Source organism: Thiobacillus sp. (assembly GCF_024708915.1).
In genome coordinates this window covers 1-42,327 of record NZ_JANJXQ010000084.1, presented here as the reverse complement: position 1 = coordinate 42,327, position 42,327 = coordinate 1, and the positions used below count along the sequence as shown (strand labels likewise).

General features: G+C 64.3%; 46 protein-coding genes and 1 tRNA gene. 30 read left to right on the top strand and 17 right to left on the bottom strand.

The window, feature by feature from the left end:
• A partial coding sequence (locus Q0L94_RS06765; protein WP_296751589.1) for a tyrosine-type recombinase/integrase occupies positions 1-421 on the top strand: 421 nt, incomplete at its 5' end.
• 3 nt (positions 422-424) lie between these two features.
• Here Q0L94_RS06765 and Q0L94_RS06760 read toward each other — a convergent pair.
• From Q0L94_RS06760 to Q0L94_RS06750, 3 genes are read right to left on the bottom strand one after another with little or no spacing between them, the layout of a single operon-like run.
• Positions 425-1,390 (bottom strand): succinylglutamate desuccinylase/aspartoacylase family protein, encoded by a 966-nt coding sequence (locus tag Q0L94_RS06760; protein WP_296751588.1) that lies wholly within the window; start codon positions 1,388-1,390, stop codon positions 425-427.
• Positions 1,387-2,118 (bottom strand): sulfite exporter TauE/SafE family protein, encoded by a 732-nt coding sequence (locus Q0L94_RS06755; RefSeq protein WP_296751586.1) that lies wholly within the window; start codon positions 2,116-2,118, stop codon positions 1,387-1,389. Before Q0L94_RS06755 ends, Q0L94_RS06760 begins: the two co-directional genes overlap by 4 nt.
• Positions 2,115-2,477: a dihydroneopterin aldolase gene (locus Q0L94_RS06750; RefSeq protein WP_296751584.1), complete on the bottom strand. Its 363-nt coding sequence runs from the start codon at positions 2,475-2,477 to the stop codon at positions 2,115-2,117. The genes Q0L94_RS06755 and Q0L94_RS06750 overlap by 4 nt, the downstream gene beginning before the upstream one ends.
• Positions 2,478-2,528: 51 nt before the next feature.
• Between Q0L94_RS06750 and plsY the strand changes: the two genes are divergently transcribed.
• Positions 2,529-3,131: a glycerol-3-phosphate 1-O-acyltransferase PlsY gene (gene plsY, locus Q0L94_RS06745; RefSeq protein WP_296751581.1), complete on the top strand. Its 603-nt coding sequence runs from the start codon at positions 2,529-2,531 to the stop codon at positions 3,129-3,131.
• Positions 3,132-3,147: 16 nt separating this feature from the next.
• Complete coding sequence (locus Q0L94_RS06740) at positions 3,148-3,948, top strand: hypothetical protein (protein WP_296751578.1); 801 nt, start codon at positions 3,148-3,150, stop codon at positions 3,946-3,948.
• A 1-nt stretch (position 3,949) separates the two neighbouring features.
• Here the strand turns inward: Q0L94_RS06740 and tsaD are convergent, their stop codons facing one another.
• Positions 3,950-4,957 (bottom strand): tRNA (adenosine(37)-N6)-threonylcarbamoyltransferase complex transferase subunit TsaD, encoded by a 1,008-nt coding sequence (gene tsaD, locus Q0L94_RS06735; RefSeq protein WP_296751576.1) that lies wholly within the window; start codon positions 4,955-4,957, stop codon positions 3,950-3,952.
• A gap of 97 nt (positions 4,958-5,054) precedes the next feature.
• Here tsaD and rpsU point away from each other — a divergent pair, with 97 nt between their 5' ends.
• The 6 genes from rpsU (at position 5,055) to Q0L94_RS06705 (ending at position 10,963) form a co-directional block, all read left to right on the top strand.
• Complete coding sequence (gene rpsU, locus Q0L94_RS06730; protein ID WP_018078141.1) at positions 5,055-5,267, top strand: 30S ribosomal protein S21; 213 nt, start codon at positions 5,055-5,057, stop codon at positions 5,265-5,267.
• Positions 5,268-5,297: 30 nt separating this feature from the next.
• Complete coding sequence (locus Q0L94_RS06725; protein ID WP_296751572.1) at positions 5,298-5,744, top strand: GatB/YqeY domain-containing protein; 447 nt, start codon at positions 5,298-5,300, stop codon at positions 5,742-5,744.
• A 40-nt stretch (positions 5,745-5,784) separates the two neighbouring features.
• Positions 5,785-7,482 (top strand): DNA primase, encoded by a 1,698-nt coding sequence (gene dnaG, locus Q0L94_RS06720; protein ID WP_296751569.1) that lies wholly within the window; start codon positions 5,785-5,787, stop codon positions 7,480-7,482.
• 72 nt (positions 7,483-7,554) lie between these two features.
• Positions 7,555-9,513: an RNA polymerase sigma factor RpoD gene (rpoD, locus tag Q0L94_RS06715; protein ID WP_296751566.1), complete on the top strand. Its 1,959-nt coding sequence runs from the start codon at positions 7,555-7,557 to the stop codon at positions 9,511-9,513.
• A 173-nt stretch (positions 9,514-9,686) separates the two neighbouring features.
• A tRNA-Ile gene (locus Q0L94_RS06710) sits at positions 9,687-9,765 on the top strand.
• A 502-nt stretch (positions 9,766-10,267) separates the two neighbouring features.
• Entirely contained in the window at positions 10,268-10,963 is a 696-nt protein-coding gene (locus tag Q0L94_RS06705) for a hypothetical protein (RefSeq protein WP_296751563.1), read from the top strand.
• Here Q0L94_RS06705 and Q0L94_RS06700 read toward each other — a convergent pair.
• Complete coding sequence (locus Q0L94_RS06700) at positions 10,944-11,207, bottom strand: hypothetical protein (RefSeq protein WP_296751560.1); 264 nt, start codon at positions 11,205-11,207, stop codon at positions 10,944-10,946. The two genes, Q0L94_RS06705 and Q0L94_RS06700, sit on opposite strands and share 20 nt — an antisense overlap.
• A gap of 3 nt (positions 11,208-11,210) precedes the next feature.
• On the bottom strand, positions 11,211-11,417 hold the full coding sequence (locus Q0L94_RS06695) for a helix-turn-helix domain-containing protein (RefSeq protein WP_296751557.1): 207 nt from the start codon (positions 11,415-11,417) through the stop codon (positions 11,211-11,213).
• A gap of 209 nt (positions 11,418-11,626) precedes the next feature.
• Between Q0L94_RS06695 and Q0L94_RS06690 the strand changes: the two genes are divergently transcribed.
• Positions 11,627-12,127, top strand: a complete 501-nt coding sequence (locus Q0L94_RS06690) for a hypothetical protein (protein WP_296751554.1) — start codon at positions 11,627-11,629, stop codon at positions 12,125-12,127.
• 332 nt (positions 12,128-12,459) lie between these two features.
• The gene (gene slmA, locus Q0L94_RS06685) at positions 12,460-13,044 is read left to right on the top strand and encodes a nucleoid occlusion factor SlmA (RefSeq protein ID WP_296751551.1); all 585 of its coding nucleotides are present in this window, start codon (positions 12,460-12,462) and stop codon (positions 13,042-13,044) included.
• Here slmA and moeB read toward each other — a convergent pair.
• The 5 genes from moeB to gpmI form a co-directional block, all read right to left on the bottom strand.
• The gene (gene moeB, locus Q0L94_RS06680) at positions 13,015-13,803 is read right to left on the bottom strand and encodes a molybdopterin-synthase adenylyltransferase MoeB (protein WP_296751549.1); all 789 of its coding nucleotides are present in this window, start codon (positions 13,801-13,803) and stop codon (positions 13,015-13,017) included. The genes slmA and moeB overlap by 30 nt on opposite strands.
• A 14-nt stretch (positions 13,804-13,817) precedes the next feature.
• Positions 13,818-14,213: a hypothetical protein gene (locus tag Q0L94_RS06675; RefSeq protein ID WP_296751546.1), complete on the bottom strand. Its 396-nt coding sequence runs from the start codon at positions 14,211-14,213 to the stop codon at positions 13,818-13,820.
• A gap of 84 nt (positions 14,214-14,297) precedes the next feature.
• A complete protein-coding gene (locus Q0L94_RS06670) occupies positions 14,298-15,704 on the bottom strand; it encodes a S41 family peptidase (protein ID WP_296751543.1) in 1,407 nt (468 codons plus the stop codon).
• Position 15,705: 1 nt separating this feature from the next.
• Entirely contained in the window at positions 15,706-16,956 is a 1,251-nt protein-coding gene (locus Q0L94_RS06665; RefSeq protein WP_296751540.1) for a peptidoglycan DD-metalloendopeptidase family protein, read from the bottom strand.
• A 29-nt stretch (positions 16,957-16,985) separates the two neighbouring features.
• A complete protein-coding gene (gpmI, locus tag Q0L94_RS06660; protein ID WP_296751537.1) occupies positions 16,986-18,527 on the bottom strand; it encodes a 2,3-bisphosphoglycerate-independent phosphoglycerate mutase in 1,542 nt (513 codons plus the stop codon).
• Positions 18,528-18,690: 163 nt separating this feature from the next.
• Here gpmI and Q0L94_RS06655 point away from each other — a divergent pair, with 163 nt between their 5' ends.
• The 10 genes from Q0L94_RS06655 (at position 18,691) to Q0L94_RS06610 (ending at position 27,004) form a co-directional block, all read left to right on the top strand.
• Entirely contained in the window at positions 18,691-19,020 is a 330-nt protein-coding gene (locus Q0L94_RS06655; protein WP_018078151.1) for a metalloregulator ArsR/SmtB family transcription factor, read from the top strand.
• Between the two features lie 237 nt (positions 19,021-19,257).
• Positions 19,258-20,298 carry an efflux RND transporter periplasmic adaptor subunit gene (locus tag Q0L94_RS06650; protein ID WP_296751530.1) on the top strand — a complete coding sequence of 347 codons (1,041 nt, stop codon included), beginning with the start codon at positions 19,258-19,260 and terminating at the stop codon, positions 20,296-20,298.
• Between the two features lie 12 nt (positions 20,299-20,310).
• Positions 20,311-23,532, top strand: coding sequence for an efflux RND transporter permease subunit (locus Q0L94_RS06645; protein ID WP_296751527.1), 3,222 nt, complete (start codon positions 20,311-20,313; stop codon positions 23,530-23,532).
• A complete protein-coding gene (locus Q0L94_RS06640; protein WP_018078154.1) occupies positions 23,522-23,740 on the top strand; it encodes a DUF2892 domain-containing protein in 219 nt (72 codons plus the stop codon). The genes Q0L94_RS06645 and Q0L94_RS06640 overlap by 11 nt, the downstream gene beginning before the upstream one ends.
• A gap of 12 nt (positions 23,741-23,752) precedes the next feature.
• Positions 23,753-24,169: a rhodanese-like domain-containing protein gene (locus Q0L94_RS06635; RefSeq protein ID WP_296751523.1), complete on the top strand. Its 417-nt coding sequence runs from the start codon at positions 23,753-23,755 to the stop codon at positions 24,167-24,169.
• 9 nt (positions 24,170-24,178) lie between these two features.
• Entirely contained in the window at positions 24,179-24,442 is a 264-nt protein-coding gene (gene grxC, locus Q0L94_RS06630; protein WP_296751520.1) for a glutaredoxin 3, read from the top strand.
• 69 nt (positions 24,443-24,511) lie between these two features.
• Positions 24,512-24,940: a thioredoxin TrxC gene (gene trxC / locus Q0L94_RS06625; RefSeq protein ID WP_296751518.1), complete on the top strand. Its 429-nt coding sequence runs from the start codon at positions 24,512-24,514 to the stop codon at positions 24,938-24,940.
• A gap of 179 nt (positions 24,941-25,119) precedes the next feature.
• Positions 25,120-25,566 (top strand): protein-export chaperone SecB, encoded by a 447-nt coding sequence (gene secB, locus Q0L94_RS06620; RefSeq protein ID WP_296751516.1) that lies wholly within the window; start codon positions 25,120-25,122, stop codon positions 25,564-25,566.
• Positions 25,563-26,021: an SH3 domain-containing protein gene (locus tag Q0L94_RS06615; RefSeq protein WP_296751514.1), complete on the top strand. Its 459-nt coding sequence runs from the start codon at positions 25,563-25,565 to the stop codon at positions 26,019-26,021. Before secB ends, Q0L94_RS06615 begins: the two co-directional genes overlap by 4 nt.
• Positions 26,018-27,004 (top strand): NAD(P)H-dependent glycerol-3-phosphate dehydrogenase, encoded by a 987-nt coding sequence (locus Q0L94_RS06610; RefSeq protein ID WP_296751511.1) that lies wholly within the window; start codon positions 26,018-26,020, stop codon positions 27,002-27,004. Before Q0L94_RS06615 ends, Q0L94_RS06610 begins: the two co-directional genes overlap by 4 nt.
• A 204-nt stretch (positions 27,005-27,208) precedes the next feature.
• Here the strand turns inward: Q0L94_RS06610 and Q0L94_RS06605 are convergent, their stop codons facing one another.
• The 4 genes from Q0L94_RS06605 to Q0L94_RS06590 are packed head-to-tail and all read right to left on the bottom strand — an operon-like array spanning position 27,209 to position 31,900.
• Positions 27,209-28,411: an ABC transporter permease gene (locus Q0L94_RS06605; RefSeq protein ID WP_296751509.1), complete on the bottom strand. Its 1,203-nt coding sequence runs from the start codon at positions 28,409-28,411 to the stop codon at positions 27,209-27,211.
• Positions 28,411-29,115, bottom strand: coding sequence for an ABC transporter ATP-binding protein (locus tag Q0L94_RS06600; protein WP_296751506.1), 705 nt, complete (start codon positions 29,113-29,115; stop codon positions 28,411-28,413). The genes Q0L94_RS06605 and Q0L94_RS06600 overlap by 1 nt, the downstream gene beginning before the upstream one ends.
• Complete coding sequence (locus tag Q0L94_RS06595) at positions 29,112-30,410, bottom strand: efflux RND transporter periplasmic adaptor subunit (protein WP_296751503.1); 1,299 nt, start codon at positions 30,408-30,410, stop codon at positions 29,112-29,114. The genes Q0L94_RS06600 and Q0L94_RS06595 overlap by 4 nt, the downstream gene beginning before the upstream one ends.
• Positions 30,407-31,900 (bottom strand): efflux transporter outer membrane subunit, encoded by a 1,494-nt coding sequence (locus tag Q0L94_RS06590; RefSeq protein ID WP_296751501.1) that lies wholly within the window; start codon positions 31,898-31,900, stop codon positions 30,407-30,409. Before Q0L94_RS06590 ends, Q0L94_RS06595 begins: the two co-directional genes overlap by 4 nt.
• Before the next feature lie 112 nt (positions 31,901-32,012).
• On the opposite strand from Q0L94_RS06590, the gene Q0L94_RS06585 reads away from it, so the two are divergent.
• The 3 genes from Q0L94_RS06585 to Q0L94_RS06575 all read left to right on the top strand — a co-directional run bounded on the left by Q0L94_RS06585 (position 32,013) and on the right by Q0L94_RS06575 (position 34,481).
• Positions 32,013-32,963, top strand: coding sequence for a DnaJ C-terminal domain-containing protein (locus tag Q0L94_RS06585; protein WP_296751499.1), 951 nt, complete (start codon positions 32,013-32,015; stop codon positions 32,961-32,963).
• A 3-nt stretch (positions 32,964-32,966) separates the two neighbouring features.
• Positions 32,967-33,266: a chaperone modulator CbpM gene (locus tag Q0L94_RS06580; RefSeq protein WP_296751497.1), complete on the top strand. Its 300-nt coding sequence runs from the start codon at positions 32,967-32,969 to the stop codon at positions 33,264-33,266.
• 108 nt (positions 33,267-33,374) lie between these two features.
• Positions 33,375-34,481 (top strand): NYN domain-containing protein, encoded by a 1,107-nt coding sequence (locus Q0L94_RS06575; RefSeq protein ID WP_296751495.1) that lies wholly within the window; start codon positions 33,375-33,377, stop codon positions 34,479-34,481.
• 73 nt (positions 34,482-34,554) lie between these two features.
• Here the strand turns inward: Q0L94_RS06575 and Q0L94_RS06570 are convergent, their stop codons facing one another.
• Positions 34,555-35,019: a tRNA (cytidine(34)-2'-O)-methyltransferase gene (locus Q0L94_RS06570; RefSeq protein WP_296751493.1), complete on the bottom strand. Its 465-nt coding sequence runs from the start codon at positions 35,017-35,019 to the stop codon at positions 34,555-34,557.
• Between the two features lie 43 nt (positions 35,020-35,062).
• On the opposite strand from Q0L94_RS06570, the gene gshA reads away from it, so the two are divergent.
• The 6 genes from gshA (at position 35,063) to ptsP (ending at position 40,789) form a co-directional block, all read left to right on the top strand.
• A complete protein-coding gene (gene gshA / locus Q0L94_RS06565) occupies positions 35,063-36,358 on the top strand; it encodes a glutamate--cysteine ligase (protein ID WP_296751491.1) in 1,296 nt (431 codons plus the stop codon).
• Complete coding sequence (gshB, locus tag Q0L94_RS06560) at positions 36,355-37,287, top strand: glutathione synthase (RefSeq protein ID WP_296751488.1); 933 nt, start codon at positions 36,355-36,357, stop codon at positions 37,285-37,287. The genes gshA and gshB overlap by 4 nt, the downstream gene beginning before the upstream one ends.
• Positions 37,284-38,282 (top strand): FAD:protein FMN transferase, encoded by a 999-nt coding sequence (locus tag Q0L94_RS06555; protein ID WP_296751485.1) that lies wholly within the window; start codon positions 37,284-37,286, stop codon positions 38,280-38,282. The genes gshB and Q0L94_RS06555 overlap by 4 nt, the downstream gene beginning before the upstream one ends.
• Positions 38,283-38,315: 33 nt before the next feature.
• On the top strand, positions 38,316-38,732 hold the full coding sequence (locus tag Q0L94_RS06550) for a PTS sugar transporter subunit IIA (RefSeq protein WP_296751483.1): 417 nt from the start codon (positions 38,316-38,318) through the stop codon (positions 38,730-38,732).
• Positions 38,713-38,985 (top strand): HPr family phosphocarrier protein, encoded by a 273-nt coding sequence (locus Q0L94_RS06545; protein WP_296639781.1) that lies wholly within the window; start codon positions 38,713-38,715, stop codon positions 38,983-38,985. The genes Q0L94_RS06550 and Q0L94_RS06545 overlap by 20 nt, the downstream gene beginning before the upstream one ends.
• 79 nt (positions 38,986-39,064) lie before the next feature.
• Positions 39,065-40,789 carry a phosphoenolpyruvate--protein phosphotransferase gene (gene ptsP, locus Q0L94_RS06540; RefSeq protein ID WP_296751480.1) on the top strand — a complete coding sequence of 575 codons (1,725 nt, stop codon included), beginning with the start codon at positions 39,065-39,067 and terminating at the stop codon, positions 40,787-40,789.
• 15 nt (positions 40,790-40,804) lie between these two features.
• On the opposite strand, the gene Q0L94_RS06535 is transcribed toward ptsP, so the two are convergent.
• Positions 40,805-42,327, bottom strand: a 1,523-nt coding sequence (locus Q0L94_RS06535) for a dynamin family protein (protein ID WP_296751477.1), incomplete at its 5' end; no start/stop codon positions are given.

The following is a 42,327-nucleotide window of genomic DNA, read 5'->3' as shown; positions in this document are numbered from 1 at the left end:
CGCGGTCAATCTCGGCGACGGCGTGCTACGCGTGACCGGCAAGGGAAACAAGGACCGGCTGGTGCCGCTGGGCGAAGAAGCCGTGCTGTGGCTGCGGCGCTATCTGTCTGACGCCCGCCCGCTATTGCAGGGGAAACAGCTGAGCGATGCGATGTTCGTCACCGCGCGCGGCAGCGGCATGACGCGGCAGGCGTTCTGGTACCTCATCAAGCGCCGCGCCCGCCTTGCCGGAATCACACGCCCGCTGTCGCCGCACACGCTGCGCCACGCATTCGCCACCCATCTGCTGAACCACGGCGCCGACCTGCGGGTAGTGCAGATGCTGCTCGGGCACAGCGATATTTCCACCACGCAGATTTATACCCATGTGGCGCGCGAGCGCCTGAAACAGCTGCACGCACAGCATCACCCGCGCGGCTGACCCTCACATCCGCGTGCTCGGGCTCGCCAGATAAAACCACTCCTGCCCCGGCAGCGCACCCGGGTTGGGAAACACGATGTAGCCATCGCGGTCCGCCGTCACCGGCGTGCCGTCGTGGCGCGTGCCGATCGTTTCGCCGGCACGCACGCGGTCGAAACTCGACCAGCCGCGGGTGAATGTGTCGTCAGAATGAGTGCGGTCGATGACCCGATACAGGCGCAACGCTTCAGTGGCCGTCACCGGCGGAGGATCCTCTGCCGCGTCCGCCGTGGTCAGGCCCAGATGCGCCAGCGTGTTGTACAGCGCGCGATAGGCCACTGCGGGCGCTGCGGGATCGTCGTGCTGGCCGCACTCGAGCGTGAGCGCGATGCCGCCCTGGGCCCGCATGTATTCGGTGGTGCCGACGCCGTAATGCACGTCGGCTTCGCGTGCCGACACCCCCGCCGCCAGGCGGCGCGCGACGCCTGCCGCGTAGGTGTCGAGCCAGCCATCGACGAAGCGATGTACGCCCAGACGCAACGCCAGTGCCGTTTCCTCGGCCGCGCGTGCAAACGGCTCCAGCGTGCCGTTGTTGTCTTGCGGCCCCAACATGACGAAAGGCTCGCCCGCCGTGTGGAACGAATGCAGGTCGAGCAGCGCGTCGTGCTGCGCCAGCAGGGGGCACAGCCAGTTGGCGATGCGGTCTTCGAACTCAAGCGGCGTAGCGGTGGGGGCAAGATTGCGGTTGAGGTTGCGGTCGCCCATGCGCCGATGGCGGGCATAGGCCAGCGGATTGGTGACCGGCACGAACGTCACGCTGCCATTGGCAATACCCAGCCGGCCGGACTCGATCTCCGCGATCACCCGGCGGATCGCCTGCGTGCCGCAGGTTTCGTTGCCATGCACCGCGCCCAGCACGATCAGACGCACACCTGGCACCAGGCCGGCGAACGAAATGGATTGAAAATGCAGCGATTCAGTTTCACTCATGCATGCAGGGCCTTGAATAGCAGCGATACGCTCGACGCCAGCAACAGCACGCCGACCAGCCGCGCCATCTGCGCCTGGCCCACATGCACGCGTCCGCCCAGATACAACGCGCCCAGCACCAGCGGCAGCGCGGCCAGATACGCGGTCCACACCTTGGCCGTCATCAATAGTCCGGTAACCAGAAAGCTGGCTATGCGCGTCAGTCCTTCGGTAAAGAACAGCGCCGAAAAAGTCGCGCGCAAATCGCTTTTATCGCGAATACGGTGGGTCAGGTATATCACATACGGCGGCCCGCCGGTACCGAACAGTGCGCCCACGGTGCCGCCGGTGAGCGAGGCCGGAACGGCCCATCCGCGCGAAGCGGGTTTGTCGCCGTGGAGATTGAGCATGCCGCGCACCGCGAACACCAGGATGAACGCGGCCAGAGCCAGCAGCACGGGTTCCGTCGGCAGCTTGACCAGCAGGGTGGTGCCCAGCACCACGCCGACGATGCCGAACGGAATCAGGATGCCGATTTCATTCCACTGCACACGCTTGAAATGCAGGCCGCCGAGCAGAATCGACGCAGTGAAGTCCAGCAGCAGGATCAGCGGCACGACGAACTGCAGCGGCAGAAACAAGGCCAGCAAGGGCACTGAAATCAGCCCCGAGCCAAAGCCGGTGATGCCCCGGACAAGATACGCCATCAGCAGGATGGCCGCCATCGCGGCCATGTGCTCCAAGCTCACAGACGCGTACCGCGCTCGATGATGATGCCGAGTTCCTTGATTCCCGGCACGACGGCAAGTTTGGTCACCGACACCTTCACCCACGGCGCGCCAAATTCATCGCGCACGATGGCGGCGACGTGCTCGGCGATCGATTCGACCAGGGTGATGGGTTGCGACGCATTGTGCAGGGATTCCTTCACCCGCTTGGCCACCGCGCCATAATCGATGGTGTCGGCGACGTTGTCGGTACCGCCGGCCTTGCTGTCGGGCAGACCGATCTCCAGATCGAGCCGCACCGGCTGCGGCACTTTGCGTTCCCACTCGTATATGCCGATAATCAATTCGAGACGGAAGTCCCGCAAAAATAAAATATCCATCGCGCAGCCCCCGTGGGCTCAACCCAAACGCGCCATTTTACTGACTTGTTTATGACCACGCTGTTGTTTATTGCCGCCGCCTATCTATTGGGTTCCCTGTCATTTGCGGTGATCGTCAGCCGCGCCATGGGGCTGCCCGACCCCCGCAGCTTCGGATCGGGTAACCCCGGCGCCACCAACGTACTGCGCACCGGACGCAAAACCGCTGCAGTGCTGACACTGCTTGGCGACGCGCTGAAAGGCTGGGTGGCGGTGGTGCTGGCGCGCATGCTGGCGCCGCAGTTCGGTCTTGGCGAGGACATTGCCCTGCTGTGCGCGCTGGCGGTGTTCATCGGCCATCTGTTCCCGGTGTTTTTCCGTTTCCGGGGTGGCAAGGGCGTGGCTACCGCGCTCGGCGTACTCGTCGGGCTCAATCCCTGGCTCGGGCTGGCATGCCTCGCCACCTGGCTGTTCATGGCAGGGGTGTTCCGCATTTCCTCGCTCGCCGCGCTGACCACCGCTGTGCTCGCTCCGGTCTACGCGGGGCTGCTGATGGGCTGGGGCGACGTGGCCATGACCGTGCTGGTGATCGCGCTGCTGCTGGTTTATCGTCACAAGAGTAACCTCGTCAAGCTGGCGACCGGCCAGGAAGCCCGCATCGGCGCCGGCAAATAGACCCGGCTCAACCAACATGGCCCTGTTCGATAAAACCATCGATCACGCAAAAGAGAGCCTCGCCGAAGTGTCGCGCGAGGCGATCGACCACGCCGGCGAGCGCCTGGCGGATGTGATGAAAGCCGGCGTATCGCAGGCCGGCACCGAGTTGAAGGACGTCATCTGGCAGGCCAGCCAGGAAATCGACGCCAAGCTCGACAAAATTTCCGACGAACTACACGAACAACGACAGTTCACCAAGGACGACGTGCGCGAACTGGTCGATTACGCCGGCGCCAAGCTCGGCACGCTGATGGACGAGCGTATCGTCCGCGCCAAAACGGAAATCTCCGCGCTGGTGCAGGAAAAGGTCGAATATTTCAAGCAGGAAGTCGACGGCTTCTTTATCGAGCGGCAGCGCGACCTCGCGCGCGAACGACGGCGCCTGTTCATCAACGTCGCCATCGCGATTCTGGCCTCGCTGTCGCTGGGCTTCGTGTCTTGGCTGTACCACCAGTATCTCGGCGGCGGGCTCGACGTGTTCGCCCTGTTCCGCATCGTATTTGCCTCGCTGGTCGGGGGCTATGCGGCCTACCTCGCGCTCAAGTTGCTGCGCCGCTGGGTGTCGATGGCGGAACACAGGAAAGACACGCTGTTCCTGGTCAGTCGCTACTGGGGCGTATTGCGGCCGGAAAGCATTTTCGGCACGGTGGTTCTGGTGTGTCTGATGGCGATGCTGGTGGGTTTTTTATTGTTCCCCGAACAGATCGTGCGGCTCACCGGAAGCGAACAATGGCTGAAGGCCTTGCGTGAGGCCTACCCCATGTTCCGGCAATAGCTCACACCGCGTCGAGCATAGCCAGTTCCCAGCGCGGCTTGACCGCAAACGTCAGATCGCTGCTGCTCGCATGCGCCAGCCGCTGCGCGCCGGCGAAGGCGATCATTGCGCCGTTGTCGGTGCAGAACTCCAGTCGCGGGTAGAACACGGCGATGCCGCGCGCGGCCGCTTCGCGGGTGAGCCGCTCGCGCAAATGGGCGTTGGCGCCCACACCTCCCGCCACCACCAGCCGCGTCGCGCCACTGTGCGCGCAGGCTGCCAGGCTCTTGCTGACCAGCACCTCCACCGCCGCGGCCTGGAATGCGGCCGCGATGTCCGCCGCCTGTTCCAGACCCTGCCTGCGCACCAGCGTCAGCACCGCCGTCTTCAGGCCGGAAAAGCTGAAATCGAAATCGCCCGAATTGAGCATCGGCCGCGGCAGGCTGAAACGGCCGGCATCGCCGCTTGCCGCCAGTCGCGACAGCGCCGGCCCGCCCGGATAGCCCAGGCCAAGCAGTTGCGCGGTCTTGTCGAAGGCCTCGCCTGCCGCATCGTCCAGCGTTTCGCCCAGCAGGGTGTAGCGCCCGACGCCGGACACCAGCATCAGCTGCGTGTGGCCACCCGACACCAGCAAGGCGACGAAGGGGAATTCCGGCGGTGTATCGGAAATCAGCGGCGACAGCATGTGGCCTTCCAGATGGTGCACGCCGACCGCGGGAATATCCAGCGCGAAGGCCAGCGCGCGCGCCATCCCCGCGCCCACCAGCAAGGCGCCCGCCAGTCCGGGCCCCTGAGTGTAGGCAATGCCATCGAGGTCGGCCAGCGTGCGGCCGCCCTCAGCCAGCACCTGGCGGGTCAGCGGCAACACGCGCCGGATATGGTCGCGCGACGCCAGCTCAGGCACCACCCCGCCGTATTCGTTGTGCATCGCGATCTGCGAATACAGCGCATGCGCCAGCAGGCCGTGCGCGCTGTCGTACAGCGCGACACCGGTTTCATCGCAGGAGGATTCGACGCCAAGCACCAGCATGGGGGGAGTAAGGCGGGGGACTGGAAAAAAGCTCGTGGGCTTGTTATTATTCTCGTTTTTCCCGTTCACAGGAAGCTTCTCTGGAAGCCAACTTCAGATGCCCCACGTCAAAGTCAAAGAAAACGAGCCGTTTGATGTCGCCCTGCGCCGCTTCAAGCGTTCCATCGAGAAAGTCGGCCTGCTGACCGAACTGCGCGCCCGCGAGTTCTACGAGAAGCCCACCGCCGAGCGCAAGCGCAAGCTCGCCGCTGCCGTCAAGCGCCAGAGCAAGCGCCTGCGCGGCCAGCAACTTCCCCCCAAGATGTACTGATTCTGCATTCACGCAGAACCGCGTCCTGCCATGTCGCTCAAGGCACGCATTACTGACGACATGAAAGCAGCCATGCGCGCCCGGGAAGCGGCGCGCCTCGGTACGATTCGCCTGCTGCTCGCTGCGATCAAGCAGAAAGAAGTCGACGAACGCATCGAACTGGACGATGCGCAGGTCGGCAGCGTCGTAGAAAAACTCATCAAGCAGCGCAAGGATTCGATCGGCCAGTTTCAGGCTGCCGGCCGGGACGACCTGGTGGCGGCGGAACAGGCCGAACTCGTTGTCCTGCAAGACTACCTGCCCGAGCAGCTCTCGGCCGCCGAGGTCGAGGCCGAAGTCGCGGCGGCCATAGCCGAATCCGGCGCAGCCAGCGCCAGGGATATGGGCAAGGTCATGGGCCTGCTGAAGCCTCGCCTCGCCGGCCGTGCCGACATGGGGCAGGTTTCCGCGCTGATCAAGGCCCGCCTCGCGGGCTGAGCGCCACCCGGCGCCGGCCCGGGTTTATCATGCTGCAACCATGATCCCGCGCGATTTCATCGACACCCTGCTTGCCCGCGTCGACATCGTCGACGTCATCGATCGGCGCGTGCCGCTGAAGAAAGCTGGGCAGAACTACCAGGCCTGCTGCCCCTTTCACAGCGAAAAAACCCCCTCCTTCACGGTCAGCCCGACCAAGCAGTTCTACCACTGCTTCGGCTGCGGCGCACACGGCAGCGCGCTCGGTTTCCTGATGGAATACGAGCACATGAGTTTTCCCGACGCAGTCGGGGCGCTGGCCCAGGACGTGGGCCTGCCGGTGCCCGAATCCGGCGAACCCGACCGGCCCAAGCCGCCGCCGGCACTGTGGGACGCACTGGAGCAGGCCGCGCAGTTCTATAAAAAACAGTTGAAGCAGACGCCGCATGCCATCGACTATTTGAAACAACGCGGACTGACCGGCGCCATCGCCGCCCGCTACGGCATCGGTTACGCGCCGGATGGATGGTCCCCGCTGAAACAGGTTTTCGCCGATTACACGGCGGATGCCCTCGCCGCATCCGGCCTGGTCATCGATGGCGACAATCGGCGCTACGACCGCTTCCGCGACCGCATCATGTTCCCCATCAAGAACGTCAAGGGCCAGATAGTCGGCTTCGGCGGCCGGGTACTCGGCCAGGGGGAGCCGAAATACCTCAATTCGCCGGAAACCCCGCTGTTCCATAAAGGCTCCGAGCTTTACGGTCTGTTCGAAGCGCGCGCCGCGATCAAGGCTGCCGGCCGCGCCATCGTGGTCGAAGGCTACATGGACGTAGTCGCGCTGGCCCAGCACGGCGTGGAGTTTGCCGTGGCCGCGCTGGGTACCGCCACCACGCCGATTCATGTGCGCACCCTGCTGCGTCACACCGATCGTCTGATTTATGCCTTCGATGGTGACAAGGCCGGGCGCAAGGCCGCCTGGCGCGCACTGGAAAATTCGCTGGAAGCGCTGCAGGACGGCAAGGAAGTCAGTTTTCTGTTCCTGCCCGAAGGCGAAGACCCCGATAGTTATATCCGCACCCGCGGCCAGGCCGCCTTTTTGCAATTGCTGGACACCGACACCTTGCCGCTCTCGGCTTTTCTGGTGCGCGAACTTTCGCGTGACCGCAAGCTCGACACCCAGGAAGGCCGCGCCGCACTGATCAAGGATGCCAAGCCGCTGCTGGAAAAGATCGCCGCACCGCTGCTGTCCAGCCTGATTCGTCGACAAATCGCCGATCTGACGCATTTGCAGGCAGACGATCTCGGCCTCATGGGGATCAGGCCCGGCGTTCCCCGGCGCATCTCCCCGCGCCCGCAACGCCGTCCGGCACCATCGCGCGTGCGCAGCCTGGCCCGTACGCTGCTGATGAACCCGCAGCGTGCGGCCGAAGTCGACCCCTGCTGGCTGGATGCGAACGACCCGCTAAGCAGCCGCATGAGCGAACTGATGGCCTGGCTCCACGAGGTTGGCCCACTCAAACCGCAGACGCTCTGCGAAACCGCCAAAGGCAGCGCGCTGCAAGCTCTCGTCGATGAACTGATGACGGATTTGCTCGACAAAGATGATAGCTGGGACTGGAACGCGGAGTTCGACGGCGCAGTCAAACAACTGCGCGACGACTGGCAGCGCCGCCGCTGGCAGGAGCTTGCCGCGCGGCCATTGAGCAGTTTAAGCGCCGCCGAACGGCTGGAGTTGACCGAACTGGCACGATACTAGCTTGTCAGAAACGTCAAGACAAGGCCCCGGCTTACGGTATAATTGCCGGTTTTTTAAACGATTTTTTTCTGCATGCGCATTTTGCGTGGGCAGAACCTGAGCGGAGACAAGCCTGTGGCTGTACGTGGAAGAAAACCAGGCGGTGGCGCCAAAAAAACCGAAGCACTGCTCCCCTTGAAAGAGCTGACGCCGGTAGAAGCCGAGGCGCGTCGCACCCAGCTGAAGAACCTGATTATCCTGGGCAAGGAACGGGGTTTCCTGACCTACGCCGAAATCAACGACCACCTGCCCGACGAAGTGCTGGACGCCGACCAGATCGAAGGCGTGATCAGCATGATCAACGATATGGGCATCCAGGTCTACGATGAGGCGCCGGATGCCGAAACCCTGCTGATGCAGGAAGCCGCTCCCGCCGTCGCCGACGAAGACGTGGTGGCCGAGGCCGAGCAGGCGCTGACTACGGTCGATTCCGAATTCGGCCGCACCACCGACCCGGTGCGCATGTACATGCGTGAAATGGGTTCGGTCGACCTGCTTACCCGCGAGGGCGAAATCGAGATCGCCAAGCGCATCGAGGAGGGTCTGCGCCACATGGTGCAGGCGATTTCGTCGTGCCCCCTCACCATCCAGCAGATTCTGGACATGGCGGCGCAGGTCGAAAAGGACGAGATGCGCATCGACGAACTGATCGACGGTTTTGTCGAAGCAGAAACCGAAGCCGCAGCAACCGAGGAAGCGGTGGAAAGCGAAGACGCCGACACCGACGAGGACGACGAAGACGCCAGCGCAGCGGTCGCCGCCGCCAACCTGGCGCAGTTGAAAGCCGAGGCGCTTGCACAGTTCGACTTCATCCGCAAAGCCTACAAGAAAGCGCAGGCCGCCCATGCCAAATTCGGCCTCGGCAGCCCGCAGCACATGAAGGCCCAGACCGAAGTGACCGAACTGCTGATGGCGATCCGCTTTTCGGTGCGCCAGGTCGACGGCTTGTGCGAACAGATCCGCAATGCGGTGGAAGAGGTACGCTCGCACGAACGCAAGATCATGGAGTTCTGCGTCACCCGCTCGGGCATGCCGCGCCCGCACTTCATCAAGGCCTTCCCCGGCAACGAAACCAACCTGGCCTGGCTGGACAAGGAAATCGCCGCCAAGAAGGCTTACTGCTCGACGCTCGCCAAAGTGCAGTACGAGGTCAAGGCGCACCAGGAAGCCCTCATCGCGATGCAGGATCGCGTCGGTCTGCCGATCAAGAACCTGAAGGACATCAACAAGCAGATGTCGACCGGCGAGGCCAAGGCGCGCCGCGCCAAACGCGAGATGATCGAGGCCAACCTGCGCCTGGTGATCTCGATCGCCAAGAAATACACCAACCGCGGCCTGCAGTTCCTCGATCTGATCCAGGAAGGCAACATCGGCCTGATGAAGGCGGTCGACAAGTTCGAATACCGACGCGGCTACAAGTTCTCGACCTACGCCACCTGGTGGATCCGCCAGGCGATCACCCGCTCGATCGCTGACCAGGCGCGCACCATCCGCATCCCGGTGCACATGATCGAGACCATCAACAAGATGAACCGCATCAGCCGCCAGATCCTGCAGGAAACCGGCATCGAGCCCGACCCGGCGACACTGGCGGTCAAGATGGAAATGCCGGAAGACAAGATCCGCAAGATCATGAAAATCGCCAAGGAACCGATTTCCATGGAAACGCCGATCGGCGACGACGAGGACTCCCATCTGGGCGACTTCATCGAGGACGCCAGCACGCTGTCGCCCGACGACTCCGCGATCTACGCCAACCTGCGCGACGCCACCCGCGAAGTGCTGGACAGCCTGACCTCGCGCGAGGCCAAGGTATTGCGCATGCGTTTCGGCATCGAAATGAATACCGACCACACGCTGGAAGAAGTCGGCAAGCAATTCGACGTGACACGCGAGCGGATCCGCCAGATCGAGGCCAAGGCATTGCGCAAGCTGCGCCATCCGACCCGTTCCGAAAAGCTGAAAAGCTTCGTCGGCAGCGGCGAACAGTAAGCCCCGCCCCGCCCACGCGGGGCTTTACGTTTTCGGGTCTGTAGCTCAGCTGGTTAGAGCAGGGGACTCATAATAGGCAGTTCAAAGTGAGTTTTGTTCAGCAAAAACAAGCGCTTACACGGAACCATGCAAAGCCGAGTAAGCGCTAGTGTAATGTAAGCAGCCAGTTTTAAGGGCCTCTAGCTCATGCTTGGTTAGAGCAGCGGACTCATAATCCGTTGGTGCCGAGTTCGACTCTCGGGGGGCCCACCAATAATAAGCCCCAAGCCATGCAGATTTGGGGCTTTTTTTATCCAGCTTGCAGGGCTTCAACCCTGCTTACATGACTCGAAAATCCGCTTACTTGGGCGCTTTTGCTTGTCGGCCGGCAATACCGCTGAAATTCCGTCACTGGTACAGCTCGATCTGTGCATTGTTGAGGTTCCACCCTTTCGCCTCCGCGACTGGCTTCAAGTCCTTGGGCATGCAGTTCCCGTTTTCGTCCAGCCACTCCCGCACGGCGGCGCACAGTCCGCCCGGTGCAGGACGCTTCCTGCTCGCCGTTGCGGGTGATGGCCGTGGAATCCACGTCCAGGGTTACCTGCTTCAATGCGCTGATCTTGCCGAAGAACCAACGGTAACCCGGCCCACCGAGAATGGCCGTTACCCTTAGGGCGGCAGTGTGGTGACGCGACCTGTGCGCGGCGCTGTGCGGCCTGCTACGGCTGGCTTGCCGCGCAGCTATGCGCAAAAATGACGCACGGGAGGAATCGCTATGGATGTTGTTGAGCAGGCGCTATCAAACTGGAAGAACTCACTACCCGAGAAGATCGAGCTTGGCGGGCTTTACTCAAGAAATCCGACCGCGCACAAGTGGAAGGCTCCATTTCGTAGTTTGATCCTGCGGGAAACTGTGTTTTGGCGACTGCACGACTTGTTGAGCCAGTCGTATGCACTGCACCAGCAAGGCCACGGGCTGGGCGCTCGTATCCTGCTGCGCAGTGGATTCGAGACACTTGCGACGTTGATATACCTGAACTGGATTACGGACGAGGTTCTACAAGGGACGCGCATATTCCATGATTTCACAAGTGAAACGTCCGTCCTTCTGCTTGGATCGAGAAACAAGACCACGAAGCACGAATCGCGCAATATCGCCACCATCCTGAAGCATTGCGACAAACGCTACGTTGGCATCCAAGCCCTATACGGCGACCTCTGCGAAGCTGCGCATCCGAACTTCGAGGGAACTTGCTTCGGTTATTCGTCAGTCGATTTTGATAACTACACCACAGTCTTTCAAAACAAGTGGCGTGAGATGTACGCAGACAAGCATCTGGATTCAATGCGGCTCTGCATGATGACCTTCGAGGCTGAGTACAACGAAGTATGGCCGCCACTGTTCGACAAGCTGGAAAAGTGGATTAGCGAGCACGACGCGGAGCTAGAAGCTACCAAGCCAACGGAATGAAGTGACGATTGAGGAAGATGATCTTGAAATCGAACCATTCCGGGGAAATGTAATCACCCGGCATTTCATCTTGTATGGCCGGGGACGGCTGTCCTACAGTGTGTTTGTCCATTGCAGTTGTTTCCTCTTCAAAGCCAGCCTGGCCGCTGGCTTTTTTCTTGATTGGCTTACGCATGCAGTTATACGGCGCGGGGCGGGCACGGTGAAACGCTTGCAGCGCTTGGGCGTACAAGTGACTGAACATGCTTTACAGTGGAACTGGCTCGAACGAAACGCGGCGCGATTCCATGAATGCTTCGAGATCGGCGACCTTGTAGAGGCACTTCTTCCCGGTCTTGTAGAAGGGCGGACCTTTCTTCTGGCTGGCCCAGACAGTGTAGGTGTTTCCGGTGTATTCGGCAGCCTCGCGGCGGTCGAGGCGATCAATGGGCTTCAGGTTGCTGAAGTCGGTCATTGTGATGATCTCCGAGACCACCTACCGACTACGCAAAATGAAAATGGGCAGTCAGTAGGTATCGGCACCTGTTTCCAGATATTGGTGCTTAAAGCAGTCATTCAGGCGCCTCACCGTGCAAAGGACTCATTGCTTCCGTCTGGTTCTTGTGTACTATCCTTCGGTGACCGGGAATCCGGCACATCACAAAAAACACAGAGGGAGATAACTTGAACAAGACCAATTTAGTCGTTTTGATGTCGGCAGCCATGCTCGGCTCGGGCTGTGCATCGATTGTCTCTGGCACCAACCAGAGCCTCACGGTAGAAACCCGTAGCAAAGAAGGACAGCCTGTCGCGAGTGCAAATTGCAAACTCTCCAACAACAAGGGCAGTTGGTACGTGACCAGCCCCGGTTCAGTGGTCGTAAACCGTAGCTTCGAAGACCTGCTGATCAATTGTGAAAAAGAGGATCAGGCACCTGGCCTGGCAAGCGTGAAATCATCTACCAAGGGCATGGCATTCGGTAACATCCTCTTTGGTGGTGTGATTGGTGCCGGGGTCGATATTGCCAGTGGCGCGGCATATGACTACCCGGCCATGATCACTGTGTTGATGGGGGGCAACGTCACGGTTGATGCGCCGTCGCCCGACAAGGCCCAGCCGCAGGCAACTGCCGGGATGGTTTCCACAGCTGCCGTAAATACACCGGCTGCCGAAGCCAAGCCTTGAATCGTCCCCGGGCATAAACAGTTTCCGGGCGGAAACGCCCGGAAACCTGGCATTGAGCAAAGACCCTACGCAGCCGTCACCCTCGTCGCTGCGGGTTGAGTATTCCTTTCGCTTCAGGAGCAATCTCGCAGGTTTGCCGTGAGCAAGACAGACAAAATCCGGCGACACGAGAGCCCCAAGCCCATCAGCCATGGAGTACTCGGAGCACTGTTCGCTTGATGGGAACTGGTATTACTTACACGGCTTGGCAGATGGCGCCAGAGGGAGCGCAGACGCCATTTAACCCGACATCAGCGATAATCATCCCCTAACAAAAAACAGGGGAGTGCCTGATGGCAGGGGAAGTCAGAAAACCCGGCGAGCGCCGCGTGCAGATTCTGCAGACGCTGGCCGCGATGCTGCAGGAACCGCAGCCCGAGAAAATCACCACGGCCGCTCTCGCCGCACGTGTCGGCGTGTCGGAGGCGGCGCTATACCGCCACTTCTCCAGCAAGGCACAGATGTATGAAGGCCTGATCGAGTTCATCGAACAGACGCTGTTCGGGCTGATCGCGCGCATCACGGCTGACACCCCCTCGCCGTCCGCGCAGATCAGGGCCATCCTCGGCATGCTGCTGAATTTCGCTGCGAAAAATCCCGGCATGACGCGGGTGCTGATCGGTGAAGCACTGGTGCACGAAAACGAGCGCCTGCAAAAACGCATCAATCAACTGCACGACCGCATCGAAGCCCAGTTGCGGCAATGCCTGCGTTTTTCCGGAGACAATCAGGCTGAACTCAGCGCACCGCTGGCCAATCTGCTGCAATGCGTGGTGGTGGGACGCTGGCACCAGTTTGCCAAGAGCGGGTTTACCCGCGCGCCGGACGGCGACATCGACCTGCTGCTGTCACGCCTGCTCGACGCTCACCCTGCCTGAACTGCTGTCGGGGCCGCATACCGGGCAGGCCGGGTCACGCGGTACCCTCATCACGCGGGCATCGGTGCGCAGGCCGTCCCACAACAGCAGCCTGCCCACCAGCAGCTCGCCCACCCGGGCCAGATATTTCAGCGCCTCCAGCGCCTGCATCGCCCCGATCACGCCAACCAGCGGCGAAAACACCCCTGCCTCGGCACAGCGTAATTCGGGCTCACCCGCCTGATCGGGAAACAGGCAGTGATAACAGGGGCTGCTGGCATGGCGCGGATCGAAGGTGGCCAGCTGTCCCGAAAATCCGATCGCGGCGCCCGACACCAGCGGCTTGCCGAGCAGCACACAGGCGCGGTTGACGGCATGCCGGGTAGCAAAGTTGTCCGATGCGTCGACCACCAGATCCACCGCCGCCACCGCTTCGTGCAGGGCATTACCGACGAGGGTTTGACGAATGGGCTGCACTTCGATTTCGGGGTTGATGGCCTGCACGCTGCGGGCGAGCGAATCGGCCTTGTTCTGGCCGATCGCTGCGCTAACGTGGCCGATCTGGCGCTGCAGGTTGGTGAGATCGACGCTGTCGCCGTCGGCCAGCAGCAGCCGGCCGACACCGGCTGCGCCCAGATAGAGTGCCACCGGGCATCCCAGTCCCCCGGCACCGACGATCAGCACCGCGGCCTCGGAGATGCGCATCTGCCCGTCCACGCCGACTTGCGGCAACAGAATATGCCGGCTGTAGCGCAGGAGCTGATCGTCATTCATGTCCATACACGGCGGCGCGGCTATTTATAGCCGCGCCATTCCTCGGGCGTCTCGTCGCAATCGCCATGCAGATGGCGTTCGTAGACCGTCATGAAAGCCTGCTGTGATTTGATGTCCGGTTCATCGGCCGCGACATTGCGCCGTTGCACGCTCTCGCAGAAATAGGCCAGCGCGCGCCTGAGCTTGCTGAGCAGGCTGTTGTCGAGATGGAATCCTTGACTCGCCAGTGCGGTTTCGAGCCCTTCCAGGGTGTACTCGCAGATGTGGTAGCTCACCAGCAGGCGGTCGGCCTCCGCTCCCGGCGTCACCTGCAAGCCTTCCAGGCCTTCCAGCAGGGACAGGGCGCGTTCCACTTGGCCCGCGGGCAGGGAATGGAAAACGATTTCGCGGCTTTTCTCGAGGTCACATGGACGCATGGCACCCCCGACAGGCTAGATAGACACAGTATATACCGCGTCGTTAGCGCTGCCGCTGCCGGGACAGCGACAGCGTATTTTTGCTCAGCGCCCCTGCAGGATCTGCAAACCTTTCAGCAGATTGAGCGCCTGATTCACCTGAAAATCGTTCTTCGACACGATCTCGCCCGGCTCCAGCGTCAGCGGTTTTTTATCCTTGCCCGGCTGCTCGGCCGGCGGCGCCTTGATGCTGTCGGCCGGCTTGCTCGCCGGGGCCGTCTCCCCGCCGTTTGGATTGCTCAGGTGCTTGTCGAGATCGGCCTCGCGAATTTCCAGCCCTTCATCTGCCGATGGCATCGCCGGATCTTCCACCACGATATCCGGCTCGATGCCTTTGGCCTGGATGGAACGCCCGTTCGGCGTGAAGTAGCGCGCGGTGGTGAGCTTGATCGCCGTGCCATTGCCGATCGGCAGGATGGTCTGCACCGAGCCCTTGCCGAAGGTGCGGGTTCCCATGACGACGGCGCGCTTGTGGTCCTGCAGGGCGCCCGCCACGATTTCGGATGCCGAGGCCGATCCGCTGTTCACCAGCACCACCATCGGTACCTGCTTCACGCCGTCCGGCAGGTTTTTCAGATAATCGACCTGCATCGGACGCAGATAATTTTCACGGCTGGCGGTCAGCCGCATCTTGGCGTCGTCGGTACGGCCCTCGGTATACACCACCAGGCTGTCGGGCTTGACGAAAGCCGCCGCCACCGCCACCGCGCCATTGAGCAAACCGCCCGGGTCGTTGCGCAGATCGAGGATCAACCCCTTCAGCGGCGCCTTGTTGTCCTTGTACAGCTTGCCCAGAGCCTCGGCCAGCAATTCGCCGGTGTGCTCCTGGAACTGCGTCACGCGCACATAGCCGTAGCCGTTTTCCAGCAGCTTGGATTTGACGCTGCGGATCTTGATGATCGCTCGCGTCAGCGTCAGCACGATGGGCTTGTCGACGCCCTTGCGCGCGATGGTGAGCTTGATGGTCGCCCCCGGCTTGCCGCGCATGCGCTTGACCGCATCGTTCAGCGTCATGCCCTTCACCGGGGTATCGTCGAGCTTGATGATCAGGTCGCCGGGCTTGACCCCGGCCTTGAAGGCCGGCGTGTCCTCGATCGGCGAAACGACCTTGACGAAGCCGTCTTCCATGCCGACTTCGATGCCCAGGCCGCCGAATTCGCCCTGCGTGCCCACCTGCAGATCCTTGAAGCCTTCGGCGTCCAGATACGCGGAATGCGGATCCAGCCCGGTCAGCATGCCGTTGATCGCCTCGGTGATCAGCTTCTTGTCTTCCACCGGCTCGACGTAATCGCTCTTGATGCGGGCGAACACATCGGTAAAGGCGCGCAACTCCTCGACCGGCAGCGCCGTCTCCGCGTCCTTGTTGGCGATCGCCGACAGATTGACCGTCAGCGCCGCGCCCGCCAGTACGCCGACCAGTCCGACGAGTACGAATTTTGCCTTGTGCGTCATCTCACTTCACCCACAGGAGGGGATTAACAGGGCGGCTTTGATGCCGCATTTCGAAATACAGACCGGGGTCGGGCTGGCCGCCACTGTTGCCGACCGCGGCGATCGCGTCGCCGGGCTGAACCCGCTCGCCAACCTGCTTATACAGACTTTCATTATTGCTGTACAGGCTCATATAGCCCTCGCCATGGTCGACAATAATGAGGTTGCCGAAGCCGCGCAGCCACTCGGCAAACACCACCTGTCCGGCAGCGATCGCCTTCACCGCCGACCCTTGCGCAGCACGGATGAACAGGCCTTTCCAGCTCACTCCGCCCTCTTCTCTCGGAGCCCCGAAACGATTCACGAGTTCCCCTGCAACCGGCAAACGCAGCAAACCTTTCAGCTTCGAAAAAGGCCGTTCCGAGCGAAACGCCACCGGCGTTTCGGTATTCACGGCCACTGCGCGGCGCGGCTGGCCGGCCACGGTCGTCTCGGCTTTCGGGGATTTCTGTGCCTGCTGCGCGGCACGGGCGCGCGCCGCCTCGCGGGCTGCCTGCTGCGCCATCAAGCGGCTGAGGCGCTCCACCAATTGTGTCAGGCTGCGCTCGTCGCGTTGCAGGCTGGATATTTCACGCCGCTGCTGCTGGATTTGCGCCGACAGATTCTGCAGCACCGCCTCGCGGGCACGCTTATCGGCCAGCAGCTTCTTTTGCTCGGCCTCATGCGCTGCCTGCAACTGCGTCAACTCGGTCTTTTTTTGCGCGGTCTGCTGCTGCAGTGCCGCCAGGTGGGCGAGATCGGCACGCAGCGTCTCGATCTGGGCATGCCGGGCACGTGACAGGTGCGCCAGATAACGCAGGTCGCGCGTGGTCTGATTGGGATCGGTGCCATTGAGGATATGTTTGAACGCATCGCCCTGCCCGCGCTGGTAGGCGGCCTTGAGTGCCTGTCCCAGGCTTGCCTGTTGCTGGCGAATGCGTGCCGCAACGGCTTCAGCCTGCTGTGTCAGCGTCTGCAGATCGCTATGGGTGCGCTGGCGCTCGCCGTCCAGTTCGCGCAGCTGTCGCACTGCACTGCTGATGGCGCGCTCGGATTGACGCAGCTCGTCGGCCGCTTCCTGACGGTGCGCCTGCGTATTGCGAAACTCCGTCTGCAGGGTTTGCAGACGCTGCTTGAGCGCGTCGAGCTCGGATTGCTTGCGTTCGACCTGGTTGGCGCTGGCGCCCAGCGGGCCCAGCAGCGCCAGCAGGACGAGGAATGGTTTGAAGTTCACCCTGCCGAGCTTACCCGAAGCGGGCAGGCTTACTCAAATTGAAGCAGGGCCTCACCGGTCATTTCAGGGGGTTGCGGCAATCCCATCATTTTCAGCAGGGTCGGGCTGATGTCTTCGAGCGCGCCGGTTTTGGCCAGGATGGCGTGACGCCGACCGATGTAGATGAGCGGCACCAGGTTCAGGGTATGCGCGGTATAGGGCTGCCCGGTTTCGGCGTCGCGCATCAGTTCGGCGTTGCCGTGGTCGGCCGTCACCAGCACTTCGCCACCGCGCGCCAGCTGCGCCTCCACCACTCGGCCCAAGCAGATGTCGACGGTTTCGATTGCCTTGATCGCCGCCTGCAGGTCGCCGGTATGCCCCACCATATCCGGGTTGGCATAGTTGCAGACGATGACGTCGTACTGTTTGCCGTTGATTGCCGCGAGCAGTTTGTCGGTGACCTCGAAAGCGCTCATTTCGGGCTTGAGATCGTAGGTTGCGACATCGGGCGACGGCACCAGCACGCGATCTTCGCCGGGAAAGGAAATTTCCTCGCCGCCGTTGAAAAAGAAAGTGACGTGCGGATACTTTTCGGTTTCGGCAATGCGCAGCTGGCGCAGGCCGAGGTTGGCGACGTATTCGCCCAGGCCATTCTTGATGCGCTCGGGCGGAAACGCGACCGACACGTCGAAGTCGTCGCTGTAGCCGGTCAAGGTGCAATAGGTGGCCAGGCGCGGCGTGACTTCGCGCTCGAATTCGCTGAAATCGGGTTCGATGAACGGACGCGACAGCTGCCGCGCGCGGTCGGAGCGGAAGTTGAGAAAGATCACCGCGTCGCCGTCTTCCATCTTCACCGGCCTGGCGTCCGGCGAGAGGATCGCGGTGGCCTTGATGAACTCGTCGGTCTCGCCGCGCGCGTAAGCAGCCTCCAGCCCGGCCAGCGGATTGTCCGCGCGGAACTCGGCGCGCCCCTGCGTCAGCAAGTCGTACGCAGACTTGACCCGCTGCCAGCGGCGGTCGCGGTCCATCGCATAGTAGCGGCCGATCATCGACGCGATGTGGCCGACGCCAGTCTGTTCGATTTTTCCGATCAGGCGGCGCAAGTAGATCTCGGCGCTTTTCGGCGGCGTGTCGCGGCCATCCAGAAACACATGCAGACACACCTTGTGCAGCCCTTCGCGCGCCGCCAGTTCGAGCAGGGCGTGGAAGTGCGACTCGTGGCTATGCACTCCGCCGTCCGACAGCAGGCCCAGCACATGCAGGGTCTTGTCCTGGTCGCGCACTCCATGCACTGCATTCAGCAGCGCCGGGTTGCTGTAAAAATAACCGGACTCGATGGCGTGGTCGATGCGGGTGAATTCCTGATACACCACGCGACCGGCGCCGATGTTGAGATGCCCCACCTCGGAATTCCCCATTTGCCCCTTGGGCAGCCCCACTTCGGACTCGGAGGCGTGGATCAGGGTGTGCGGGTTATGCTTCCAGAGCCGATCCCAGTTGGGCTTGTCGGCTTGTGCGATCGCGTTGTCCGCGTGCTCCGCGCGGCAACCGAAACCGTCGAGGATGAGAAGGAGAACCGGCGAGGTCTTCATGAAAAAATTTATATAACCTGACTCGTTTTCATGGGATTATTTTAATATATGCATGATTGCTAATCTATATGTAACGCAACATGTTGCGTCAACATGCGGCATCACGCGGATTACGGCAAAAAAACCGCGCTGCGTAGAGTACTACACGAACAGGATCGAGGTAATGAATATGGCAGCTGATTGGGATGAAGTGGACCTCATGGACAAGGACGAGCACATCGAGCAGGCTTCGCGCGCGATGAAAGCCATGTCGCATCCGCTGCGTCTGAAAATCCTGTGCGTCCTGGGCGACAAGGAAGTCAGCGTGCAGGACATCGTCGACCACGTCGGCACCTCGCAAAGCAACATCTCGCAACACCTGGCCATCCTGCGCGACAAGGGTGTACTGCGTACCCGCAAGGAGGCCAACCGCGTGTTTTATCGTGTCGGCGACACCCGCACGCTGAAGCTTCTGGGAATGATGCGCGACGTTTTCTGCGGTTTCACCAAATAACACGTCAGCGGCATCCCCAGGCCCGGCCACGCGCAAACGTGCCGGGCTTTTGTTTTTTTACGGTGCGATAGCTGCGTACGACTTCCGCGCGCATCTGCGGCAGTGGATCGGCATCCCTATGTGGGGCATACTCGAAACGTGGCGCAACGCTAGCACCCGGGCCGAAACACATCCCAAATTATTGAATTAAATGATAAATTAGACTATTCTAATGAACCACTTCACGGAGCCGCATCTGTGCTGAACCCCGCTCGCCTACTTGTCTGCGTCATCCTTTTCTCTCCTGCCGCCTGGGCCGCCCTGCCTTTCGCCGTTGCCCCGGTGCAATACCAGATGACCGACAGCGGCTACTCCACCGAAGCCACGGTTGAAGCCGTCAAGCAATCGACCGTCGCCGCCCAGGTGTCGGGACGCGTGGCGACGGTCAATTTCGATGCCGGCGATTACGTCAAGGCGGGCTCGGTGATCGTGCGGCTGTCGGCGCAGGAATTGTCCTCCGCCGTGGCGGGCAGCCAGGCGCAAGTGGCGCAGGCCGCCGCCACGCTGGCCAACGCACGCGCCCATTACGAGCGCCAGCAGCAGCTGTTCCAGCAGAAATTCATCAGCCAGGCCGCGCTCGACCGCGCCACCGCCGAATTCCGCGCGGCCGAAGCAGCCGCCCGCGCGGCCCGTGCCGGGGCAGGGCAATCCGCAGCCGTAAGCGGCTACACCGTGATTACCGCGCCCTTTTCCGGGGTGGTCGCCGCCCGCCACGTGGAAGTAGGGGAAACCGTGACGCCCGGAAAGCCCTTGATGACCGGCTTTGACCCCAAGGATATGCGGGTGGTCGCCAACATCCCCCAGTACAAGCTGGCCGAGGTGAAGGCCGCGCCGCGGGTCGCGATTGAAATTCCTTCGCTCGGCAAATGGATCGACGCCACCGGCGTCACCGTGCTGCCGTCGGCGGATGCCGCCACCCACACCGTCAAGGTGCGCATCGACCTGCCGGCCAATCTGGAAGGCGTCATCCCCGGCATGTTCGCGCGGGCGCATTTTTCGGTGGCCAGCGCGCGCAAGCTCACCATCCCCTCGACCGCCGTGGTGCGCCGTTCCGAAATCACCGCGGTCTACGTGGTGAACCAGGACAAGGTGAGCCTGCGCCAGATTCGCCTGGGCACGTCCCATGCGCGCGGGCAGGTGGAGGTGCTGGCCGGCCTCAATCCGGGCGACCTCATCGCGCTCGAACCGGTCAAGGCGGGGATTTACGCCAAAAGCGCCGCCAACCCGTCCGCCAAATAAGCAGGGATGCGCATGGGACTCTCCGGACGCGTCGCCCGTTTCTTCCTCACCTCCCAACTCACTCCGCTGATCGCGCTGATCGCGGCCCTGCTGGGACTGTTCGCCATTCTGGTCACGCCGCGCGAGGAGGAGCCGCAGATCAACGTGACCATGGCCAACGTGTTCATCCCCTTCCCCGGCGCCTCGGCGAAGGACGTGGAGGCGCTGGTGGCGACCCCCGCCGAGCAGGTGCTGTCGCAGATCGCCGGCATCGAGCACATCTATTCCGTCTCCAAGCCCGGCATGGCGGTGCTGACCGTGCAATACCTGGTCGGGCAGGACCGCACCCAGGCGCTGGTGCGGCTGTACGACACCATCCAGGCCAACCGCGACTGGGTCTCGCCCGAACTCGGCGTCGGCGAACCCATCATCAAGCCGCTCGGCATCGACGACGTGCCCATCGTCACCGTCACCCTGTGGACGCGCGACGAAACGCGCGGCGCCTACGAACTGGAGCAGGCGGCGCACGCCGCGGAAATCGAACTGAAGCGCATCGCCGGCACCCGCGAAGTCACCACCGTCGGCGGCCCCGGCCGCGCAGTGCGGGTGATGATGGATCCCGACCGCATGGCGGCGTTCAACGTCTCCGCGCAGGACATCCGCGACGCCCTGCAGGTCGCCAACGCGGCGCAGCCATCCGGCACGCTGGTATCCAACAACCAGGAAATCCTGGTGCAGACCGGCACCTTTCTCGCCGGTGTCGACGACGTCAAACAACTGGTCGTCGGCGTCGCGCAGGGCCGCCCGGTCTACATGAACGACATCGCCAGCGTCGTCGGCGGACCTGACCTGCCGGCGCGTTACGTCTGGCACGGCCCCGGCGCAGGCGGCACGCACAAGGCCGACCATGGCCAGACCTATCCGGCGGTGACGCTCGCCATTTCCAAAAAGCCGGGCGAGAACGCGGTCGACGTCGCGGAAAAGGTGATTGCCCGCGTCGACGCCCTGCACAACAGCGTGCTGCCCGAAGGCATCGAAGCCAGCGTCACCCGCAACTACGGCGCCACCGCCGACGACAAGGCCAAGAAGCTGATCCAGAAGCTGATTTTCGCCACCGCCTCGGTGGTGCTGCTGGTGCTGTTCGCCATCGGCCGCCGCGAGGCGCTGATCGTCGGCGCAGCGGTGCTGCTGACGCTGGCGGCCACGCTGTTCGCCTCGTGGGCATGGGGCTTCACGCTGAACCGGGTGTCGCTGTTCGCGCTGATCTTCTCGATCGGCATCCTGGTCGACGACGCCATCGTGGTGGTGGAAAACATCCACCGCCGCATGGGGCTCGACCACGACGGCATGGAGGCGATCATCCCGCGCGCAGTCGACGAAGTCGGCGGCCCGACCATCCTCGCCACCCTCACCGTCATCGCCGCGCTGTTGCCGATGGCCTTCGTCTCCGGCCTGATGGGGCCGTACATGAGCCCGATCCCGATCAACGCCTCGATCGGCATGCTGATCTCGCTGGCGATCGCCTTCGTCGTCACCCCCTGGCTGGCGCTCAAGCTCATCAAGCAGGAAGCGCACGCCGGCCATGGCGGCGAAACCCGGCTGCTGAGCCTGTTCCGCACCCGGCTGACCCCCTTTCTGCGCGGCATCGAAGGCCGCGGCGCGCGCCGCAAGCTGTGGCTGGGCATCGGCCTGGCCATCCTGCTGTCGGTCGCGCTGCCGGCGGTGCAGCTGGTGATCCTGAAAATGCTGCCGTTCGACAACAAGTCGGAATTCCAGATCATCGTCGACCTGCCGGTCGGCACGCCGCTGGAGAAAACCGCGCAGGTGCTGAGCGAAATGGGCACGGTGGTCGCGCAGCTGCCCGAAGTCACCGACTATCAGGCCTACGCCGGCACCGCGGCGCCGATCAACTTCAACGGCCTGGTGCGGCAGTATTACCTGCGTTCCGGCCCCGAGGTCGGCGACCTGCAGGTCAACCTGGTCGACAAGCACGAACGCGACCGCAAGAGCCACGAGATCGCGCAGGCGATCCGCCCGGCGGTCGAGGCGGTCGCCAAGAAGCACGGCGCCGACGTCAAGGTGGTCGAGGTGCCGCCGGGGCCGCCGGTGATGTCGCCGATCGTCGCCGAAATCTACGGCCCCGATTACGACGCGCAGATCCAGGTCGCCAAGCAAGTGCGCAAGGTATTTGAGCAGTCCGAGGGCATTGTGGCGATCGACGACACGGTGGAGGACGACGCCCAGCGCTTCGTGCTGCGCGTCATGCAGAACAAGGCGGCGATGGCGGGGGTGGCGCAGAAGGATATCGTCGCGGCGATGCGGATGGGGCTGGCGGGCGAGAACGTCACCCCCATCCACGGCAGCGGCGCCAAGTACGAAATCCCGGTGCGCATCACGTTGCCGCCGGAGCGCCTGAGCGGCATCGACGAACTGCTGAAACTGACCGTGCGCGGCAACGACGGCCAGTTGATCCCGCTGTCCGAACTGGTCGAAGTGATGCCGAGCGCGCGCGAAAAGACCATCTACCACAAGGATCTGCTGCCGGTGGTATTCGTGTTCGGCGACACCGGCGGCAAACTGGATTCGCCGCTGTATGGCCTGTTCGGCATGCGCGACGCGCTGAAAGACCGGCCGCTGGAACAGGGCGGCACGCTGGCCGAATATTTCATCCGCCAGCCGGCCGATCCCTACGCCGGATTCAGCCTGAAATGGGACGGCGAATGGCAGGTGACGTACGAAACCTTCCGCGACATGGGCATCGCCTATGCCGTCGGACTGATCCTGATCTACATCCTGGTGGTGGCGCAGTTCAAGAGCTATCTGACGCCACTCGTCATCATGGCGCCGATCCCGCTCACCATCATCGGCGTGATGCCCGGCCACGCCCTGCTCGGTGCGCAGTTCACCGCCACCTCGATGATCGGGATGATCGCGCTGGCCGGCATCATCGTGCGCAACTCCATTCTGCTGGTCGATTTCGCCAACGAGCAGGTGCGCGGCGGAATGGATTTCCAGGAAGCGGTCATCCAGGCCGGCGCCACCCGCGCCAAGCCGATCGTGCTGACCGGGCTGGCGGCCATGATGGGCGCCTTCTTCATCCTCGACGACCCGATTTTCAGCGGCCTCGCGGTGTCCCTGATTTTCGGCATCCTCGTCTCCACCCTGCTCACGCTGGTGGTGATCCCGGTGCTGTATTACGCCGCCAATTACCGCACATTTTCTTCTTCGAACCAGGAGTTATCTCATGACCGTTGAACGTATGGTCCGCATCATTGCCGGATTTTTCATCATGCTGTCGCTGGCGCTGGCGCATTTTTCCGGCAGCGTCGACATGACCCGGCTGTCGTGGCTGTGGTTCACCGCCTTCGTCGGCTTCAACCTGTTCCAGTCCGGCTTCACCCGTTTCTGTCCGATGGACATCATGCTTAAAAAAGCCGGGCTCAAACCAGGCTGCGGCCTGTAAGCGGAGACCTTCATGGATACGCAATTCCTGCAGGACAACTGGATGCTGCTGGCGCTGGCGCTGGCGTCGGGCGGCATGCTGGTCTGGTCCTTCATCGGCGGCAAGCTGTCCGGCGTGGAGCAGGCCGACACACTGAAAGCCACCCGGCTGTACAACGACGACGCGCTGGTACTCGACGTGCGTGAGGACAAGGAATACGCGGCCGGCCACATTCCGAAAGCCAGGCACATTCCGCTCGGCCAGCTGGCCGGCCGCCTGCAGGAGCTCGACAAATTCAAGAGCAAGCCGATCCTGGTCGCCTGCCGCAGCGGCCAACGCTCGGCGCGCGCCTGCGGCATGCTGAAAAAAGCCGGCTTCGAGACCGTGTACAACCTGGCGGGCGGCATCGTGGCGTGGCAACGCGCCAACCTGCCCGTCACCAAAAAATAAGGAGCCCCCATGGCCAAAGTCGTGATGTATTGCACCGCCTTCTGTTCCTATTGCGGGGCCGCCGAGCGCCTGCTCAAAAGCCGCGGCGCGACTGAAATCGAGAAGATCCGCATCGACCTCGACCCGGCCCGGCTGGATGAAATGATCGCCCGCTCCGGCGGCCGCCGCACCGTGCCGCAGGTGTTCATCGGCGACACCCACGTCGGCGGCTTCGACGACACCTCGGCGCTGGACGCGGCGGGCGAACTGGCGCCCCTGCTCGCCCGTGCCTGACGCGCACGCTTGAGTTTCCGGCGCACGCCCCCACCTTGAAGCGAAGACCCCTCGCTTCAAGGAATCCCGATGGAACTCGCCTGCCCCCACTGCCTTGCCGTCAACCGCGTGCCGGACGACCGCTTGGCCGACTCCCCGAAATGCGGCCAATGCGGCGCGCCGCTGCTGCCCGGCAAGCCGGTCGACCTGACCGCCGCCAGTTTCGACCGTTTCATTTCCCGCGCCGGCCTGCCGGTATTGGTCGATTTCTGGGCCGACTGGTGCGGCCCCTGCAAAATGATGGCGCCGGTATTCCAGCAAGTCGCGGCCGAGATGGGCACACGCGTGCGCTTTGCCAAGGTCGACACCGAGGCCCACCCGCAGGTGTCGATGCGCCACCACATCCGCGGCATTCCCAGCCTGATCCTGTTCAGGAACGGACAGGAGGCGGCGCGCACCTCGGGCGCGATGGACGCATTCGCACTGAAACACTGGCTGGCGTCACAAGGCATTCATTAATCGCTGCGGGCATATCAGTGTTCGCCCCCTCTCCCGCAAGCGGGAGATAACCAGCGACTTGCGGGCTTGGTCGATCGGTTAGTGGCTTCACAGGGTTGGGGAGAGGGAACGAAGCCCGTGTAAAATGCGATGCTTGCCCCCGGAGCGCAGGCTCCGGTTTTCTTATCCAGGGAGACCTCATGGCCGACGAACAACAACCCGTATTCAATATCGAAAAGCTCTTCGTCAAGGATCTGTCGGTGGAAGTACCCAACGCCCCCGCCATTTACCTGGAACGCGAAGCGCCGCAGATCGACGTCAACATGTCGACCGAAAGCCATGCGCTGGGCGAAGACCTGTACCACACCGGTATCACCGTCACCGTCACCGCCAAGATCGGCGACAAGACCATGTTCCTGGTCGAATGCTGCCAGGGCGGCATCTTCCGCATCCAGAATGTGCCGCAGGATCAGCTGCCGATGGTGCTCGGCATCGGCTGTCCCAACATCGTCTTCCCCTATCTGCGCGAGACCGTGTCCGACGTGGTGATCCGCGCCGGCTTCCCGCCGCTGCTGCTGAACCCGGTCAACTTCGAAGCGCTGTACCTGCAGCAACAGCAACCGGCTGCCGCCGCGCAGACGCATTGAAATTGCGACTGCGCCCCTCCGGCTGGCTGCTGGCAACCGGCCTGCTGCTGGCCCTGGCGCACCCCGCCGCGGCACTGGAATACCGCAGCACCGGGCGCGCCGCCCTGCTGTACGACGCGCCTTCGACTGCTGCCGGCAAAATCGCCGTCGCCGGCAGCGGCCTGCCGCTTGAAGTCATCGTCGATACCGAGGCCTGGGCCAAGGTGCGCGACCATAGCGGCCGGCTGGGGTGGATCGAGAAAGCCGCCCTCGGTGGCGCAAGAACCGTCATGGTCAAGGCCGAATCCAGCATCGTCCGGCAGCAGCCGCGCGGCGACGCCGAGATCGTGTTCCGTGCCGCGCGCGGCGTCCTGCTCGAAGCCACCGGCGAAATGGACAGCTACGGCTGGCTGCCGGTGAAACACGCCGACGGCCTCAGCGGCTGGCTGCCGGTGCACGAGGTATGGGGCCGATGAAACTGTCGGTCCTCGGTGCGGGCGCCTGGGGCACTGCGCTGGCGGCCAGTTGGGCACCGCACCACAGCGTCACCCTGTGGGGACGCAACGCGGCCGAACTCGATGCCATGCAGGCGAGCCGCGTCAATGCGCGCTATCTGCCCGGCTGCCCGCTGCCGGACGCGCTGCGCTTCAGCCCGGATTTCAGCGCTGTCGTCGGCAGCGCCGAACTCCTCGTCATCGCCGTCCCCAGCGGCGGCCTGCGCCCCACGCTGAGCGCGCTCGCCCGGCACTCCGGCCTGCCGCCGCTGGTCTGGATCTGCAAGGGATTCGAGCCCGGCAGCCGCAAGCTGCCGCACCAGCTCATCGCCGAACTGCTGCCCGGGCACACGCAAACCGCCGTGCTGTCCGGCCCCAGTTTCGCCCAGGAAGTCGCGCAAGGCCATCCCACCGCGCTGACGCTGGCCGCCGACGACACCGCGCTGGCGCAACGCCTGTCCGCAATGCTGTCCAGCCATTGCCTGCGGCTCTACGCGCACGACGACGTCATCGGCGTCGAAATCGGCGGCGCGTTGAAAAACGTCATGGCGATTGCCGCCGGCATCTGCGACGGCCTGCAGCTCGGCCACAACGCCCGCGCCGCCCTCATCACCCGCGGGCTGGCCGAAATGACCCGGCTCGGCGTCAAACTCGGCGGCCGCTTCGAAACCTTCATGGGGCTGTCCGGCCTCGGCGACCTCATCCTCACCGCCACCGGCGACCTCTCGCGCAACCGCCAGGTCGGCCTGCAGCTCGCGCGCGGCCGGCCACTCGCCGCCATCCTCGCCGAACTCGGCCACGTCGCCGAAGGCGTCACCACCGCACGCGAGGCCGACGCGCTCGCGGCCGAATACGGCGTCGACATGCCGATCACCCACGCCGTCTGCCGGATGCTGTTCGACGGTCTGCCTGCCGCGCAGGCGGTCGATGCCCTGCTGAACCGGGAAATCAAGGCCGAGTTCTGAGGCCCTCGCCGCGCCACACTTGCCCGGCATCCAGCCCCGTTCCCCAACATTCGGCCGCGGTCTTGTCCTAGGCGCAGCTGCCCTGCATCGCCCCCCCCTCCCGCAGATCCGGCATTGACATGCATAGGCGGGATCAAGGCCGGCCATTCACACGCGCATCATGGCAAACCCGAATCCCTTATTTCGATGCTTGCCCGATTGCGCTCATTCGTGCCGCAAGGCGTCGATCGGGTTGAGCCCGGCCGCCCGGCGCGCCGGGAAGAAGCCGAAAATCACGCCGATGGCGGCGGAGAAAAAGAAGGACAGCAGGTTGATGGCGGGGTCGAACAGATAGGGCACGTTCATCAGTCCGGCGAGGAAGATGGAGGCGGCGGTGGCGATCGCGATGCCGATCAGGCCGCCCAGGCTCGACAACACCACCGCCTCGATGAGGAACTGCAGCAGCACTTCTCTTTCCAGGGCGCCGATGGCGAGGCGGATGCCAATCTCGCGGGTGCGCTCGGTGACCGACACCAGCATGATGTTCATGATGCCGATGCCGCCCACCAGCAGGCTGACAGCCGCGACGGCACCAAGCAGCATGGTGAGGATCCGGGTGGTGCTGGTCAGTGTTTCGGCGATCTGCCGGGTGTCCATCACACGGAAATCGTCGTCCTCGTTTTCACCGATGTTGCGGCGCTCGCGCAGCAGCAGGGTGAGCTGCTCCTTGGCCGCGTCGATCGAGGCGCCCTCCTTGACCGAGATACTCAGGCGGCCGATGTCCTGGTTGCCCGCGAGCCGCCGCTGCACGGTGCGAAGCGGCATCACCACCACGTCGTCCTGGTCCGATCCCATGGACGACTGGCCCTTGGCCTTCAGCAGGCCGATCACCTCGCAGGAAAACTGCTTGATGCGGATCTGGCTGCCCACCGGGTTTTGCCGGCCGAACAGCTTGTCGCGCACGGTGTCGCCGATCACGCACACGGCCTTGCCCGACCGCTCCTCGGCTTCGCTGAAGCTGCGGCCGGCAGCGATTTCCCAGTTCCCAACCTCGAAATAGTCATTGCTGCTTCCGGTAACCGCGGTGGTCCAGTTGTTGGCCTGGTACACCGCAGTCGCCGATTTGCTCACCATCGGCGCGACCAGCCTGACGCCGGCGATCTGGTGGCGCACCGCCTCGACATCGGCGCTCTTGAAGGGCGCGCCCGGCACGGCACCGGGGCCGAAGCGCTGGCCCGGCATCACCATCAGCAGGTTGCTGCCCATGCTGGATATCTGGTCCGATACAGATTTCGTCGCGCCGTTGCCGAGCGTGACCATGGTAATGACGGCAGCGACGCCAATGACGATACCGAGGATGGTGAGGAAGGAGCGCATCAGATTGCGCCGGATCGAGCGCAGCGCGAGCTGCAGTGTATTCCACAACATCAGGCGTCTTCCCCGTTGCGGCGGTCGCTGTCGATGCGGCCGTCGACGAAGCGGATGATGCGCTTGGCATGCGCGGCCATGTCGGGTTCGTGGGTGACCATCAGCACGGTGATGCCAAGCTCGCGGTTAAACCCGCTGATCAGGTTCATGATTTCCTGGCTGGTGTGGCTGTCGAGGTTGCCGGTCGGCTCGTCCGCAAGCAGCACGTGAGGACGGGTGACGATGGCGCGGGCGATGGCGACGCGCTGCTGCTGGCCGCCGGAGAGTTCGGCCGGCGTATGGTGCTCCCAGCCATCGAGGCCCACCTGTCCAAGGGCGGCGCGTGCCGCAGCATGACGTTCGGCCGCCGGCTCGCCACGATAGATCAGCGGCAACTCGACGTTCTCCAGCGCGGTGGTGCGCGACAGCAGGTTGAAGCCCTGGAACACGAAGCCCAGGTAGTTGCGCCTGAGCAGCGCGCGTTGGTTGCGCGACAACTGTTCGACCTTCACGCCCTCGAACTCGTAACTGCCGCTGGTGGGGGCGTCGAGGCAGCCAAGGATATTCATCGCGGTCGACTTGCCGGAACCGCTTGGGCCCATGATGGCGACGAAGTCGCCGGTATCGATGACGAGATCGATGCCCTTCAGCGCCTGGAACGCCGCCTGCCCGCTGCCGTAGGTCTTGGTGATGCCGGACAGCCGGATCAGTGCCGCATCGCTCATGGCTGCGCGCCCAGGGCCTCGGTAATCACCTGCATGCCTGCCTTGAGTGCCCCGCCGGTGACCTCGGTCACGCGGCCGTTGGTGGCGTCGGTTTTGACGTCGAGGGCGACCGGCTCGCCGTCCTGCAGCACCCACACACGCTGCGTGCCGCTGGCGTTGGGCGTCGGCTTGGCCTTTCTGGCCTGCCTCGGCATGCGCGGCATCAGGGCGCCCATCACGCTGCTGCCAGATTGCTTCTCGGCGGTATCGGGAGGCGCCGGGGTGAAGCGCAGCGCGGCGTTCGGCACCAGCAGCGCGTTTTCGCGGATGAGCGTGGTGATATCGGCGGTGCCGGTCATGCCGGGCCGCAAGCTGAAGTCATCGTTGTCGACGTCGAGCACGGTGAGATAGGACACGACGCCTTCCGCTTGCCGGGCGCCATAGCCAACCCGCGTGATGACGGCGCTGTATTCGCGCCCGGGCCATGCATCGACGCTGAACGAGGCCTTCTGCCCGGCTTTCACCTGGCCGACGTCAGCCTCGTCGACGTCGACCTGCAGCTCCATCTTGGTCAGGTCTTCGGCCAGCTTGAACAGCACCGGCGCCTGGAACGAGGCCGCCACGGTCTGGCCCGGGTCGACCTGACGCGACAGCACCACGCCATTGATCGGCGAGCGGATGCTTGCCTTGCCGAGGTTGGTCTCGTCCGATTGCAGTGTGGCACGCGCCTGGGTCACGCTGGCACGGGCGCTGGCGACGTTGGCTTCGGCACGCTTCAGATTGGCTTCGGCGCTGTCCATTTCAGTCCGGGACGGCACCTTGCCGCCGGACAGCTGCGACACCTGCTGGTAGCGGGCAAGCGTTGCGCGCGCTTCCGCCACCGTGGCCTGCACCTGCAGCACCTGTGCCTCGGCCGCAGCGAGGCTGGCGCGCGATTTCGTGACCGCATCCTGCAGCCTGGACAGGTCCAGCCGCGCCAGGATCTGGCCCTTTTTCACCTCGTCGTTATCGTCGACGTATACCTTGTCGACGATGCCGGAAAGTTCGCTTCCAACATCCACCGTGTTGGTCGGCTGCAGGTTGCCGGTGGCGGACACCTTGACCACCAGCGTGCCGAGTGTGGCCGCTTCGGTCGTGTAGCGTGGCGCAGCCTTGTCTTCGCCGGAACGCAGCAACAGCCAGGCCGCAACGGCAATCGCCAGCAGTGCGCCAGCCAGCCACAGCCAGCGCCCTGAAAACAGGCCACCGGATGTGGTTGCGAGAAGTTGCTTCAGGGCGGGGCCCTGCTTGGCTTGTGTAGTGTCGGGATCGTTCATGGAGCGTCCTTGTCGGCCGGGCGGGTTTCGGTTTGCGGTGACCAGCCGCCGCCCAGCGCCTTGTACAAACGGATGAGCGCCAGCACGCTGTCGGCGCGGCTGCTGGCGAGGCTGTCCTCGGCGGATAGCACGCTGCGTTCGGTGTCGAGCACCGACTGGAAATCGATCAGGCCAGCACTGTAGCGCTGCTGCGCCATCTGCGCCGCGCTGCGAGCCGATTCGGCGGCATTCGCCAACGCCTCGACGCGCTCGCGGTTGCGGGCAAGCGCGACCAGCGCGTTTTCCACCTCCTGCAACGCGGTGAGAACGGCCTGTTCGTACGTCACCTGCGCCTGCTCACGCACGGCGTCCTGGACGTCCACCTGGGCGCGCCGGCGCCCGGCGTCGAAGATGGGGCCGGTAATCCCTGCAAACAGCGACGACGTGGCGGCGTCGCCGCTGCCGAGCGCGCCGAAGGTCAACGCTTCGAGGCCGATCGAGCCCGAGAGGCTGAAGGACGGATAGCGTGCCGCTTCGGCCACGCCCACGCGCGCGGTTTCTGCCGCCAGCCGGCGCTCGGCCACGCGCACATCAGGGCGCTGGCGCAGGGCGTCGGCCGGGATGCCGACCGCGATCTGCGCCGGCACGGCCGGCAGTTCGCCGGGGGCGGCGAGGCGCGCATGCAGCGTGCCCGGCGGCCTGCCCAGCAAAATGTCGAGGCCATGTTCGGATGCGGCAAGGCTGGTTTCAAGCGCGGGAATCTGCGCCCGGGTCTGTTCGCGGTTGCTGCGCGCCTGCTCCACGTCCTGGCTGCTAACGAGCCCGGCCTGGGCGCGCCAGTCGGTGAGTTGCAGCGTCTCCGACTGGCTTGCCAGATTGTCGCGGGCAATGCCGAGCCGGGTCTGGAAGGCGCGCACCTCGACATAATTGAGGGCCACCTCGGCAGCCAGCGAAACCTGGGTGTCATGCAGGCTGGCCTGCGACGATTGCAAATCGGCCTCGGCCGCCTCGACGCCGCGCCGGATCCCGCCGAAAACGTCCAGCTCCCAGCTCGCATCCAGGCCGGCACTGAACAGATTGCGCGTTGCGCCGCTGCCGCTCTCGGCACTGGACTCGCTGCGGCGCGCAGAAGCGGACCCGGTCACGCTCGGCAAGCGGCCTGCCGCGGCCACCGTGCGGCGCGCGCGCGCCTCGCGCAGTCTGGCTTGCGCGCTGCGCAAATCGGGACTGGCCAGCAGCGCCTGCTCCACCAGTTCGGACAGCAGCGGATCGTTGAGTCCCCGCCACCAGTGGCTCAGATCGCCGGGGGCCGCGGCATGGACAAGCAGCGCGTCGATCCGGTTCCAGTCCGCGGGCACGGCCGACGCCGGCGCCCGGTAATCCGGCCCCACCGCGGCGCAGCCGGCCAGGCCGAGCGCGATCAGGGCAACCAGGCCGCGGGCGGACGGCGGCGCGTTCAGGGGCTGGGGGTCAGGGACGGCAGGCGCGCATCGAAGTGCCGGGAGAGCCATGGCAATGAGTGGAATTCCTTGTGGTTTGCTTGGTGGCTTCACTATCCTGATAGTTCCGGCACCGGGCTCATTTAAACACAAGACAGGCCGGGCCACGATTCGAGGAAGCCACATGCAATTCAAGGATTACTACCAGACCCTGGGCGTGGCGCACGACGCCACTGCGGACGAGATCAAGAAGGCCTTCCGCAAGCTGGCGCGCAAATACCATCCGGACATCTCCAAGGAGCCGGATGCCGAGCTGCGCATGCAGGAAGTCAACGAAGCCTACGCCGTGCTCTCGGACGTGGAGAAGCGCGCCGCCTACGACCAGCTCGGGCGGGGCTACCAGCCCGGCCAGGATTTCCGCCCGCCGCCCGACTGGGACGCCGGCTTCGAGTTTTCCGGCCGCGGTTTTTCGCCTCGCGAAGCCGCCGATTTCAGCGAATTCTTCGCCGAACTGTTCGGCCGCGGCGGCGCGCAGGCGGGTGCCCGCCATGCCCGCGGCGGCGGCCGGGCGCAGGGCGAAGACCATCACGCCAAGCTGCTGCTCGACCTGGAGGACGCCTTCAGCGGTGCCACCCGGCAGATTTCGCTGCGCGTGCCGCAGCTGGACGCCGACGGCCGGGTCGTGCTCGCCACCCGCACCCTCAACGTGAAAATTCCCGCGGGCGTGCATCAGGGCCAGGTCATCCGCCTGGCCGGCCAAGGCGCGCCCGGAGCCGGCGGAGCACCCGCCGGCGACCTGCTGCTGGAAGTGCATTTCAAGCCGCACCCGCGCTTCCGTCCGGACGGGCGCGACCTGCATCGGGTTCTACCGGTGACGCCATGGGAGGCGGCACTGGGCGGGGTGGTTGCGGTGGATCTGCCGCAAGGCAGCGTCAAGGTGCGCATCCCCGCGGGCGCGCAAAGCGGGCGCCAACTGCGCGTGCGCGGCAAGGGCATCCCGGGCGAGCCGCCCGGCGATCTGCTGCTCGACCTGCAGGTGGTGCTGCCGGCAGCCGACACGCCGCAGGCACGGCAACTGTATGAAACCATGGCGCGCGAGCTCGCCTTCGACCCGCGCCAACCGGGGAGAACGTGAACCATGCGTGACGACGACATTCTGATCGGCAGCCTGATGGAGGAATCCTGGCTAACCCTGGAACAGGTGGCCGCCGCCTGCATGGTGGAGCCGACATGGCTGCTGCGCCATCTCGAGGAAGGACTGTTTCCCCATGCCGAGAGCATTGCCGGCACCTGGCGCTTTTCCGGAACGACGCTCGTCCGCGCGCGGCGGATGCGGCAACTGGAGCGCGATTTCGACGCCGCGCCGGAACTGGCGGCGCTGGTGGCCGACCTGCTGGAGGAAATGGACGCGCTGCGGGCGCGGGCCGGCGGCGGCTGAAACCGCCCGCACGCAGCGTTCGCGGCGCTGCGCGCCGGGTGAGTGGTTATCATGGCGGTCTGCGGCCCCGCGTAACGAGCGCGTTCGGCACCTCAAATCGGAGAAAACATGGCTTCACCCCAGGAAAACCTCAGCATGGCGCTGTTCTGCGACTTCGAAAACGTTGCGCTCGGGGTGCGCGACGCAAAATACGAGAAATTCGACATCAAGCCGGTGCTCGAACGCCTGCTGCTCAAGGGCAGCATCGTCGTCAAGAAGGCGTATTGCGACTGGGATCGTTACAAGGCTTTCAAGGCCACGATGCATGAGGCCAATTTCGAGCTGATCGAAATTCCGCATGTCCGCCAGTCGGGCAAGAATTCGGCCGACATCCGCCTGGTGGTCGATGCGCTCGACCTCTGCTATACCAAGTCGCACGTCAACACCTTCGTCATCATCAGCGGCGATTCCGATTTCTCGCCGCTGGTATCCAAGCTGCGCGAGAACGACAAGAAGGTCATCGGCGTCGGGATCAAGCAATCGACCTCCGACCTGCTGATCGCCAATTGCGACGAATTCATTTTTTACGACGACCTGGTGCGCGAGCGCCAGCGCGCAGCGGCCCAACGCGAGACGCGGAAAACGCCGCCTGCGGCCAAGCGTTCGCCCGAGGAAGAAAAACAGCGCAAGAAAGAGCTGGAAGCCCGCAAGAGCGAGGCGATCGACATGGCGGTGGAGACGTTCGATGCGCTGCTGGCCGAACGCGGCGACAGCGGAAAAATCTGGGCTTCCGTGCTGAAAGAGGCGATCAAGCGGCGCAAGCCCGATTTCAGCGAGTCCTACTACGGCTTCCGCGCCTTCGGCAATCTGCTCGAGGAGGCGCAGGCACGCGGCCTGCTCGAATTCGGCCGCGACGAGAAATCGGGCACCTACGTCTATCGCAGCGGCAGCGGCGCGCCGCTTGAGGAGGCGCCGGCCGGGCAGGCCGCGGAAGCGATCGCAGCCGCGGCGCCGGGCAGCCCGAACGAGCCGCGCCGCCAGGGACGCGGCGGCCGCAAGCCAGCGGCGAAGACGGCGGAGGTGGCCTTGCCGCAGTCGGCCACGGCGGCGCCGGAAACGCCGGCGGCGGCCGAGCCGTCAACGCAAAAAACGGCGGCGAAAGCGGCCTCCCCTTCACGCGAGCCGCCGGCGCGCAGCCGCCGCCGCAAGCCGACGCTCAAGCCCGACAACGCTTGAGCGGTTTCGCGCGCAGCCGCTCAACCCGTCCGCCGGAGCAGGGATGCCGCGACGCCCATTCCGGCCCGGCCGTTTACGCGCCTCCCGCAAAGCCGTTTTGCCGCCAGGCCTCGAACACGACCACGCTGACGGCATTGGACAGGTTCATGCTGCGCGAACCCGGACGCATCGGCAAGCGCAGACGCTGCCCGGGATCGAACTGCGCCAGGAGTTCCGCTGGCAGGCCGCGCGATTCCGGGCCGAACAGCAGCACGTCGCCGGCCTGAAAAACGATATCGGCATAGCGCGCGCACCCCTTGGTGGTAAGCGCAAACCAGCGCCGCGCCGGCAACGCCGCCTGCACCGCCGGCCAGTCCTGGTGTACGGTCACGCAGGCCATATCGTGATAATCCAGTCCGGCGCGTGCCACCTGCTTGTCGGACAGGTCGAATCCCAGCGGCTCGACCAAGTGCAGGCGGCAGCCGGTATTGGCTGCCAGACGGATCAGATTGCCGGTGTTGGGCGGGATCTCGGGTTGAAACAAAACGATGTCAAACATCCGGCATGACCTAAAATAAAGGCTTCTTCGAAAGCCCTATTCTATGGTTCCTTACCTCACCACCGCACTGACCGGGCCGCTGCTGGAGCTGGAAAAGCGCCTGCTCGACGCCCAGCCGACGATCGAGCACTGGTTCCGCCAGCAATGGAAGGAACAGGCCGCGCCGTTTTACACGTCGGTCGACATCCGCAACGCAGGCTTCAAACTGGCGCCGGTCGACACCAATCTGTTTCCCGGCGGCTTCAACAATCTCAACCCGGAGTTCATGTCGCTGTCGATCCACGCAGCGATGGGCGCGGTGGAAAAAATTTGCCCCGATGCGCAGCGCCTGCTGCTGATCCCCGAGAACCACACGCGCAACACCTTCTATCTGCAGAACGTTGCGGTGCTCGCCCACATCCTGCGCCAGACCGGACTGATCGTGCGTATCGGCACGCTGATTCCCGAGATCACCCAGCCGACCACACTGGAGCTGCCCGCCGGCGGACGCCTCACGCTGGAACCGCTGGTGCGTAAAGGCGACCGCGTCGGGCTGGAAGGCTTCGATCCCTGCGCGGTGCTGCTCAACAACGATTTGTCGGCGGGCGTACCGGATATCCTGCAAGGCATCGAGCAGACCATCATGCCGCCGCTGCATGCGGGCTGGGCGACGCGCCGCAAGTCGCGGCACTTCACCGCATACCAGAACGTCGCCATCGAATTCGCACGGCTGGTGGGAATCGATCCCTGGCTGATCGACCCCTATTTCAATCAGTGCGGCAAGATCGATTTCCATGCGCGCCAGGGCGAAGTCTGCCTGGCCGAAAAAGTCGCCGACATGCTCGACAAGATCCGCCTCAAATACGACGAATACCACATCGACCAGGCGCCCTTCGTCATCGTCAAGGCCGACGCCGGTACCTACGGCATGGGCATCATGACAGTGAAATCGCCGGACGACGTGCGCGAACTCAATCGCAAGCAGCGCAACAAGATGGCCGTCGGCAAGGAAGGGCTCGAAGTCAGCGAAGTACTGATCCAGGAAGGCGTCTACACCTTCGAAAGCATCAACGACGCCGTTGCCGAGCCGGTGGTCTACATGCTCGACCACTTCGTCGTCGGCGGCTTCTACCGTGTGCACACCGGCCGCGGCGCGGACGAAAATCTCAACAGCCCCGGCATGCACTTCGTGCCGCTGGCGTTCGACAACACCTGCCTGATGCCCGATCGCAGCGCCAATCCCGACGCCAGCCCCAACCGCTTCTATGCCTACGGCGTGATCGCACGGCTGGCGATGCTGGCGGCTTCGATCGAGCTCGACGAAGCGCTGAACGAGACCGAAAACGCGGCTGCCGCATGAAGCTGCTGTTCGTCGTCGATCCGCTGACGGGCCTCAAACCCTACAAAGACAGCTCGGTGGCGATGATGCGCGCAGCGGCGGCGCGCGGCCATGCCGTGTGTGCCGCCGAGGCGCGCCAGCTGCGGGTGGCGGACGGCATCGCCGGCGCCGCCTGCAGCACGCTCGACGTGCGCCGCGACGACGACTGGTTTCGCATCGCGCATGCCGACACGCGGGCGCTCACCGATTTCGACGCCGTGCTGATGCGCAGCGACCCGCCGGTCGACACGAATTACCTGCTCGCCACCCAACTGCTCGGCGTCGCCGAGCACAACGGTGCACGGATACTCAACCGCCCGGCGGCGCTGCGCGACTTCAATGAAAAACTCGCGATCCTGAATTTTCCGCAATTCGTCGCGCCCACCCTCGTCAGCGCCAGCGCGGCCGACATCGGCACGTTTCTCTCCAGTCACGGCGACATCATCGTCAAACCGCTCACCGAAATGGGCGGCAGCGGGATTTTCCGGCTGACGCTGGCCGATCCCAACCGCAACGCCATCGTCGAGACGCTCACCCAACGCGGCCAGCGGCCGGTCATGGCGCAGCGCTATCTGCCCGCAATCAGCGAGGGCGACAAGCGCATCCTGCTGATCGACGGCGAGGTGGTGCCGTGGGCGCTGGCGCGCATTCCCCTGCCCGGCGAAACGCGCGGCAACCTCGCCGCCGGCGGCACCGCGCGCGCGCAGCCGCTGTCCGCGCGCGACCGCGAAATCGCCGAAACCGTCGCGCCGTGGGCGCAGGCGAACGGCATCTTCCTCGCCGGGCTCGACGTGATCGGCGACTGCCTCACCGAAATCAACGTCACCAGCCCCACCGGCTTTCAGGAAATCGCCGCCCAGACCGGGCACGATGTGGCAGCACAGTTCATCGCCGCACTCGAGCGCAGATGAACGCCGCGCGCCACGGCCTGTGGCTTCTGCTGCTATGGGCGCTGGCGGCGTGCAGCCCGCCGCCGCTGGTCCAGCAGCAATCCTACGTATTCGGTACCCTGGTCGAAGTCAGCGTCTACGGCGCGCCGGAGGCGCAGGCCCGGCAGGCGATCGCCGCGGTGCTGGCGCGCTTCGACGAACTCCACCGCCAGCTGCACGCCTGGCAGCCGAGCGAATTGTCGCGGCTCAACGCCGCGCTGGCCAAAGGAGAACGCGTTCCGGTCAGCCCCGAACTCGCGGCCATGCTGGGCGATGCGCAGGCCTTGTCGAACCAGTCGAACGACCTGTTCAACCCTGCCATCGGCGGGCTGATCGCACTGTGGGGCTTTCACGCCGACGCGCCGCAGGCGCGGGTGCCGGATGCCGCCGCGATTCGGCACTGGGTAAGCAGGCAGCCGCGCATGCGCGATCTGCATTTCGAAAACAACACCGTCTGGAGCGACAATCCGGCAGTGCAGCTGGATCTGGGCGGCTACGCCAAGGGGCGCGCGCTGGACGACGCGGTGCGCATCCTGAAAGCGCACGGCATCGAGAACGCGCTGGTGAACATCGGCGGCAACGTGATCGCGCTGGGCATGCACGGCGAGCGGCCATGGCGCGTGGGCGTCCAGCATCCGCGCAAGTCCGGCACGCTGGCCGTGCTGGACTTGCGCGACGGCGAGGCGGTCGGCACCTCGGGCGACTACCAGCGCTATTTCGAGGCGGGCGGACGCCGCTACAGCCATCTGATCGACCCGCGCAGCGGCAGCCCGGCACGCGGAATGCAGTCGGTGACGGTGCTGGTGGCGGGCAAGCGGGCCGGAACCCGCTCGGATGCCCTGTCCAAGCCGCTGTTCATCGACGGCGCAGCGCGGCTGGCGGACAACGCGTCCCGGCTGGGGGTGAGCGACTACCTGGCAGTGGATGCCGCCGGCCAGGTCCATGTCTCGCCTGCAATGAAGGCCCGGCTTCGTTAGAATGCAGGTTTTACCCCTTACCCCCTACTTGCAATGATAGGCATCCTCATCGTCGCCCACGGCTCGCTCGCCGACAGCCTGGTCGAGTGCGCCACCCATGTGCTGGGACAACGCCCGCGCGGGCTCGCCACGCTCGACTTCATCGGCCATGCCGACCCCGACGAGCGGCAGAAGGCCATCCAGACGCGGCTAGCCGAACTCGACGAAGGCGACGGCATCCTGGTGCTGACCGACGTCTACGGCGCCACCCCCAGCAACACACTGTGCCGGTTGCTCGAACCTGCACACATCGAAGGCGTTTCCGGCGTCAACCTGCCGATGCTGCTGAAAGCGCTGAACTACCGCGACATGCTGGCACTGCCGCAGCTCGTCGAACGCATCGTCGAAGGCGGGCGCAACAGCATCAACCATATTTCCGAGGCCATGTGCCATGCAGCAACGGGACGTTGAGATCGTCAACAAGCTGGGGCTGCACGCGCGCCCGTCGGCCAAACTGACCCAGCTTGCTTCCAGCTTCAAGAGCAATGTATTCATGGCGCGCAACGGCCGCCGCATCAACGCCAAAAGCATCATGGGGGTGATGATGCTGGCTGCCGCCAAGGGCAGCACCATCACCCTGGAAACCGAGGGCGACGACGAAACGGATGCCATCGAAGCGCTGGCCGAGCTGATTTCCAGCGGCTTCGGGGAGGATCTATCCTGAAAACCACAGTCGACCGCTCGCCGTTGCCGGTCTCTGCCCGGGTACAGCGTCGGATGCATCCAGCCGGAGCTGCCAGACCATGAGCTTCTCGCTGCACGGCATCGGCGTCTCCGGCGGCATCGCCATCGGCTATGCGCATCTCACTTCCAACGCGCGCGTCGAAGTGCCGCAGTACATGCTCGACCGCAAATACATCAAGGACGAGCTGGCGCGCTTCGACGAGGCCATCCTCGCCACCCGCACCGAACTCGAAACCCTGCGCAATCACATTCCGGCCAATGCTCCGGCAGAACTCTCGGCGTTTCTCGACATGCACCTGATGTTCCTCGGCGATTCGATGATCGCCGAGGCGCCCAAGCGCCTGATCCGCGAAACCCAGTGCAACGCCGAATGGGCGCTGGCGCAGCAGATGGAAGCGCTGGTGGCGCGCTTCGAGGAAATCGACGACGCCTATCTGAGGAGCCGCCAGGAAGACGTGGTGCAGGTCGTGCAGCGCGTCTTGAAGGCGCTGACCGGCCACCCCAGCCACCTGCCGCTGGATGTCGATTTCGACAGCGAGCGCATCCTGGTCGCGCACGAACTGTCGCCCGCCGACATGATCGTGTTCAAGAACGTGCACTTCGCCGCCTTCATCACCGACCTCGGCGGCGCCACCTCGCACACCGCGATTCTGGCGCGCAGCATGGCGATGCCTTCGGTGATGGCGCTGCACAACGCGCGCGGCCTGATCCGCGACCACGATCTGCTGATCGTCGACGGCCGCGACGGCGTGGTGATCGTCAATCCCGACGAGTCGGTGCTGGCCGAATACCGGCTGCGGCAGAACCAGTGGCGCATCGACACCGACAAGCTGAAGCGCCTGAAGACCAGCAAATCGTCCACGCTGGACGGCGTGCCGATCGAGCTGATGGCCAACATCGAATTGCTGGACGACGTCGATGCGGTGAAAGCGGCGGGGGCGCACGGCATCGGCCTGTTCCGCAGCGAATTCCTCTTTCTCAACCGCAGCGACCTGCCGACCGAGGACGAACAGTACGCCTCCTACAGGGCGGTGGCCGAGGCGCTGGACGGCAAGCCGGTCACCATCCGCACGCTCGATCTGGGGGCGGACAAGCAGGCGCCGTGGGGCCACACCGTGGCCGACAACCCGGCCCTGGGCCTGCGCGCAATCCGCCTGTGCCTGGCCGAGCCCGGACTCTTCCACACCCAGCTGCGTGCGATTCTGCGTGCCTCCCGCCATGGCCGGGTGCGCATGCTCATCCCCATGCTGGCGAACTTCGTCGAACTGCAGCAAACCCTGCAGCGGGTCGAGGCCGCCAAGGCATCGCTGCGCAAGGACGGCCTGAAATTCGACGAGGGCATCCTCATCGGCGGCATGATCGAAGTACCGGCCGCCGCCCTCACGGCCGGCTTTTTCGCCGAACAGCTGGACTTCCTGTCGATCGGCACCAACGACCTGATCCAGTACACGCTGGCGATCGACCGCGCCGACGACAGCGTCGCGCATCTCTACGACCCGCTGCATCCGGCGGTGCTCAATCTCATTCAGCACACCATCCGCGCCGGCGCCAAGGCCGGCAAGCCGGTTTCCGTTTGCGGCGAGATGGCGGGCGACCCGCTGTTGACGCGGCTGCTGCTGGGGCTGGGACTGCGGATCTTTTCGATGCACCCGGCCAGTCTGTTGCAGGTGAAACAGCAGGTGCTGAAAGCGCAGGTGGGCGAGATCACTCCCGTCGCGCTGAAGCTGCTGAAGAACACCGATCCCGGCAGGACGACGCTGTTACTGGACCGCCTGAACGGCTGACAAGCACCTGGCCGCCTAAGCGACGAGCTGTGCGGCTATGCGCACCAGTTCCGCCTTCTCGTTGCGCAGATTGCCGATCTCGTCCTTGATCTGCGCCATGCGGCCGTGCAGCGTACCCATGTTTTCGAGAATGCGCTGCAGGCTGGCCAGCCGCGTGTCGAGGTACTGCTTGTGCTCACGGATGCGCGTCATGATGGGGTCGAGCGCGATGCGCAGCCAGCGCTCGGCTTCCGCCCGCGCCAGTTTGAAGGCGCTGCGCGCCTCCTCGGCCAGCCCGGCATAAAAACGCCGGATCATGAAGCGTTTTTCCAGCATCAGGTTGGCGGGATCCGTGCAGAAGGCTTCGGTTTCGCGCACCAGGGTTTCCAGCCGGTTGCGGTAGGCGCCCAGGTCCAGCCGCGGCACCTGCATTTTCGGCAGCCGGTGCCGGCGGTGAAACCGCATGTAGGCCTGATCGAGCGCATCCAGCATGTTGTCGGCCAGCTGGGTCGCCTGCTGGAAGCGTGCGCTCATCTGCTCGCTCAGCTGGCGGATGCCGCCGGTCAGCCCGCGCGTCGTCCAGCTGCCTTCCATCGTCTCGCGCGCAGCCTTCAGGATCGCGTCCAGCGCATCTTCCGACACGTTCGACAACAGGTGCGCGCCCTGGCTCTCCAGCATTTTCCGGGTCGCGCGGAACTGTTCGGCGGTGGCGTCGTAACTGTCTTTCTCCTGCTGCAGGCTGGCGCGCGTCTGTTCGATCAGTTCGCGGTTCTTGCCCGACAGCTGGGTCAGCTGGATCAGCTCGTCGCTGCTGTGCTTGAGCCGCGCGGCCAGATCCACCCGGCTCTCGTCGAGCAGGGCGGCCACCTCGCGGCTGACCGCGTGATAAAGCATGTCGCGCCGCGCCGGGATCACCTGGTGCGCCAGCAGGTATTCCAGCGACTCGATGCCGGAACGCACGCGCAGGGCCGCATCTCCCCGAATCGTGGCTGCCAGCGCTTTCTGCGCCGACACCGCGAACACCCGGCTGCGCGGCAGCTTCAGCACGCGCGCGGTTTCCTCGGCCTGCCGCTCGATGCTGGCCTGCACCTCGGAATCGCTCTTGAGCTCGTCCCACAGCATGTCGATCTTGTTCAGTACCGCCACGTGGTAATTGGCATGGCGATGCACGTGCTTCTGCCAGATTTCCAGATCCGAGCGCGTCACGCCGGTGTCCGTACCGAGCAGAAAAACGACCGCGTGCGCGCTGGGGATCACCGAGAGCGTCAACTCGGGTTCGATGCCGAGCGCGTTGAGGCCGGGCGTGTCGAGGATGGTGAGCCCCGCCTGCAGCAGCGGATGCGGGTAGTTGACCATGGCGTAGCGCCAGGCAGGCACCTCGACCGTGCCATCGGGGCGCAGCGCGTGGCGCACGTTGTCGTCCTCGCCCTGCCACAGGCCGAGCTCGATGGCCTCGACCGCCGGCATCGGCCGCGTCTCGGTGAGCTTCTTCAGGCTTTCCTGCAACTGGCGCGGGTCGTCCGGATCGAGTGACACGCGGCACCATTCGACCGGCATGC

Excerpts from the sequence above, each read along its gene's own strand:
- Q0L94_RS06760 (WP_296751588.1), bottom strand. The coding sequence starts at position 1,390 with ATGAGTGAAACTGAATCGCTGCATTTTCAATCCATTTCGTTCGCCGGC.
- Q0L94_RS06750 (WP_296751584.1), bottom strand. The coding sequence starts at position 2,477 with ATGGATATTTTATTTTTGCGGGACTTCCGTCTCGAATTGATTATCGGC.
- plsY (WP_296751581.1), top strand. The coding sequence starts at position 2,529 with ATGACCACGCTGTTGTTTATTGCCGCCGCCTATCTATTGGGTTCCCTG.
- Q0L94_RS06740 (WP_296751578.1), top strand. The coding sequence starts at position 3,148 with ATGGCCCTGTTCGATAAAACCATCGATCACGCAAAAGAGAGCCTCGCC.
- tsaD (WP_296751576.1), bottom strand. The coding sequence starts at position 4,957 with ATGCTGGTGCTTGGCGTCGAATCCTCCTGCGATGAAACCGGTGTCGCG.
- rpsU (WP_018078141.1), top strand. The coding sequence starts at position 5,055 with ATGCCCCACGTCAAAGTCAAAGAAAACGAGCCGTTTGATGTCGCCCTG.
- Q0L94_RS06725 (WP_296751572.1), top strand. The coding sequence starts at position 5,298 with ATGTCGCTCAAGGCACGCATTACTGACGACATGAAAGCAGCCATGCGC.
- dnaG (WP_296751569.1), top strand. The coding sequence starts at position 5,785 with ATGATCCCGCGCGATTTCATCGACACCCTGCTTGCCCGCGTCGACATC.
- rpoD (WP_296751566.1), top strand. The coding sequence starts at position 7,555 with ATGCGCATTTTGCGTGGGCAGAACCTGAGCGGAGACAAGCCTGTGGCT.
- Q0L94_RS06705 (WP_296751563.1), top strand. The coding sequence starts at position 10,268 with ATGGATGTTGTTGAGCAGGCGCTATCAAACTGGAAGAACTCACTACCC.
- Q0L94_RS06700 (WP_296751560.1), bottom strand. The coding sequence starts at position 11,207 with ATGTTCAGTCACTTGTACGCCCAAGCGCTGCAAGCGTTTCACCGTGCC.
- Q0L94_RS06695 (WP_296751557.1), bottom strand. The coding sequence starts at position 11,417 with ATGACCGACTTCAGCAACCTGAAGCCCATTGATCGCCTCGACCGCCGC.
- slmA (WP_296751551.1), top strand. The coding sequence starts at position 12,460 with ATGGCAGGGGAAGTCAGAAAACCCGGCGAGCGCCGCGTGCAGATTCTG.
- moeB (WP_296751549.1), bottom strand. The coding sequence starts at position 13,803 with ATGGACATGAATGACGATCAGCTCCTGCGCTACAGCCGGCATATTCTG.
- Q0L94_RS06675 (WP_296751546.1), bottom strand. The coding sequence starts at position 14,213 with ATGCGTCCATGTGACCTCGAGAAAAGCCGCGAAATCGTTTTCCATTCC.
- Q0L94_RS06670 (WP_296751543.1), bottom strand. The coding sequence starts at position 15,704 with ATGACGCACAAGGCAAAATTCGTACTCGTCGGACTGGTCGGCGTACTG.
- gpmI (WP_296751537.1), bottom strand. The coding sequence starts at position 18,527 with ATGAAGACCTCGCCGGTTCTCCTTCTCATCCTCGACGGTTTCGGTTGC.
- Q0L94_RS06655 (WP_018078151.1), top strand. The coding sequence starts at position 18,691 with ATGAATATGGCAGCTGATTGGGATGAAGTGGACCTCATGGACAAGGAC.
- Q0L94_RS06645 (WP_296751527.1), top strand. The coding sequence starts at position 20,311 with ATGGGACTCTCCGGACGCGTCGCCCGTTTCTTCCTCACCTCCCAACTC.
- Q0L94_RS06640 (WP_018078154.1), top strand. The coding sequence starts at position 23,522 with ATGACCGTTGAACGTATGGTCCGCATCATTGCCGGATTTTTCATCATG.
- Q0L94_RS06635 (WP_296751523.1), top strand. The coding sequence starts at position 23,753 with ATGGATACGCAATTCCTGCAGGACAACTGGATGCTGCTGGCGCTGGCG.
- grxC (WP_296751520.1), top strand. The coding sequence starts at position 24,179 with ATGGCCAAAGTCGTGATGTATTGCACCGCCTTCTGTTCCTATTGCGGG.
- trxC (WP_296751518.1), top strand. The coding sequence starts at position 24,512 with ATGGAACTCGCCTGCCCCCACTGCCTTGCCGTCAACCGCGTGCCGGAC.
- secB (WP_296751516.1), top strand. The coding sequence starts at position 25,120 with ATGGCCGACGAACAACAACCCGTATTCAATATCGAAAAGCTCTTCGTC.
- Q0L94_RS06610 (WP_296751511.1), top strand. The coding sequence starts at position 26,018 with ATGAAACTGTCGGTCCTCGGTGCGGGCGCCTGGGGCACTGCGCTGGCG.
- Q0L94_RS06605 (WP_296751509.1), bottom strand. The coding sequence starts at position 28,411 with ATGTTGTGGAATACACTGCAGCTCGCGCTGCGCTCGATCCGGCGCAAT.
- Q0L94_RS06600 (WP_296751506.1), bottom strand. The coding sequence starts at position 29,115 with ATGAGCGATGCGGCACTGATCCGGCTGTCCGGCATCACCAAGACCTAC.
- Q0L94_RS06595 (WP_296751503.1), bottom strand. The coding sequence starts at position 30,410 with ATGAACGATCCCGACACTACACAAGCCAAGCAGGGCCCCGCCCTGAAG.
- Q0L94_RS06590 (WP_296751501.1), bottom strand. The coding sequence starts at position 31,900 with ATGGCTCTCCCGGCACTTCGATGCGCGCCTGCCGTCCCTGACCCCCAG.
- Q0L94_RS06585 (WP_296751499.1), top strand. The coding sequence starts at position 32,013 with ATGCAATTCAAGGATTACTACCAGACCCTGGGCGTGGCGCACGACGCC.
- Q0L94_RS06580 (WP_296751497.1), top strand. The coding sequence starts at position 32,967 with ATGCGTGACGACGACATTCTGATCGGCAGCCTGATGGAGGAATCCTGG.
- Q0L94_RS06575 (WP_296751495.1), top strand. The coding sequence starts at position 33,375 with ATGGCTTCACCCCAGGAAAACCTCAGCATGGCGCTGTTCTGCGACTTC.
- Q0L94_RS06570 (WP_296751493.1), bottom strand. The coding sequence starts at position 35,019 with ATGTTTGACATCGTTTTGTTTCAACCCGAGATCCCGCCCAACACCGGC.
- gshA (WP_296751491.1), top strand. The coding sequence starts at position 35,063 with ATGGTTCCTTACCTCACCACCGCACTGACCGGGCCGCTGCTGGAGCTG.
- gshB (WP_296751488.1), top strand. The coding sequence starts at position 36,355 with ATGAAGCTGCTGTTCGTCGTCGATCCGCTGACGGGCCTCAAACCCTAC.
- Q0L94_RS06555 (WP_296751485.1), top strand. The coding sequence starts at position 37,284 with ATGAACGCCGCGCGCCACGGCCTGTGGCTTCTGCTGCTATGGGCGCTG.
- Q0L94_RS06550 (WP_296751483.1), top strand. The coding sequence starts at position 38,316 with ATGATAGGCATCCTCATCGTCGCCCACGGCTCGCTCGCCGACAGCCTG.
- Q0L94_RS06545 (WP_296639781.1), top strand. The coding sequence starts at position 38,713 with ATGCAGCAACGGGACGTTGAGATCGTCAACAAGCTGGGGCTGCACGCG.
- ptsP (WP_296751480.1), top strand. The coding sequence starts at position 39,065 with ATGAGCTTCTCGCTGCACGGCATCGGCGTCTCCGGCGGCATCGCCATC.